The sequence below is a fragment of the Streptomyces sp. NPDC054866 genome, from assembly GCF_053610745.1.
Genome location: NZ_JBSGZA010000001.1, coordinates 1,897,231 through 1,950,180 on the forward strand (window position 1 = coordinate 1,897,231; position 52,950 = coordinate 1,950,180).

Here is a 52,950-nt window from a genome sequence, read left to right on the forward strand (position 1 = left end):
CACACGATCTACCTCCCCCTCGGGGGGTCGTTTTTTTTGAAAAAACCCCCCGGCCGCGGCGTGCGGGGGGCCCGGGCGGGCCCCCCCCCCCCCCCCCCGGCGGGGGGGGGCCCCCCCACGTCGGCCCAGACGTAGAGGGCGGTCATCAGGAGGATGGCGCCGGGGAAGCTCCCGCTTACCGACACGTCCCTTGCCCCGGCAACATGTCGCACGCGTCTCTCTGATCGCTCCGCAGGACAGAGCGCTCGACGAGGAGTTGCTGCGCACGATCACCACACTGCCCACCGTCCGGCAGACGGTGGGCGATCTGCGCCCCGGCGCCCGCGTGCGGCGCACCGTGGGCCTGGCCAACTCCCCGGGCGAGCTGATCCTTGCCACCGACAACCGCAGGGACGTCGGCATGGACCACCGGGCCATCAGGGCAGCCGAACGCCGGGGCCTGTACCGGGGAGCGGGCGCCTGACCCTCGCCGCTGCCGTATCAAGCACGGATCGCCCGGCGCTCCACACGCACCCCCACCGCGTCCTGCTGCTCCACATCGCTGTCCGTCGCCAGATGAACAGGGACGAAGACGACCATCCAGTAGAAGCCGAACAGCCAACGCCCGATGAGCCGGACGAGGCCGGGACGTCGCCCGTCGGACGCGCGGACCACACGCAGTCCCGAGATCACCTTTCCCAGGCTGGCCCTGGCCGCCTGCGTGAGCAGGACGTGGTTGACGAAGGACACTCCGACGGCCACGCCGAGCGCAAGGCCCCACACCGTGGGGGACTGCGGCCGGAGTTCGACCACGCCGTCACTCACCTTCACACCGGCCGCGGCTCCGGCCGCGAGGCCACACACCAGAGCGACGAGCGCGTCGACGACGGCCGCGGACACTCTGCGCACCTGCGAGGGGGCCACGACACGGGTGGTGGGGGTGTACTGCTGATCGACCACGGCTCTGCTTCCCGGCCTCTTCCTTGGCTCAGTCCAAATGGGCCGGTAGCCGCCGGACCCAGGCTGCACGCTACTGTCCGAGATCGCGCGGGCGCCCCCGGGGGTACGTGGAGCACGGAGCGAGCATCAAACGGAACTGCCGCCCCGCATGTCGCCCCGCATCGACTCGCGCAGCGCGATCAAGTCGTCGGCGTACCGGTCACGCCCCGCCAGATAACTCTCGCCGTCCGCCCGCCCGCCGCCCGCAGCCACATCGCGCAAATCCCGAAGCGAGCGAAACGCCCTCTCCGAGGCAAGGACCACCACCGCAGGCGCCACCACGGCAACCTGATAGCGCAGAGCGATGCACGGCTCGAACGCCTCCCGAGCCGCGGCAAGCCGGCCCGCGCCCTCCAGTTTGTCACTGCGCACGATCACCCCGCACGCATGCCGGGCGTGCGACAGGCTTGCCAGGTACGAGCCGTACAGCTCCCGCCGGACATCGGCTCCACGATCAGCCCGCTCCCTGCGCCCTCTCTGGCGCTCCAGCACGGCCGCGGATGCCGTGGCGATCCCGGCGCCAACCACCGTGCTGACCAAGGTCGTCCACTCCACGACGCGGAACCCTAACCCCTTGGGCACTCATCCGGCTCGAAGGGGCACAGCTGAACTTCCCTACGTGCCAGGGAGTTTCGCCCCCCAGCCGGGCCGGGCCCGGCCCGGCGGGGAAGTACGACGCTCTGTGGGTCAGTTGTGCAGGGTCAGCAGGACGACCGCGGCCGAGAGCGCGCCGAGAGCCACGGCGGTGATGCCGTGGGAGAGTCGGTGCGTGCGCGGGACGGGCAGGAGATGGTCGACGGCGAACCTGCCGGGGCCCGCAAGCGCCAGGCTCACGGCAGCTGTGAGCAGGACCAGTTCGTACTCGATGCCGGAGGGGCTGAAGAAGCCGTTGCCCCACTTCATGGCGATGGCGTTGATCATGATCCCGAGGATGCCCGCCCCGGCGAGCGGGGTGAGCAGACCGATGGCGAGACCGAGGCCGCAGAGCGTCTCGGTCAGACCGGCGACCATGGCCATGGTCTTCGGGGCGGAGTAGCCGTCGCTCGCGAAGAACCCCGCGGTGCTGTCGAGACCGGCGCCGTTGAACCAGCCGAAGAGCTTCTGGCTGCCGTGGACGGCCATGGTCAGACCGACCGCGCAGCGCAGCAGAAGGAGGCCGATGTCACCGCCGTACTGCGCGGGGGTGAGCGTCGAGTTGGTGCCGCGGAGAGCGGCCGTGTGTGTGCTGGTGGAAGTGGAAAGGGGCATGCGGATCTCTCCTGTTGATCGGTGAGGGTGGTGCGGTGGTGCCGACCGGTTCTGTCGGCGGGGTGCGGGCGGAGAGATCCCGTCTACGTTCTGATGACCTGGGTTCTGTAGAGGTCGACGGACGTCGCGTCCGGGGGAGAGGCGCCGGGCAGCGCGGGGGCCTCGTCCCGCGGCTCGTACGGCGATGGCATCGCCTCGAAGGCGGGCGAACTGGTCCGCTCGGGAGCGGGCAACGCCCCGCGCGGGGCCCTGTTCTCGCCCTCGTGACAGCCACGGCTGCCGTCGCGGGCCCGGTCACGGCCACTGTCACGGCTGTCGGCCGCGCGCTCGGCGTACGGGCCGAAGGAGGTGACGGCGGCTGCGCCACGCTCTTCGGTGACCGTCACGACGTCGGTGCTCGCCGGACCGTCGGGCCCGAGTGAGGGGACGAGGAAGAGGAAGGCCATGGCGAACAGGACCGTGCGCACCGCACCGCCCTGGAGTCGCGTCTCCCGTGTGGCCATGTCCGACCGATGGTAGGCGAGAGCGGGCGTCGGGCACAGAAGGAGACCGAGGTACATGTCATGACGACGGGTGCGTGAGCGATCGTGGGCGCATGCTGTTGCCGCCCTGTTCCGGGCTGGGGGATCAGGGCCCACAGCTCTACTCCGACGGTTTCGGACGGCCTACCGGCGAGCGCACGTGATGTCGTGGGCGGGAAGGTCGCCCGTGCGCAGGTAGTTGTTGACCGTGCCGTCGGCGCAGGGGACGGGGCTCAGGCCTTCGAGTCCGCGGCCGTACACGCCGTGGGAGCGGATGTCCGCGGTGACCAGGCGGGAGCCGCTCAGCTTGCGGTGCAGGGCCAGGGCCCCGTCGTAGGGGACGTTGTTGTCGTGGCGCGCCTGGAGCATCAGTACGGGTACGTCGTTGGCGATGGCCGTGCCCGGTTCGCGGGGCTCACCGGCCCAGAACGCACACGGGGCGATCATGCCGTTGACGTAGGGGCCGAACACGGGCTGTCCGGCGCGGCTGCGCACACTGTTCTTCCAGTACGTCTCCGGGTCCTTCGGCCAGCCGCCGGCAGGCCAGCCGCCGTCACCGCACATGAAGAGCGCCCCGCCCACCATGCTGTCCGCCAGGTCGGGCGAAGCGAGCAGCTCCAGCATCGCGGCGAGCTCGGGGCCCGGCGAGACCGGCTTCCCCGCCGCGGCGTCGACCAGGTCGCGGACGATCGCGGCCAGCGTCGGATCGTTCTCCGTGTGCTGGATCGGCTGCTTCAACAGCAGCCGCAGGACAGGGGCGTTGAGGCGTTGCCCGTCGACGCTGACCGGCTGACGCTCGGCCTGCGCGAGGAGCCGCTCGACGCTCATCCGTACGTGGGAGGCCGTGCGGCCAAGCCGGTACGTGTCGTGGTGGCGGGCGGTCCAGGCGGCCCATTCGTCCAGTGCTTCCTCGGCCGGTTCGCCGGAGCTCTGGAAGAGTTCGTACTGGGTGGCCGCAGGGTCCGTGGAGGAGTCGATGACCATGCGGTCGGTGCGGCGGGGGAACATCTGGGTGTAGACGGCGCCCAGGTCGGCGCCGTAGGAGATGCCATGGTAGGAGAGCTTCCGTTCGCCGAGGGCGGCCCTGATCACGTCCATGTCCCGGGCCACGTTGCGGGAGGACGCGTGCGGCAGCAGTTCCGCGTTGTCGCCGTGCTCCTGGCAGCGCCGCGCGGTGTCCCGCGCCGCCCGCACCGACGCGTCGAAGTCCGCACGCGGTGATGTCGAAGGGCCGGGCGGGGACGGCGACTTGGGCGGTGCGCAGGTGATCGGGGCACTCTCGCCGAGGAACCGCGGGTCGAACCCGATGAGGTCGTACCGGTCCGCCACCTTCTTCAACGCGGGCCGCAAAGCAAGGGTGTTGGCAAGGCCGCTTCCGCCGGGGCCGCCGGGATTGGACAGCAGGATGCCGCGGCGGTGGGACGAGGACTTGGCCTTGATACGGGAGACGGCGATCTGGAGGGTGCGGCCGCCGGGATCGGAGTAGTCGAGGGGGACCTTCACCTTCGCGCACTCCGCCCCTGCGGCGTTCAGCTCCGTCTGCGCCTTCGAGCAGGGCCCCCAGGCCGGCCGCTGCTGTTCGTAGACCGGGATCGGGCGCGGAGCCCGGGAAGAAGTCGCCGTCGACGGCACGGCTCCGGCGAGCAGCCCGGCCAGGCTCAGGCCTATCGCGAGTGAGGGGATGACGCCGCGCATCGTGCTCCTTGGGATCGCCTGAGTCGGAATCGACGGGATCGACGGAATCGACGGGATCGACATGATCGACGGAGTAGACGCTAGGAGCACGGGTGGTGACAGGGCATCAGGTCACCTGGTCGATGCGTACGGGGGCTAGCCCCCGCCCCGCGCCCGTCCCCGCCCATAGCGTCCGGGCGTCGTGCCCACGTGGCGTGTGAAGTGCCGGTTCAGATGGGCCTGGTCGTGGAATCCCACGGCGGCCGCGACCTCGGCGGGGCGACGACCGTCGAGCAGCAGGTGGCGTGCCTGGTCGATGCGCTTGCCCGTGAGGTAGGCGTGCGGCGGCAGGCCGTAGGTCTTCCGGAAGCAGCGGATCAGGTGGGTGGGGTGCGCGTGCAGGGTGTCGGCGGCCTCTTGCAGCGGGAGACCGGTGGCGGTCCGGGAGTCCAGGAGTTCGCGCAGCGCGGCCGCGAGACGGTTGGCTTCGAGGCCCGGTGCGCGGGGCCGCAGCGCGTCGAGGTGGACGTGGAGCCGCTCGCGTATGAAGGAAAGGCGCGACTCGGCTTCGAACTCGTCTCCCATGTGGCCGAGGGAAGCGTGGAGTTGGTGGATCCGATGGCGCAGCAAGGCGTCTTCGAGGACCGGACCGTCCACCGCGCCGCCGGCCAACCGCTGGGGGAGCACCGAGTCATCGAGGTAGAGCACGCGCTTGCGGAAGCCCGAGGCTGTGACCGTCCGTCCGTCGTGGGGCACGCCCGGAGGCAGCAGGAGAACGTTGGCGGTGCCGGTCGCGTCATGGCGGCGGCGGTCGAGCGCGAAGTCGACCGCCCCGTCGTCGAGGATCATCAGGTCCCAGGTGTCGTGGGTGTGAGCCGGATACGCGTGGTCGGTGAAGTGCGCGTGGAAGACCTCGGCGATCCCCGGAACCGACGGCCGCCAAGCGCTGATGGACGTGCGGGGCCGCTCTTCGTTCATGCCAGGAACGTACAAGACCGGCCGGGTCCGGTCGCGGCAGGCTCATGGCCATGAGGAACGAACACGGCACGTCCACGAAGCCCGCCCCCGTCAACATCGCCGACAGGCTCGCGGGCTTCAGCGAACTGTGGTCGCAGAAGACGGTGGCCACCCTCAATGACTACGAGGTCAAGCTGGCCAAGCTGCACGGAGAGTTCGTCTGGCACAGCCACGAGGACACCGACGAACTGTTCCTGGTGATCAGCGGACAGCTGACCATCCAGCTCAGGGGCGGCGAGGTGACCCTGGCGCCGGGGGAGCTGTTCGTGGTTCCGCGCGGTGTCGAACACTGCCCGGTGGCGGACGAGGAGACCGCCATCCTGCTCTTCGAGCCTGCGGGGACGCTGAACACTGGCGACGCCGGCGGCCCGATGACCAAGGCCGCCGAACTCGTCAGCTGATGTGAGCACGGCCACAGCATGGGCCGCGGCATGGACCGCGACGGTCTCCTCGGCGAGTGACGATCTCCGCGGAGAGTGACGAGCGCCACCTGCCGAGGCACGGGCAGGCCATCGCTTTGTATCCTCGGCGGGCAGTGCCGATACCTCCGTCGCAGGCCCGGGCAGCTCACAGGCCCGGGCGGCGCCGACAACGTAAGGACACACCCATGACCACCGAGCTGAGCCCCGACGCCGTGACCGGGCTCCTTGAGCGGGCCCGCCAGGACTATCAGGACCTCGCAGGACGCGGGCTCTCGCTCGACCTCACGCGCGGCAAGCCGGCGCCGGAGCAGCTCGACCTCTCCGAGGACCTGCTGAGCCTGCCGGGCGGGCGGCACACCTCCGCCGACGGCACGGACGTACGCAATTACGGCGGTCTGCAGGGTCTGGTGGAGCTCCGGGAGATCTTCGCGGACGTGCTCCAGGTGCCCGCGGGGCAGCTCCTCGCGCTCGGCAACTCCAGCCTCGAGCTGATGCACGACTGCCTGGTGCACGCGCTGCTGAGCGTGGTTCCGGGGGCCGAGTCGCGCTGGGTGGACCAGGAGCGGATCGCGTTCCTGTGCCCGGTTCCGGGTTACGACCGGCACTTCGGGCTCTGTGAGCGGTTCGGGATCGACATGATCCCGGTGCCGATGACCGCAGAGGGCCCGGACATGGACGTCGTGGAGCGGCTCGTCGCCGAGAACCCGAAGGTCAAGGGCATCTGGTGCGTCCCGAAGTACAGCAACCCCGACGGCGTCTCCTACAGTGACGAGACCGTCGCCCGCCTCGCCTCGATGCAGACCGCCGCGCCTGACTTCCGGATCTTCTGGGACAACGCGTACGCCGCCCACCACCTCACCGATGAGCCCGTCGAGATCGCCGACCTGCTCACTGCCTGCGCGGACGCGGGCAACGCGGACCGTGTCTTCGTCTTCGGCTCCACCTCGAAGATCACCGCCGCGGGTGCGGGCGTCGCGTTCTTCGGCTCGTCGCCCGCGAACCTGAAGTGGCTGCTCGCCAACAACGCCAAGCGGTCGATCGGCCCGGACAAGATCAACCAGCTGCGGCACGTGATGTTCCTGCGGGACGCCGACGGTGTGCGGGCCCACATGGAGCGCCAGCGCGCCCTGCTCCAGCCGAAGTTCGAGGCGGTGGCCCGGATCCTGGAGGCGGAGCTCGGCGGCACCGGCCTCGCCCGCTGGACCGACCCCAAGGGCGGCTACTTCGTCACGCTCGAACTGACCGATGGTGGCGCCAAGGAGGTCGTACGCCGTGCCGCGGAGGCGGGCATCGTGCTGACCCCGGCCGGCGCCACCCACCCCTACGGCGACGACCCGCGCGACTCCACCATCCGCATCGCGCCCAGCTACCCGAGCCTCGCCGAGCTGGAGCAGGCCATCGCGGGGCTCGCCGTGTGCGTACGGCTCGTGGGGTACGAGCAGCGGGTCGCCTAGGCCCGAGGGACGGCCCACAGACAGAGCCGGAAGCCCGGAAGCGGGAACGCCTGCCATGCGTTCCCGCTTCCGGGCTTCAGCCCTGGTGACACCTGCCCGCTTCCGGCCAGTAAACTGCGCGCGCTCAGAAGCGGCGCAGGAGGCGGGGGAAAACGTGGCACACGGGGGCTATCAGGGCTGGGGACCGGCGAACGGTCAGCCTCAGGGCGGCGGCCCGAATCCGTACGGGCCTCAGGGCGGCGCCCCGAATCCGTACGGCCCGCCGCAACCCGGTCCGTATCCGCCGCCGCACCCCCACCCACACCCGCAGCCGTATCCGCTCCCGCCGCAGCCCGTCCGGCGGAGGCGTTCGGGGTGCGCGCTCTTCTTCGTCTCGCCGCTCATCCCGTTCATCCGTTCCGCCCGCCGCCGCGCCGAGGCGATCTTCAACCAGCCCGGTGCGGGGCGCGTCGCGGATCCGCTCGTGTCGAAGGTGCAGCTGGGCCGTGCGATCGCCGGTGCGGCCGCCAGCTTCCTCCTCGTCTACACCTATGGAGCGGACGACGGCTGGAGCGGGGTCGCCAACGACGGCGTCGTGAAGCTGATCCTCGCCCCGCTGCTGCTCATCTTCACCGGGCCACTGGTCGTCCTCGGCTTCATCCGCTACGCGCCCGCCGCGCAACGGCGCGTGCTCCGCTCCCGGCTGCGTGCGCCGCTCAAGGCCGTGGCCTGGTACGTCGGCATCCTGGTGGGTGTCGCACTCGTACTGGCGGGCAGCGCTCTGGTGCTCAAGCAGAACCACGGCACGCTCGTGAACGGCCTCATCGCGCTCGGGCTGCTCATCGGTCTCGTCTGGCTGCTGCCGTTCCTTCTCTTCGCCTCGGCTTACGCCGCCCGCTATGCCTTCAACACGTCCAACGTGCACGCCGCTCTGCCGGCCGCGCTCACCGTCGTACTCGTCTGGGAGCTGATGCTCTTCAGCGTCGCGCTCGAAGGGGGTCTGCCGCACGGGCCGCCGGCCGTGCAGTGGTGCGCGATCCTCGGCGGCCCGTTGTCGGTGACCGCGGTGGCCCTGTGGGAACTCCACCGGATGCGCACCCGCCATGGCGTCCGCATCCGCGCCTACGGGTGACGCGCGGCGGGCGCGGTCGCGCGTCAACGATGATGGCTCCCGGCGGAGTTGTGCCTGAAGGGCGCTCTGAGCCCCAAGTGCTTCCGAGGTATGGCAGGGTCGTCAGACGGATTCCCGATCACTGTGGAGGGCCGTGATACCGCAGAACCGATCCGAGGGCGAAGCATTACTCGACCTCGGGACCTCAATGATCGACAAGGGTCGCCTGAACGACGCGATCGAACCGCTGTTGCGGGCCGCCGCGATCAGCGGGCCCGCGGCCCAGCGCAGCGCGACGGCGACGGCGCTGCTGCGACTCGGAGTCGGACTCTGCGAACGGCGTGGCTTCGCCGACGCGCTGCGTGTCCACGTCCGGGCGGGCGCGCTCTTCGCCGAACTCGGGGATGTCGAACAGGAATTGCGGTGCCGCATCCTCACGGGCATCTGCGAGTGGCAGCTCAAAGCGTACGAGAGCGCGATTCAGATCTTTGAATCCAACGCGGAAAGAGCGCGCAGTGCGGGCCAGACCGCGTTCCGGGCGCTGGCGGTGCTGAACATCTCCTGCATCCTGGTCGACCATCTGCGCCAGTACCAGCGGGCGGTGCCGTACGCGACCGAAGCCGCGAGGCTCTACCGGTCGACGGGCGACCACGAGCAGGCGGCCCATGCTCTGCGGCACCTCGACGAGGCGCGACGCGAAGGGAATGCCTGATGGACCGGTTCGCCCTCTACTACCCGCACATCCACGTCCGCGACGATGACTGGCTCAAGTACGCCGCCCTGTACTGGCCCAAGATGGCCCGGATCCGGCCGCCGGGTTACCCGCTCCAGGACTCGCCCGCCGCGCAGGAACTCCACGCCGCGCGCTGGCTGTTCGACCTCGAACCGCCTGTATGGGCCGCCGCCGAAGTCGCCGAGCCGTTCCTGGAACTGCTCCACGAACACGGCGCCACCCTCAGGGACCGCTTCGGCCTCGACCGGATCGAGACCTGGGGCCTACCGGTCGCCGACGCCGGATTCGGCAACGCGGGTGTGCGCTCAGCGCGCGGCGAGGAGTCGGATGAGGACGACCCGACCTGGCTCAACCCGCGCTTCGGGTACGTCCACACCAGCCGCATCAGCCGGCACCTCCTCGACTCGGCCGTCGACCAGGGGCTCGCGATCATCCGCCAGGGCCGCGGCGGGATCTGGGCGGCGATGCACCCCCAGTTGGCGACCGTCTACATGCTCGCGCTGGCCGAGCAGATAGCCGCCGAGAACTGCCTGCACCCGATCACCGACCAGACGCTGCCGCACGCTGCCATGTCCGGCTGGACCTTCGAGCGGCTCGCGTCGGTGCTCCTGGACGACCTCTCCGCAGAGGCTTCCGCGGCGCGGCCGACGCTGGAGGAGGCGTTCGCGTTCCTGGCGTTCGAAACGGTGATCCCCGCAGATCTGCGGAACGTCCCGATCGAGAAGATCCTCGACATCCGCGTCGAGTTCGGGGCCGAGCTGGACGGGTTCCGGGAGTTCACGGCCGAACAGGTCGAGCGGCTCGCCGCCATCGAAGACGTGCGGGACGCGGGGCTCTACCAGGAGTACTTGCACACCGAAGTCGACCGCGCGGTCCGGACACGGCTCGACGACCTGGACGACTGCATGCGCAGCGCCGGCCTCGAAACCGCCCGGGCCTTGGCCAATGTCAGGTCGGTGGCCCTCCCGCCGGTGGCCGCGGTGGCGGCGAACGCGGTCGGCGTCACCCCGGCGCTGACCGTCCCCGCCGTGGTCGCAGGCTGCATCGTCGGCGCGCCCCTCCAATGGCGCCGCAAACGCCGCGAGATCGCGCAGGAGTCGCCCGTCGGCTACCTGTTCCAGCTCAAGCGGGCCCTCGGCCCCGACACGCTGATCGACAAGCTGCGAAAGGCATGGCCACTATGACGGGCGGCGGCGCCTCTTTCTCAGAGGCCTTTCACGAGACATTCCCCGGGCCCGACGCCGACATGAGCCCCGGGCCCGACGCCGACTTGAGCCACGTGCTCATCCCCGAGCCCACAGCTGATCCGGCAGTCCTCGCCCTCGCCGACCGGCAGACCCGGCGCCTGGCCGAGTGTCTCATCGGCGAAGCTCCGTCCGACTGCCGGCGGATCACCGCGGTGTTCGCCCTGACGCTGCGATCCGAGGCCTCACACGTCCTCCACTCGACCGACCGGGCCTCCACCAAGGGCGCGCCGGGCCCCGACGCGCTGCGCCTGGCCCGCGAGCTGCGCCGGACCACCGCCCGGCTGCCGCGCGGGCCGTGGTGGCGTATGACGCTCGACCTGTGCGTCGACGGCAGCGTCGACGCAGTGGACTTCGACTATGGCGACGAGCCGTTCCCCGACGAGCACCTGTTCGCCCCCGAGGACTACCGGGCCGACCTCGAAGCCTTCGACTGGTCGGCGGAGAAACTCCCCACTTGGCTGTCCGCATTCGTCAGCCACGGCGGCAGACAGACGCGCAGCCCGCGCAAGGCCGCGATGCCGGGCGACACACACGGTGCACGGTCCGCCCAAAGTGTCTCGCCGAACGAACTGCCCGGCCTCACCGAGACCTGGGCGCGCTGGGCCGTCCTGTCGGCGGCGTTCGTCGCCGCGGGTTCCGTATGGGGGCCGCGGATGGAACCCTCCCACGCACGGTTCGAGGGCTCGAAGCGCGGCGGGTCGTCACTGTGGATGCTCGCGGGCGGCCGGGCCGTCCTCTCCGGCGGCATCTGGGACCCGCCCAGCCTGGCCGATGCCTACCGCGGCGACGCGCCGCACCCCGAGCTGTTCGCGGGGGCGCCGCCATGGGTTGCCGATCCGCTGCTCAACGAACGGAGCCAGGTCGGTCTGCTGTCCTTCTGCTACTGGTGGGAGAGCGGGCGCTGGATGCGGGGCGAATCGCTGAAAGCGGAGGAGATCGCGACGGCGATTCCCGGGGTCTGGACCAGCGCGACCGTCGCCGGGATCGTGTCGAAGCTGCCCCGGCGCGTCACGCCGGACACCGAGACGGCCGCGCTGCGCCTGGTCCAGGCCGCCGAAGGGGGCTTCGCCGAGCGCGGCATGCTGGCCGAAGTCTTCGGGGGCGGCGAGGACGCCGACCTCGACGGCGCGTACCACCAGTTGGTGATGGCGGGGGTCGTGCACCGCACCGACCTGCCGCAGTTGCCACGTCACCAGGCGATCGCGATCGTGAGGCGCTACATGCTCGCCCACGACCTGGACAGCCCCGACTACCGGGCCGCGGACCTCGTGGCCGACCGGGTGGACTGTGGCTGGCAGGTCTACGCGCCGGTCACCGACGGCCAGTTGAGGATCGGACGCGGGCTTTTCTACGTCGCCGACGACGAGGTCCTGGAGACCACGGACACCCAGAGCTCGCGCCCGGACCAGTACGCGGAGGAATTCGCGCGCCGGTACCGCGAGCGCTGGGGGATGTGAGCAGGTCAGGTCCGCGGTTTCGCTAGCTCCCAGTCGAGCGTCCACAGGCGTACGTGCCCGTCGCCCCCTCCGGTGACCGCGTATGCGCCGTCGGCCGTCACAGCGAGCTGGGCCAGTTGCCCGGGCTGCGTCTCCACCGTCCGCAGGCAGGTGCCGGTCGCCAGGTCCCACAGCCGCATCCCCTCACCGTCGTGGGTCGACAGCAGGAAGCGGCCGTCCGGGGTGAAGCGCATCCTGTGCGCGTTGCCGCGCTGTCCTTCGAGCACCGCGGTGCAGGCGCCGGTGGCCGTGTCCCATACGCGGATCGACAGATCGTCGTAGCCGCCCGCGGAGGCCGCCAGGCTCCCGTCGGCGCTCATCGTCACGGCCATGACCCAGTGCGTGTGACCACGCAGCACGGCGTCGCAGCGGCCGGTGCCGAGGTCCCACAGGCGGACCGTCCCGTCACTCGCGCCGGTGGCGGCGATCCGGTCGCCGGGGCCGACCCACGCTGCCCTGGGCATTCCGGTATGGCCTTCGAGCATGCGCAGGAGGGTGCCGGTCTCAAGGTCCCAGAGCCTGAACCGCTGGTCCGTGCCGTCGCCGCCGATGAGCGCGCAGCGCCCGTCAGCGGTGAACCGGGCCGCGTCGGGACTCATCGCCATGGGAGCGACCCACCTGAGCGTCTCGGGTATCGCGTCGGTGCCGATGAGCCGGTCGTCGGACATCGCGTACCGTTCCGCGCCACTGCTGGTCCACCAGGCCCTGGCCGATCCGCTGCGACCCCAGCCCATGACGGTGCCGCCATCGGCACTGAGCTGCACCTTGTCGATGCCGGCGAAGGGGCCGCGGCGCTCGCTTCGTTCGTCCACGGTGATGGTCCGCATGAGCGCGTTACTGCCGAGGTCCCAGAGCCGGATCTCACCGCCGCCACTGGTGGCCATCACCTCCCCGCCCGCACTGATGTCGAGCGAATCGATGGTGGAGCGGTGCGCCGTGAAACTGCGAGCGTGCCAGACCGCACGAATGCCGGTGCGGACCAGTGACCGGCTGAGGGCGCGCCAGGCGGCCATCACGTCGGGAGCCCGCTCGTGCCCGGGCACAGCCCGAGCCTCCCGGAGCGCGTCGAGCGCAGCGGCGCGGTCGCCTGCCGACTCCCGAGCCGCCGCGATCTCCAGCAGCGCCTTCACCTTCTCCTCCAACACGTTCAGTACGCCGTGCCTGCGAGGCCAGCACACCTGGAACGGAACGGCGGGAGACTCGGGCATCCGCCACAGCCGCACGGTGTTGTCGAGCGACGCGGACAGCGCGAACCGATCGCCCGCTCCCCACAGCACGCGGCCCGCCTTGCCCTGGTGGCCCCTGAACGTCCGCATGCACCTGCCGGTCCCCACGTCCCACAGACGGATCGCGCCGTCGCCGGCACCGGCCAGGAGCCTCGCGGCGTCGGCGCTGAACGCGAGCGACCTGACCGGGCCACGCAGTGTGCGAAGCCGCCGCCCCGTGCGCAGGTCCCAGATGCCGGTGGCATCGTGGTTGTCGGCGATCGCCGCGATGCCGTTGCCGGTGTCGAAGCACACGACGGGCTGGTTCACGCCTTTCCCGGCCAGTACCTGCGCGCATTCCCCCGTGCGCAGATTCCAGAGGCGGGCGATGCAGTCCTCGTACCCGGCCGCGAGGACCCAGCGGCCGTCGGGGCTGAGCTCGGCTTTCGGGAACTGCGCCAGCGGGCCGTGCAGCCGCAGGCGGACCTGGCGCCGGCGCAGATCCCACACGACGATGTCGAAGCCGTGCACGCCGTCCTTCCAGACCGGTTCCGTGGCGACGGCGATGCCCTCCCGCGCACTGACCGCCGCCCAGTCGAAGGACCTCGCGGCCCTGATGGTCCGCAGGCAACTGCCGTCGGACAGGTCCCAGATCCGCATGACCGCGTCGTACTCGACCGAGGCGCAGTACCTGCCGTCGGGAGTGATCCGGACCGACCGGATCTTGGCCGTGTGGCCGCGAAGGGTGCGCAGGCACCGGCCCGTGCGCACATCCCACACGCGGACGTGTTCGTCGTCACCACCGGTCACGGCAGTCCGCCCGTCCGCGGCCACGTCGATGTGGAGCATCGGGTCGAGTTCGCCGTCGACGGTCGGGTTCCAGCGGATCTCGTTGGTCCCGATACAGTCCGCGTCCGGCACCGTTCCGGAGCCCAGCGTGTCCAGCGCCTCGCGCACGTCCCGCAGCCCGGGCCGCTCGCGGTCGACGCCTTCGAGAAGCGGCCGGGCCGTGACGAGGTCGCCCCGCTCCAGGTGGACGAGGCCGAGCGCGTGCCGCGCCGGCCAGGCGTCGTCGGTGTCGGTGCGGACGGCGTCGAGATCGGTGACCAACTCCTCGTCGGTTATCTCACCGCCGCGCCAACGCCACAGCCCCGAGTTCAGCGTCGCCTCGGCGTGCTGCGGGTCGGCTCTCAGCGCCGCGGTGAAAGCGGCGGCGACCTCCTCCTCGCGGTCGAGGTCGAGGAGGGACAGCGCCCGGTTGTTGAGCTCGTCGGCGCGCAGGTCGGCGGCCTTCGGCTCCAGGCGCCGGTACCGCTCCCCGGTGACCCGCAGGTAGATCGCCGTCAGTTCCTCGGCGACCGCCGCCATCGACCCCGGCCGCTCCGCGGAGTCCGGGGCGAGGCAGAGCTCCAGCAGATCGGCCAGATCCGGCGGCAGCGGCGGCAGGCCCGGCCCGTACGACTCGATCCCGTGACGCTCTCTGATCGTGTCGTTCGCGAAAGGCCCCCGGCCCCAGCGCGGCCCGCCGGTGAACATCTCAAGAACCGTGACACCGAGGCTGAACACGTCCGTTCGCCGCCCGACCGGCCGGTTCGCAAGCTGCTCCGGCGAGGCGTACGCCGGTGTCCGCCCGCCCGCCGACACCGGGACGCTGACGCCGCGCTGAAGGTCACCGTCGTCCTCGGCGGCGATCGGCCGGATGCGAGCCAGGCCGAAGTCGGTGACCTTGGCGACGATGTCACCGCCGCCCTGTAGGTCGAGCAGTACGTTGGCGGGCTTGACGTCCCGGTGCACCAGGCCCGCAGCGTGCGCATGGCCCACGCCCCAGGCCATCTGGATCGCCAGGTCCAGCATGCGCGCCACGGCCGCCTCCGGGCCGCCCTCGTACAGGCGGCGGTCGGCGATCCAGTCGTGCAGACTGCCGCCGCGTACGTATTCGGAGAAGACGTAAGGAACACCATCGACCACGCGCACGTAATGGCATCCGCAGATGTTCGGGTGCAGCCCGAGCGCGACCCACGCCTCGGCCTCGCTGACGAACCGCTCGCGCTGCTCATCCGTCGCGAACAGCTCCGGCTTCGGTGTCTTGACCGCCAGGTCGATTCCCCACTGCCGGTGCAGGACGCGTAGCACCCGCCCCATCCCGCCCTCACCCGCGACCTCCTTCACCTCGTAGCGATCGTCGAGACCCTCCTCGATTGCCCTGCCGCCCATGTACAGCACGCCTCTCGCCCCGAATCGACAGCGCCTTCCCGCTCATTAGAGATCGGGCCATCCGGGTCTGTACGGTCAACGGTGGATCTGACCACCGCCGGCGGCATCGTCGATCACGCGTCGAGGACCATCTCGCGTTCCCTCTTCGAGGGGTCGCCCTGCATCGGGACGGTCTCCCCGGAGCGCACGAATCCGTACCGCCGGTAGAAGCTCTCGGCCCGCGCGTTGTCCTCATGGACGTACAGGCGCACCCGCGCCACATCCGGCACCGACCACGCCCACGCGACGGCCGCCTCGAAGAGTGCGTCGATCACTCCGCTGCCGCGGTACTCGGGGCGCACGTACACACCGGCGAGATGCGCCTGGCGCTGCTGAACGGGCCCGCCGAACACTTCGTCGCTGCCCGCGTCCTCGATGAGTACGGTCACCGAGCCGCTCCAGGTCCCGTCGGGGCCCTCGCCCACGAACTGGCGCACCCGCGCGCCGTCGGCCGCCCTCTCGGCCCGCTCCTGCCAGAAGGAGTCCGGTTCCGCGGCGGCCTTCTCGTACGTCTCGAGAAAGGCGATCGGAGCCACCGGATCCTGTAGGGCCAGGAGCCGCAGCTCCTTCACCTCCGGCCACTCATCGGCACGGACTGGACGGATGGCATGGCGGGAACCCTGGTTCATGCCGCCGCACCCTACGTGTGGCTCACGGCGCTCACTCCTCCGGCTCTGCCATCACCACCCCGAGGAGCCCTGGAAACCGCTGCTCCACATCCGCCCGGCGCAGGGTGGCCATCCGGCTGTTGCCGCGGGCGACCTGCTGGATCAGCCCGGCCTCGCGCAGCGCGCGGAAGTGGTGCGTGACGGTCGCCTTGGAGACCGGCAGCGCGAAGGAACTGCACGTGCGCGCGGTGCCGTCGGGCGCGGCGGCCAGCTCGCGCACCACGCGGCGACGCAGCGGGTCCGCGAGTGCGGCGAGCACCGGGCCGAGCCGCATCTCGTCGTTCGTCGAGCCGACGCGGCAGGAGCCCGGCTGCCTGGAGTACCACTTCCACGAGGACCGGGACGAGCCCGGCGTCTTCGTCTTCTACGAGGCCTGGCGCACCCAGGCCGACCTCGACGCCCACCTCGCCCTCCCGCACATGCGGGCCTTCTGGGAGCGGCGGATGGAGTACCTGGAGTCCGACCTCGACATCCGTTTCCTGACCATGCACAGTCCGTACTGGTCCGCTGCCGAGGCCTGAAAGCTGACTTCATGGATCCAGCCAAGTTCGGGACCTTATCCGGCAATTCGGGGCCTGATCCGGCAACTTGCCGCCCATCGATGCCCCTCGCCCCTATGGTGTACGGACACGATTAGGTGCCTGGGGGTGAGACCGATGGCTTTCACCGAGATCGCCGTAGCTGTGATTACGGCCGGCCCTGCCTATATCGCGGTCTGGTTGGCCGCACGCAAGGCCCAGGGCGAGCCGGCGCAACCGCAGGCTTGTGCGCAGCACGCCGTCTGCGAGCAGTGCACGGGTCGAACCCCGGCGGATAGTGTGCCGGACGGCGTCATGGTTTGGGCTCTCGCGACCTGACCCCTCCTCTTCGCGACACCGCGGCGGGGGGCCCCCCCCCCCCCGGGGGGGGGGGGCCCCCCCCGGGGGGGGGGGGGGGGGGGGGGGGGGGGGGGGCCCCCCCCCCCCCCCCCCCGCCCCCCCCCCCCCCCGCACCCCCCCCCGAGGGGGCGGGCCGGGGGGGGGTGCCGCGCGCGGCGGTCCGGGGGGCGGCCCCGGCCCCGCGCCCCCCCGCCCCCCCCCCCCCCCCGCGCCCCCCCCCCCCCCCGGGGGGGGCCCCCCCCGCCGCGCAGTTGGGGCCGCGCGGGGCTCAGCCTCGGGTGCGCACGCCCACTGCTCCCGAGTCGCTCCACCGCCGCCTTCGCCGCAACGTAGCGCAGGAACGGGGGTGCCACGGTGGGGTCCGCGGCCGAGGAGACGTGCACGACCGCTCCCGAACGCCGTGAGCACCTCGGCGCCCGCGTCCAGGAGTTGGCGCACGACGGCCGGAGGGAGGGGAGGAAAGCTCGACGCTGTCGGAAAGGTCAGGTGGCCTTCCAGGCCGCGTCGATCATCAGGAAGACCTCGTCCACGGCGGCCTCCGGATCCGTCGCCTCGCGGGCCAGCGAGAACGCGTCGATCGCGAACCTCGCGATCGCCCGGCAGGCCGTTGGGGTCTGCGTCAGCTCGGGATCGGCGGCGATGGCCGCTGCCACGGACTCCGCGTGGCGCAGCCTCATCGACTCCTCGTACACGCGAAGGGCGGGTGACGAGTCGATCAGGCGCCAGATCGGGGCGGCGCCGTCCGCCGTGCAATGTCGTACCAGGGCCAGGATCTCGCGGTGCAGCGCAGGGATGAGGGGCTCGTGCGGCGCCCGGCCCGTGACCGCCTGTGTGAGGCGCTGCTCGAAATCCGCGTCCTGCTCGAACACCAGGGCCTCTTTCGAGGCGAAGTGGGAGAAGAGCGTGGTGACGGCGACGTCGGCCTCGGCGGCCACGTCACGGATGCCCACCGCCTCGTACCCGCGTTCCAGGAAGAGCCGCAGGGCGGTCTCAGCGATGTTCTGGCGGGTCGCGGCCTTCTTGCGCTCGCGACGTCCGGTCGGCGCGGTCATGCCGTGATGCTACCAGTTGCAAAGCTGCAACCGTTCAAAAACCCTAACGGTTAGTGTTATGGTCGGCCGCATGACGACGATCAAGAGCATGAAGAGAGTGACCTTCGCCGAGTTCGGCGGTCCGGACGTCCTGCAGCTCCTGGACGCCGAGCAGCCTCACGCCGGCCCCGGCCAGATACGCATCGCGGTGCGGGCGGCGGGCGTGAACCCCGTCGACTGGAGGCTTCGCGAAGGCCAGATTCTGGGGGCCCACCCGATCGAGTTGCCTGCCGGAGTCGGCCTTGACGCCGCCGGGGTGGTGGACGAGGTCGGTGAGGGCGTCGAAGGGGTCGAGGTCGGCGACCACGTCTTCGGTGAAGGCGCAAGCACCTATGCCGAGTTCGCCGTGCTGGGGGCCTGGGCCCGTATGCCCGACGGCCTGACGTTCGAAGAGGCGGCCGGGTACCCCTCCGTGGTGGAGACCGCGCTACGCGTCATGCGCGAGGTCGGTGTGCAGTCCGGGCAGACGCTGCTGGTCAGCGGTGCGTCAGGGGGAGTCGGATCGGCGGTGCTGCAGATCGCACGCGATCGCGGCATCACGGTGATCGGCACGGCCGGGGCCGCGAACCAGGACTATCTGCGCAGCTTGGGTGCCATCGCCACGACGTACGGCGAGGGCTGGGTCGAGCGGGTGCGGGAGCTCGGCCCTGTCGACGCGGCTCTCGATCTGGCGGGCTCGGGCGTGATCCGGGAGCTCATCGAGCTGACCGGCGATCCGCAGAAGGTGATCTCCATCGCCGATCTCGACGCGCCGAAGCTCGGTGTCCGGTTCTCCGGCGTGGCCGGGAGCGTGCCGGAGGCGCTGGCCGAGGCCGCCGGTCTCATCGCGCGGGGGAAGCTCCACATCCCGGTCGAGAAGTCGTACACGCTGGCCGAGGCCGCGGCGGCGCACATCGACAGCCAGGCCGGTCACGCGCGCGGGCGCCGGGTCATGGTCGTCTGAGCCGTTTCCGTTCGCGCGGTACGGCCACCATGTCCTCGCCGTCTGCCGGGCGGGCCGGACCGTCGTTCTCCGCCCGGGTCAAGTAGCCGCACCATCAGGGCAGTTGGCCGGAGGTGAGGGCGGCCACGTGGGGCGGTGTGCGGGCGGTAGGGTCAGCAGGGCCTGGCCCACCGTGAGGTAGCGGGGGAAGAATTCCGTGCTGCCGGTCAGCGCCAGCAGCTGGACGAGGTGACGGCCGGCTCCTGCCAGCAGGAGCTGGCCCTCGCGGCGCCGCAGCAACCACCGCACTCCCAGCAGGCAGTTGAGCCCACGGGAGTCGCAGAACACCAGCGCCGTCACATCGAGAACGAGATGTCGATGACCCGCCATGACGGAGGCGCCGAGGGTGCGCAGAAAGAACTTCTCACCGCTCTGGTCGAGTTCACCGCTCACACGCAGCACGGCGCACTCTTCGCACCGTGCGAGCTCGTGGATGATGAGGCGATGGGTCTGCGTCGACATCGCGCCTCCCTGTGGTCGTTCGTACGGAAGCCCGTGTGCATGCCGCTGCACAATCTGCCCCGCCCCCGAGTCCCCCGTCCACCCCGCCCTACGCCTCGCTCCTCCCATCGCTGTGGGGGGCATGGCGCTACAGCGCGTTCCCACTGCCATGGGGTTGTCGACGCGACCGGGCGCCGGCGCGGGCCCCTTGCCGTGGCCGAGAGCTGTGCGTCCTGGATGCCGCCCTTGACGTCCGCGGCGTCCGCGAGTTCATCGAGCCCGGCGACGACCTGCCCCGGTACCTCGGCCACGATCCAGACGACGACCCGCCAGCCCGCGTCCACACAAGCGCGTGCGTAGGCCCCGGCCAACTGCGTCTTCCCCACGCCTCGGCCGCCGGTGAGCGCGCAGACGACCGTGACCCCATTCCGCTGCATGCCCGTTTCGATGGCCTCGAACAGCTCGGCGCGTTCCTGGAAGGCGAGGGGTTCGTGCGGCAGGGGTCCGATGAGCAGAGGCCCGTCCGCCGGGGGAGGGGGCGCGGTGCCCGCGGCCCGATGGACCGGTGCCGGATCGCGGGCCGCGAACCAACCGCCCGCACTGAGCACCGCGGCACTGGTCGTCGACGCGAGAGCGAGGGCAGCTTCCGGTCCCGCGTCCGTCAGTGTCAGCAGGGTCCACGGCACGGCGAATGCCCCCAGGGTGGACAGCACGACGACCGTCCAGCGAACCCCATGACCCACGGCAGACCTCCGGCATGTCCGGCGCGCACTTCGCCGTTCGATGCCATCAGAGTGCCCAACTGGCGTACTGGGCAATACCGTTGGTGATGCTTCCGCAGGTGATTCGCCGTCAGGCCGTGGGCCCGATGATCAGGCAGGTGGTGGTCGCGTGAGCGATCAGCTTGCCCTCCTCGTCCAGGACCTTGCCTTCGGCTGTCGCGGTGCGGCGGCCCGTGTGGATGACCGTGCCCTCGGCGGTGAGCGTGCGTTCGTCGGTGCGTGCGGCGCGGATGTAGTTCACCTTGAGTTCCAGCGTGGTGTAGCTGACGCCCGCGGGAAGCGTGGTGTGGACCGCGCAGCCCATCGCCGAGTCGAGCAGGGTCGCGGCGATGCCGCCGTGGACCGTGCCCAGCGGATTGGCGAAGTCGGGGCGGGTGTCCAGGGAGATGACGATGCGGCCGTGTTCCACCTCGTCGAAGCGCATGCCGAGGAGGCGGCCGATGGACGGTATGTCGGCGGTGCGCTGCGTCTGTACCCAGCGCATCAGGTCCAGTCCGGACATGGCGGCGGTGACTTCTGCGGTCGACATGGTGTCTCCTTGTGCGTGTTGCTGTGCCGGTGGGTTCGGTGCGGTCGGTGCTGCCGGTGTCAGCCGAGGATGTTGTCCTTGTCCCGCAGGGCGGCCAGGGCGGATGCGTACATGCGGGTCTTGATGGTGCCGAGAGTGGGGCCTGCCTTGCCCACCTGGGAGCGGGCGATCTCGAGCGCCGTGTCGCGTACGGCGTCCTCGTCCACCGCCCGGTCGACCACGGCGGCGGCCAGGGCGTCGTGGCCGCCGTAGCGCCGGGCGGTCGTCATGGCCTCGTGTGCGGTCTGCGGGGTCAGCCGGGCCTGGATGAGCGCGGACATGCCCGGGGTGAAGGGGATGTTGATGTCGGCCTCGGGCAGACACCAGTAGCCACGGTCGGCGCGCATCACCCGGAAGTCGTGCGCCAGGGAGAGCATCGCCCCTGCCGCGAAGGTGTGCCCCTGCAGCGCGGCCACGGTGACGACCGGCAGGGAAAGCATCCGCGCCAAGAGGCCCTGCACGCTGGTCACATAGTCCTGGTGCTGGTCGGCGTGGGCGAAGAGCCAGTCCAGATCGAGGCCGTTGGAGAAGAACTTGCCCGTCGCGGCGGTCACCAGGGCGCGGGGCCCTTCCGCCTTCTCCACCTCGTCGAGCGCCGCGTCGACGGCGGCGAGCCAGTCGGGGTGGAAGCGGTTCTCGCCGTCCCCGAGGTCAAGGATGAAGACGTCGTCCCGGCGGTCGAGCGTGGGCATGGTGGCTCCCTCAGGGGTCGGGCCAGTGGGGTAGAGCTCGGGCGATGGCGGGGGATGATGGGTCACTGGTGCTCCTGACCGGGCTCAGGGCGGTCAGCCAGCGCGTGTACGAGGATGTCGTGGATCTCGGCGGCGGCCGCGTCCAGCGGGGCGGTGCTCCGCTCGGCCCGGCACATGATCACCGCGCCTTCCACGGCGGCGATGATGAAGGCGGCCAGTCTCCCTGCCCGTTCCTCGGGCAGGCCGTGCCGGACGAGCAGGCCGGCGAGTGCCTCCCTCCAGGCGGCGAAGACCCGCGCCGCGGAGCGGGCGAGGTGCGGGGCGTCGTCGTTGGTCTCCACGGCCACCGCCACGATGGGGCAGCCTGCGCGGAAGTCGCTGTCGACGAGCCGCTCGCGCCACAGCCTGAAGAAGGCGTCGATCGCTTCCAGGGGATCGTCGGCCCGCGTGCCGACCTCGATCAGACCGCCGATGAAGTCACCGGCGAGTGCCACCGCCTCGTCGATCAACTGGGCCCGCCCGCCGGGGAAGTGGTGGTAGACGGAGCCACGGGGAGCGCCACTGTGGGCGAGCACCCGGTCGATGCTGGTGGCGCCGGCCCCGTACTCACGCAGCAGTGCCGCGGCACTCAGCACCATCCGCTCACGGCTGTCGCTCTTACGGGGGCTCACGCGCCCACCGCCGCGGTGATCGGGCTCGGGCGAGCCGATGGGCCGCCGGTGGCGGTGAAGAGGCCGTCGAACATGCGGGAGCCTTCCTGGCGTCGCCGAGCTGCGCCCGACCCTGGACTACTGCTCGGTAACTTATGGGGTATGGCATAGAACATGCAAGGGGTCCGGCCGCTGCCCGGATGGTAAGATCTACGGCGTTCGTGTGATCCGTATCGAGGATGTTGGGAGTTGGGGCTGATGACCGCGCTCAAGGCCACTGCCATGCGCACCGCCCGGACCACCCTCACGTCCCGGGCCGTGGCCTGACCTCAGCCGGATTCGCCCTCGCTGGGAGCGTGAGCTCGCGGGGCGCCACCCACACGAACCACCATGAAACGGATCTCCATCCACCATGAGCGACACCACCATGGGCAACGCCATGAGCAACACCTGGATCACGCGCGCCGAGACCAGCGCTGACATCCCCGCCGTTCGCGCCGTCGTCGTCGCCGCGTTCGACACCCCGGCGGAGGCCGACCTCGTCGACGCGCTGCGCGCCGACCCCGCGTGGATCGACGGCCTTTCCGTCGTCACCACCGACCAGGACGGCAAGATCGTCGGCCACGCTCTGCTGACCCGCTGCCACATCGGGGACACCCCGGCCCTGTGCCTGGCCCCCGTCGCCGTACTCCCCGAGTACCAGAAGACCGGTGCGGGTTCCGCGGCGATCCGTGCCGCGCTCGACGTGGCCAAGGACAGGGGCGAGCGCTTCGTCACCGTCCTCGGACACCCGGCGTACTACCCGCGATTCGGCTTCACCCGTGCCTCCACGTACGGCATCGGCATCAGCATCGACGTCCCGGACGAGGCCATGATGGCCCTCGCCCTCGACGCCGGTCACCCGCTGCCCAGCGGCATGGTGCGCTACGCCGCGCCGTTCGGCATCTAGCCGGACCCCGCCGTGCCGGGGCCCCGCGACCCCGGCACGGCCCCGAAAAGTCCGTTGCGGACCCACTCCCCGGCACCGGAGAGTGGGTCCATGACCACGCCCGCCACCCTCCCGCCCGGCCTGACGATGCGCCCCGCGACGTTCGACGACGCGGCGGCGGTGTGCGTGCTGCTCAACGAGATCGACCTGCTGGAGATCGGCCGTGCCGACACCGAACTCACCGAGATCCAGGCCGACTTGAAGCACCCGGAAGTCGACCTGGAGCACGACTCCTGGCTGCTGTTCGACGACGGCAGGCTGATCGCGTACGGGATGCTGTGGGACGAGTCCGGCGGCGAACGGATCGACACGGAGTGCTACACGCTGCCCGACCGGCCCCAGGCCGCCCAGTATCTGTTCGACCTGGTGGAGACGCGTGCCGCCGAGCGCGCCGCCGCCAACGGAGCGGACCGGGCGGTGGTGCACCTGCACCTCAACATCGCCCCCACCATGGACCTGCGCGCGCTGCGCGGACGCGGCTGGACGACGGTCCGGCGCTACAACTCGATGGTCCGCCCCCTGTCCACGGACGCGGATCGAGTGGCCGGGCCGCCGCCCGGTGTGACCCTGCGCCCCTGCCTGGCCGAGCCAAACCGAAGGCGCGCCCACGGGCTGCTGCAGGAGACCTTCGCCGAACACTTCGACTTCCACCCGCGTACGTACGAGCAGTGGCTGGACGACATCGACGCCGAGCGCACCGACTGGTCCCTGATGTGGATCGCGCACGTCGACGGCCTGGGTGACGCGGCGGTGCTGCACACCCACAACCACCGCACATCGATGGCATGGATCAGCAGCCTCGGGGTGCTGCGCCAGGCCCGGGGCCAGGGCCTGGGGAGCTACCTACTGCGCCATGCCTTCGGCCACTACGCGGCGCTGGGCCGCGACCGAATAGGTCTCGGCGTGGACACCGACAACAGCAGCGGCGCCCTCGCCCTGTACGAGCGCCACGGCATGACCCTCGACTTCGCCCTCCAGGCCTGGGAGTTGATCCGCCCCGTCGCGCGCTGACGGGGCTCCTTCGGAGGCGCCCGGCTGTACGCCGGCTATACGACCGCCGGGAACGCGAACCGTACGTCGGTCAATTGCTCCGACAGCTCCCACAGGCGCCGCCCGGTCTCCGCGTCCGCCGCCACGGGAGCCAGCCGCACCCGGGTCGGTGCGCCGCGCAGTTCGGCCATGCCTCCCGGACCGATGAACTGGCCGCTCTCCACCTCCGGTTCGGTCGCCGCGTACAGCTGGGGGAGTGCGCCGTCGGCCGGGCGCTGGGCGAACAGCGGGTTGCCGATGCGGCCGAGCACCACGCGCCACAGGCCGGTCGGTGTGCCCATCTGGAGGTTGGTGGCGGTGTAGCCGGGGTGGGCGAGCACGCTGCGTACCGGACTGCGGGACTCGGTGAGCCGGAGGTGGAGTTCCCGGCCGAAGACGGCGTTGGCGAGCTTCGACTGGTTGTAGTAGCCCATGGGCTTGTAGGCGCGCTCGCCGTTCAGGTCGTCGAAGCGGATGCGCCCCTGCCGGTGGTTGATCGAACTCACCGTCACCACTCGGGGATCGTTTCCGGCGGTCAGCAGGTCGAGCAGCAGGCCGGTGAGCGCGAAGTGGCCGAGGTGGTTGCAGGCGAACTGCAGCTCGTGGCCCTGCTTGCTGAGCGTGCGGGGCGGGGCCATCACGCCCGCGTTGTTGATGAGTACGTCGATGTGTGGGTGGTCGGCGCGCAGACGATCGGCGAAGCCGCGGACCGAGTCGAGGTCGGCCAGGTCGAGGCGGCGTACCTCCAGGCTCGCGTCCGGCTGTGCGGCGGTGATCTCCGCGACCGCCTGATGGCCCTTGTCCTCGTCGCGTACCGCGAGGATCACGTGCCCGCCCCGCCGGGCGAGCGCCCGGGTGGTCGCCAGGCCGAGGCCGCTGTTGGCCCCGGTGACGACGAACACCCGCTTGGTCTGGTCGGGGATCTGCTCGGCTGTCCAGCGCTGCTGCTGCGTCATGCGGCACATGTTGTCGCTCGTGGCACTCAGTGTCAAGAGGAGCCTGAGTGTCATGAAAGGCATGGCGTGTACGATGGCCCGGTGAGCTCCCGCCCCGAAGTGACCATGGCCGAGCGCAAACGGCAGCTCGTCTCGAACGAGTTGACCGAAGCGGCGCTGCAACTCCTCGCCAGGAAGGGGTTCGACGCGGTCACCATCGACGAGATCGTGACCACCGCGGGCGTCTCCCGGCGGACGTTCTTCCGGTACTTCGCGTCCAAGGAGGACGTGGTCGTCCAGTTCCTGGCCGACATGGGGGTCGGCATTCACGCCGAGCTGGCGGCCCGCCCCGCCGACGAGCGGCCCTCCGTGGCGCTGCGGCACGCGATGTGGGTTCCCCTCGCCGCCTGTGGCGACCACTCCGAGCGCGTGCTGCCCGTGGTGCGGCTGATTCTGCGCACCCCGGCCCTGCGGGCACGCTTCCTTGAGCACCAGGCGCAGTGGGGCGACGACCTGACGGGGGAGGTGGCGCGGCGTCTGGGGCGTGACGCGGGCGTGGACCTGTACCCGCGGCTGGCCGCCGGGATGGCGCTGTGCGCCTTCGACGCCGTGCTGCAACGGTGGAGCGACAGCGACGGCGTCGAGGACCCGGCCGAGCTGACCGACCAGGCCTTCGCGGTCATCGCCCCCGCGCTGGACGCCGCCGGAGCTTAGGCCGCGCCTGATGGGCCGGTGGCGGACCGGCAGGTGGCTCACTCAGGGGTGGTGCGGGACAGTGGGCCGGAGGAGTGTCCCGGTCTGGCTGGAATGGTGTTGTTTCCGGACCGCCCGCCCGCCAGAGGGGCGGTGGCCTGCGGGGCCCTCGGGGGCTGGCATCATCGAGGGATGTCTGACTTGATCATCGCCGCCTGTGACGGAGCCGCGAAGAAGAACCCCGGGCCCGCGGCCTGGGCCTGGGTGGTCGCCGACGCCGACGAGCGCCCGCAGCGGTGGGAGGCGGGACCCCTCGGTGACGCGACCAACAATGTCGCCGAACTGACCGCGCTTGCCGAGCTGTTGGAGTCCACGGACCCGGCCGTCCCGCTGGAGGTCCGCATGGACAGCCAGTACGCGATGAACGCGGTCACCAAGTGGATCGCGTCCTGGAAGCGCAACGGCTGGCTGACCGCGGCGAAGAAGCCGGTGGCCAACAAGGACCTCGTCGTCCGCATCGACGCACTCCTCCAGGGCCGCGCGGTGACCTTCCGGTACGTCGCGGCCCACCAGGCGGACGGCGACCACCTCAACGCCATCGCTGATGTCGCGGCCAGCGACGCCGCGACGACGCAGCAGGCCGCTGGCACCGCCCACGGCGCGCTCACGATCCCGGAGCCGCGGCCCGAGCGCGTGACGGCTTCCCCCGCCGCCCGGCCGCGCAAGAGCTCCACCGCGGGCAAGAGCTCCACCGCACGGGCGGGCAAGGGGAGTTCGGGCGGCGTCATCAAGGCCAAGTTCCCCGGCCGCTGCCACTGCCAGAAGCCCTACGCCGCCGGAGAGAAGATCGCGAAGAACGCCCACGGCTGGGGCCACGTGGAGTGCCGGGACTCCTGAGGCCCGCGACGAGCCCGTCAGGAAGGGCCGTCAGGAGGGCCCGTCAGGAGGGGTCGTCCGGCACGGCTCCGAGGAGGCTGCGGACGACGGGCCCGGCCGACGCGCCACCTGTGACGCCCTTCTCGACGACGCAGGCCACGGCCACGTTGCCGCGGTAGGCGACGAACCAGCCGTTGTTGGGGGCGTCCTCGGAGACCTCGGCCGTACCCGTCTTCGCCCCCACATCGCCGGGCAGGTCGGCAAGGACCGAGGCCGTGCCGTCGGTGACCGTCGCACGCATCAACTCGCGCAGCTGCGTGACGACTTCGCGCGGCAGCGGGGTGGTGGCGGTCGTGTCCTTGGCGCCACCGGTCAGGGTGGGCTGGTGGAAGGCGCCGGAGACCGCCGTCGCGGTGACGGACGCCATGATCAGCGGATTGGCCTGCACCCTCCCCTGCCCGATCATCGACGCGGCCTTCTCGGTCTGGTCACGGGGCGTCGGAACCGACCCGTCGTACGAGGGAATGCCGACGCTCCACTTCTGCCCGACCCCGAAGTACTTGTCGGCGACATCGCCCAGTTCCTGGTCGGCGACCTTGTCGCGCAGGCTGATGAAGGCGGTGTTGCACGAGGTGGTGAAGTCCTTGCGGAACGTGGCGCCCCGGTGTTCGGAGGTCTCGACGTTCTGGAACCGCTTGCCGACGGTGAGGTATTTCGGGCAGTCCACGACATCGCCGGGCGCGACCGCGTCCTTCAGGAGCAGCGCGCTGGTGGTGACGAGCTTCCAGGTGGAGCCCGGCGCGTAGGTCCCCGAGACGGCGCGATTGAACCCGGACGAGGGGGAGTTGGCGACGGCGAGGATCTCCCCGTCGTCGATCCGCAGGGCGACGAGCGCGGCGTCCTTGCCGTCGGCCTCGGCTGCGAGGGCCTTCTCCGCCGCGGACTGCCACGTGGTGTCGAGGGTGGTGGCCACGGGACGGTCGGCGGGGCGGTCGGACTGCTTGCCGAAGGAGACCTCCGTCGCCTTGACCTCACCGGTGACCCGGTCGACGAGCCGCACCGCGCCGCGAGGACCCGCACCGCTGCCCCCGGCGATCTGGGGGAGCAGCGGGGCGAGGGAGGGGTGCGTACTGCTCGACAAGGCGTTCCCGTCCCGGTCGTTGATCTTGGGCCCGGCGGCGTCCTCCCGCTCCAGACGGAACTTCTCCGTGCCGCTCAGCTTCGGGTGCACGAGGGACAGCGCCCACTCCACCTTCCACGCGCCGTCGTCCTGCTTGCGCAGGGGCACGGCGGAGGCGTAGGTCCAGGTGCCCAGCTCCGTGACGGGCATCTTGGCGGTGAAGGCCATGGTCACGGTGCCGTCCTCACCGGCCGTGACCGCACCCGGGGTCAGGGTCGGCTCGCTGATGTCGAGCCCGGCGGTGAAGCTCTTCAGGACGCGCTCCGCCTGCTCGGGACGCGAGGTCAGCGCCGCCGCGCGCGACATGCGCCCCGCCTCCCAGTCGGCCAGGAACGCGCGCGCCTGCCTCGTCGCCTCCGGGTCGGCTATCGGGGGCCCAGGGTCGAAGGGGCCCAGCTCCGCGGCGTACGCGATGCCCGCGGCGAGCGCGAGCGTCAGCCCGGCCGCGACCACCACGCGGGGGGCCTTCCTGGCCGGTCTGCTGCCCGGGCCGGTGAGCGGTGCGGCATCCGTCATCGAGGGCTCCTCGTCGTGGTCAGCGAGTCGACGGCCACGGACGTCGCTTCCGCGATCAGCTTGTCGGAGGGCTCGGCGTCCTTCTTGCCGCGGTTCGACAAGATCGCCATGACGATGGGGGCACCGTCGGAGGGCCACACCACGGCGATGTCGTTGCGGGCGCCGTAGTAGCTGCCCGTTCCGGTCTTGTCGCCCATCACCCAGTTCTTGGGCACACCGGCCCGGATGGTCTTGTCCCCGGTGGTGTTGGTCTTCAGCCACTTGGTGAGCTGCGCGCGTTCACCCTTGCGCAGAGCGTCCCCGAGTACGAACGCGCGCAGGTCCTCGGCCAGCGCCCGCGGTGTGCTCGTGTCCCGCGTCTCACCCGGCACCCACGTGCTCAACTCGGGCTCACGGCGCTCCATTCGCGTGACGTCGTCCCCCATCTTCTCGAGCGTCGCGTCCAGGCCCTTGGGGCCGCCGAGCTGGTCGAAGAGCAGGTTGGCCGCGGCGTTGTCGCTGTAGCGGACGGCGGCGTCGCACAGTTCGCCCAGGGTCATTCCGGTGTCGACGTGCTTCTCGGTCACGGGCGAGTTGGCGACCAGATCGTCCTTGGAGTACGTGATCTTCCGGTCGAGGCCACTCAGGGAGTACTTGCCCAGTACGGCGCCGGCGGCCAGCGCCTTGAACGTGGAGTTGTAGGCGAAGCGCTCACCGGCGTTGTAGGCCACCTCGCGCCCGGTGCCGGTGTCGATGGCGTAGACGCCGAGCCGCGCGTCGAACTTGCGCTCAAGTGCCTTGAGATCGCCGGTGAACGGCTTCGCCGCCCCTGCGGGCTTCGTGGTTCCCGCGGGCTTGGTGGTCGCCGTGGAAGGCGACGACGAAGCCGAGGAGTCGCCATCCGCGCAGGCCACGAGCGGGACGAGGCAGAACGTGGCAAGCGCGCCGAGAACGGCGCGACGGGTACGGGTGTGCTGTGGACGGGCGGCGCGGGTGTGCTGCAGACGGGCGCGGGTGTCCTGCATGGGCCAAACCTCCGGGCGCCCCGAGGACAGGGCGCATAGGGGACGAGGCGGCACGGCTCCGTCCCGGTACGTGGTCGTGAGTGCCGGAGCCACCCTCGCCCTCGCGTGCGTATGCGGTCCAATACGCTCATGCGTGGTTCCATGCTGATCTGGCATAGGATCTCGGGCGTGGATCTGGTGGGAGCATGTCGCGCGTTCGTCAGCGTCAGCGAGTACGGCAGCTTCACCGACGGAGCGGCCGCGGCGCGGATGTCCCAGTCGGTGGCAAGCCGTCGCGTCGCCGCGCTGGAAGAACGCTTCGGCGAGCCGCTGTTCGAGCGCACGTCGCGGCGCGCCGTCCTCACCCCCTTCGGGCGGGACATGCTGCCCACGGCCCGGCAGCTCGTGCAGGCGGCGGACGTGCTCCTCGACGAGGCGGAAGCCGTCAAGCGCAAGCCCTGGCGGCTCGCGGTGCCCGGCATCTGCTCCACGTCCGGTCTCGCCCGTCTCGTCGCAGAGGCACGCGGCCACGGCGTCAACCTCGACCTGCGGGTGGCGGCGCCGACCCAGCGCAGGGAGCTCCTCCACGCACAGCAGGTGCGCGCCGCGCTGCTCGCGGTGCCCGCGGACGAGGCGACGTGGTCCGTGCCGCTGGGTCTCGCCGGCCCCCGGGATCCCGGCGTCCGGCGCGTCTACCTGGAGACGCTGCGGGTCGGCCGTGCCTCTCCCGGCCCGGCCCGCCGCGTCTGGATCCAGCCCGAGGACGACGTGCCGCACATCCGCGACCCCCTGACGCGCCTGCGCGACGCGCTGGGGCTGCGGCCCGCGCAGCTCGTCGCCGCGGCCGACCTGACGAGTGCCGCGGCCGAAGTCCTGTGCTCGGGCGACCTGTTGCTGTGTTCCCTCGCGCAGGCCGAGGAACTCGCCCTGACCTGGCGGCCCATCGGTGAGGTCACGCTCGGCCGGGGGTTCGCCCTGGCCGCCGCAGCGGAGGGCAATCCGCAGCACATCGAGGCGCGCCTGGGCGACGCCATCGCCCGCTGCCTGGGGGTGGGCGCCCTGGCCGGGGCCATGGCAGGAGCGGCGCGATGAACCTGGGTACGGAGGTCGCGATGAACCTGGGCACGGAGGTGGGATGGGCATGAACGGTTACCTGCGCGGTGGCGTGAGCACCGAGGCCCTGCTGCGCGATCTGCGCCTGCAGTTGCGCGACGGCGGCCTGCACGGATGTCTGCTCGTGCGGGACCTGCACACGGGGGAGGAGCTGGGCATCGAGGCGGACACCCACCTGCCGTCCGCCTCACTGGTCAAGGTCCCGCTCGCACTCGCGACGCTCGAGCGGATCCGGCGGGGAGAGCTCGACGGGGCGACGGTGCTCGAGGTGCAGCCGGGGCGGGTCACCACGCCCGGACCCACCGGGCTGAGCCGATTCCGTCACCCCGCCCGGATCGCGATCGACGACCTGCTCTACCTGAGCACCTGTCTGAGCGACGGCATGGCCGCCGACGCGCTGTTCGAGCTCACCCCGCCCGCCCAAGTCACCGGTATGCTCCACGAGTTCGGCATCCGGGGCATCGCCGTCCGGCACAGCGTCGGCGAGCTGTCCGACACCCCCGTGGAACGCTTCGACGCCGACCAGGCCCATCTCGCCCACGCCCTCGCCATCGACGCCGGCACCAGTGGCCGTGGCCACCGGGTGCCGCAGCTCGACACCACCCGGGCCAACACGGGCAGCGCCCGCACCTACGTCGACCTGCTGCAAGCCCTGTGGACGCCGTCGAAGATCCACCCGGACGTGGCCCAGCGGCTGCGCGACCTCCTGGCCCACAACGTACTGCGGCACCGGCTCGCCCCGGACTTCAGCTCCGACGCGAGCACCTGGTCCTCCAAGACCGGCAGTCTCCTCAACCTCCGTCACGAGATCGGCGTCGTCGAGCACTCCGACGGCCAGGCCTTCGCGATCGCCGTCCTGACCGAGTCCCTCGTACCCGCGAGCACGCAGCCAGGCGCCGATGCCCTCATGGCGCAGGTCGCCCGCAGCCTGCGCGACCACCTCCGGCAGCGCTGACCGCTGCCGGAGGCAACTCCCTCACCAGCCTTAACGGTTGACAGGGTGACCTGGACGCTCGGAAGATCCATGGATGACCGCAGAAGACGCCAACATCCTGATCGACACCAGCAAACCGCACCCGGCCCGGGTCTATGACTGGCTGCTGGGCGGCAAGGACAACTACCTGGTCGATCAGGAGATGGGCGAGAAGCTGCCGCCCGAGGCACGCGCGAACGCGGCGCGGAACAGGGCGTTCATGCACCGTGCTTCCGCCTGGCTCGCTGACAACGGTGTCAGGCAGTTCCTCGACATCGGCACCGGAATCCCCACCGCCCCGAACCTCCACCAGATCGTCCAGGCGATCGCTCCCAGCTCCCGGGTCGTGTACGCCGACAACGACCCCATCGTGCTCAGGCACGCCGAAGCCTTGCTGGTCAGCAGCCCGGAAGGCGCCACGGACTATGTCCAGGCGGATGTGCGCCGACCGGAAGCGATCCTCGACCACGCGCGCGAACTCCTGGACTTCACGCAGCCCATCGCGCTCTCCCTCATCGCCCTGATGCACTTCATCACCGACGAGGAGGACCCCTACGCCCTGACGCGCACCCTGGTGAACGCGCTGCCGTCCGGGAGCTATCTGGTGCTGTCCCACGGCACCACCGACGAACACCCCGAGCTCGCGGATTCCGTCACCGACACCTACAAGAAGGGCCAGGTGCCCCTGAGGATGCGCCGCCGCGCGGAGGTCGAGCGGTTCTTCGAGGGACTGGAACTGGTCGAGCCGGGCCTGGTGACGGCGACGCACTGGTACAAGCAATCGCCGGCACCGAAGGCCGAGTTGAGCGGTTTCTACGTCGCGGTCGCCCGCGTCCCCTGAGATGCCTGGGGTACCTGGGGTGTCCGAGATGCCCGAGGTGCCCGAGGCGTGACGCGCAGGCTCAGGAGAACAGAACCGACCGCAGCTTCAACCGCTCGCTCGCGCCACCGGTGTGGGGGCGCAACGTGAAGGTGTCACCGGAGCAGTCGGCGTTCGTGAAGACCATCGCGAAGGAATCCGTGCGGTTCTTCGGGGAGTGGGCGGGTGGCTGGTGGTACTCCTGGGCAGCTTCGGGGAGCGTGACGCACTCGCCGCTGTTCGGGTCGTGCAGCGTGGCCTGCTCTTCCTCACCGTCGCTGTTGATGTACGTGTACCTGAAATCGCCCTCGGCCGCGTAGGCGGAGCCGGGCACGGTCAGGATCAGCACGGCGGCACCGGCCGCGGCGGCCAGTGAGTGACGAAGACGCATGGATCTCTTCCTTTGCTGGGAACGGCGCATGGATGCCGGGAACGGCACGTGAACGCATCCCGCATTCCCGCCCTGACCAGCAGTGATACCTGAATCCACGAGGACCCGGCGCCGAAACGATCCGCCCTCACCCGTTTGGCCCCGGCCCCGCTCCGCCGGGGCGATCCGGAGCGGATTCAGCAAGCACGCAAACAGAACGCAAGAATTGCACTATTCTTGCGTGCATGACGCGACGACTTGCTCAGGTGGCGCGGAAGGTCGGGGTCAGTGAGGCCACGGTCAGCCGGGTGCTCAACAACAAGCCGGGGGTCTCCGACGCGACCCGGCAGTCCGTGCTCTCGGCCCTGGACGTCCTGGGGTACGAGCGGCCCACCCAGCTGCGTGGCGAGCGGGCCCGGCTCGTGGGACTCGTGCTGCCCGAACTGCAGAACCCGATCTTCCCCGCGTTCGCGGAAGTGATCGGTGGAGCGCTCGCCCAGCAGGGTCTTACTCCCGTGCTCTGCACCCAGACCAAGGGTGGTGTGTCCGAGGCGGACTATGTTGAGTTGCTGCTGCAACAGCAGGTTTCCGGCGTCGTGTTCGCCGGTGGGCTGTACGCACAGGCGGACGCCCCGCACGAGCACTACAAGCGGCTCGCGGCGCGCAAGATCCCGGTGGTCCTCGTCAACGCGGCCATCGAGCGGCTCGGTTTTCCCGCGGTGTCCTGTGACGACGCCGTCGCGGTCGAGCAGGCCTGGCGGCATCTGTCCACCCTCGGCCACCGCCGCATCGGCCTGGTGCTCGGCCCTGCCGACCACATGCCATCGCAGCGCAAGCTAGCCGCCGCCCGCGCGATCGCCGAGCAAGGCGGCGGCGAGCTGCCCGAGCGGCATGTCTCGCGGGGGATGTTCTCGATCGAGGGAGGCCAGGCCGCCGCCGCACGACTCCTCGACGCGGGAGTCACCGGCATCGTCTGCGCGAGCGACCCCCTCGCGCTCGGCGCGGTGCGCGCCGCGCGCCGGCGGAGCCTCGGCGTCCCACAGGACGTCTCGGTGGTCGGCTACGACGACTCGGCGTTCATGACCTGCACCGAACCCCCGCTGACCACGGTGCGTCAGCCGATCGAGGCCATGGGCCGAGCCGTGGTCGAGCTGCTCGCTCTTCAGATCGCGGGGAGCGCGGTGCCCACCGAGGAGCTGCTCTTCGAACCGGAGCTCGTGGTGCGCGGCTCGACGGGTCAGGCGCCGCAGGAGTAGGCGCTCGACGGACGACCCCCGCTTCGTACAGTCAACTTCTTTCAATCATCGCGCTAGATATTGCGCAGAACTGTCGACGGTGCTTGAGTGAGCGCCGCCACACAGTCCGCGCAGCTGTGGGCTTCCCTGCTCCTGCCATGCCGTCCCTGCCCGCACGGGCGGTGGCGCTGTCCAAAGGGGTCCACCGATGAGCAGCTTCCGGATGCCACTTCCACGTATCCGCCGCCGCACCACCTTCCGCACCGCCGTCGCCTCCGCGCTCGCCCTCACCGCCCTGGCCGCCTGCGGCACCAGCAGCAGTGGCGAGGGCGACTCCGACGGGGACAACGGCGCCGACGCGGCGAACGCCGCCGCCCCGCTGGACCCGAAGACCAAGGTGACGCTCACCATCGACTGCATGCCGCCCGGCGCCGAGAAAGCCGAGCTCAAGCAGTGGAAGGAGGACGTCAAGGCGTTCAACAAGAAGTACCCGAACGTCACGATCAAGGGGAAGCAGACCGACCCCTGCCTGGAGCCTCCCCGCTTCACGGCGATGCTGAAGGCGAAGTCCCAACCGGACGTCTTCTACACCTACTTCACTGATCTCCAGCAGGTCCTGGACAACAACGGCGCCCAGGACATCAGCGCCTACGTCAACGACAGGTCCGTACCGGCCCTCAAGGACATGGACCCGAACGTCCTGGGCGTCCTGAAGAAGGACGGCAAGCTCTACGGCCTGCCCTTCAGCAACTACACGATGGGCCTGCTCATCAACCGCAAGCTCTTCGAGAAGGCCGGACTCGACCCCAACTCGCCGCCGGACACCTGGGCCGAGGTCCGCACGGCCGCCAAGAAGATCGCCGCCCTGGGCGACGGAGTCTCCGGCTTCGGCGAGTACAGCGCGGGCAACAACGGCGGCTGGCACTTCACCGCCACCACCTACGGCCTCGGCGGCGACATCGTGAGCAAGGACGGCACCAAGGCCGCCTTCGACAACGACACCGGCAAGCAAATCGTCGACAACCTCAAGGCCATGCGCTGGGACGACGACAGCATGGGCAAGACCCAGCTCCTGAAGTGGGGCGACCTGCAGAAGCAGATGGCCGCCGACAAGCTCGGCATGTTCCTCGCCGCGCCCGACGACATCACGTACATGGTGCAGAACCTCGGCGCGAAGTACGACGACTTCGGGATGGGTCCGATACCCGGCCAGAAGGCCACCCTCTTCGGCGGCAACGACTACATGATCAAGAAGGGCAGCTCGCCCGACCAGATCAAGGCCGCGATCGCCTGGATCAACTTCAAGTTCCTCAGTGTCGGCAAGGGCCAGTTCGACTGGGCCCGCACCAAGGCGGACGGCCTGCCCGTCGGCCTGCCGCAGCCGAACTTCTGGACCGGTGACAGCAGGGCCAAGGACGACAAGGCCCGCGAGGAAAGTTCGACGATGCCCGTCGAGAACTTCCAGGCCTTCACCGAAAAGCCGGTCACGGGCAAGGCCGAGCCGCCCAAGGCGCAAGAGGTCTACAAGGTCCTGGACACCCTGATGTCGGCCGTCCTCACGAACAAGAACGCCGACGCGGACGAACTCCTCAAGACTGCCGAGCAACAGGTCAACCAGGTTCTGGCCAACCAGTGATGTCCGCGCCCACCCTCCACAAGAACGAGGCCCGCAGGCCCTCCCCGCCGCCGGGCGGCCGGGCCTCCGGCCCCGAACACGGCTCGTTCCGCCGGGCGTTGAAGCGCAACCTCACCGCCCACGCCTTCCTGATCGGCGCGGTCCTGTGCTTCTCGATCTTCTCCTGGTATCCGATGGTCAGGGAGTTCATCCTGGCCTTCCAGAAGACCGAGAACGGTGAGACGGTCTGGGCGGGCTGGTCCAACCTCACCTACATCTTCAACGACCCGGCGTTCTGGCAGGCCTGGCGCAACACCCTCCTGTTCACCGGCCTCGCGCTGCTCCTCGGCTTCGCCGTGCCCTTCGCCATCGCCCTGATCCTCAACGAATTCCGGCACGGACGCGGCTACTTGAGGCTGCTCGTCTATCTCCCGGTGATGCTGCCGCCAGTGGCATCCGTACTGCTCTTCAAGTACTTCTACGACCCCGGATACGGCCTCTTCAACCGCATCCTGGAAGCCGTCGGTCTGCCTGGACAGGCCTGGCTCCAGGACACCGACACCGCGATGCTCTCCGTGGTCGTCGCGGCCACCTGGATGAACATGGGCGGCGCGACACTGATCTACCTGGCCGCGCTCCAGTCCATCCCCGGAGAGCTGTACGAGGCGGCCGAGCTGGACGGCGCCGGCATCCTCCGCCGCATCTGGCACGTCACCATCCCGCAGACCCGGCTGATCCTCTCGCTGATGCTGCTCCTGCAGATCATCGCCACCATGCAGGTGTTCGTGGAGCCGTTCCTGCTCACCGGCGGCGCGGGACCCGAGGGCGCGACCCTGACCGTCGTCCACCTCATCTACCAGTACGCGTTCACCTTCAACAACTACGGCAGCGCGGCCGCGCTCGGCCTGGTCCTGCTCGTACTGCTCGCCGGATTCTCGGCGGCGTACGCACGACTGAGCCGCGCCGGCAGCGAAGACTAGCCGGGGGAGACGACGGACATGAGCACACGCACCCTGATCTCCCCGGCCCAACTGGCCCGCCCCCGTGGCAAGTTCCTGTACTGGACGGCCTTCACCGTGGTGACGGTCCTCTTCACCCTGGTCTTCATCGGCCCGCTGTACTGGATGGTCACCAGCGGCCTCAAGTCCCCGCAGGAATTCGCCCGGACACCGCCCACCTTGGTCCCCGACGCCGTCCACCCGCAGAACTACGCGGACGCCTGGGGCGTGATGGACCTGGCAAGGCTCCTGTTCAACACCCTGTACTACGCGTTCGGCGCGCTCGCCTTCCAGCTCATCTTCGACGTGGCCGCCGCATACTCGCTCTCCAAGCTGCGGCCCGTGTTCGGCAAGGCGATCCTCGGCGCGATGCTGCTCACCCTGATGATCCCGGCCGCCGTCCTGGTCGTACCGCAGTACCTGACCGTCCTTGACGTGCCGGTCGTGGAGCGCAACCTCATCAACTCGCCCTGGGTGATCTGGCTCCCGTCGGTCACCAACGCCTTCAACATCTTCCTGCTCAAGCGGTTCTTCGACTCCATCCCGCGCGAGCTCCTCGACGCCGCCGCCATCGACGGCGCCTCGTCCATGCGCACCCTGCGCTCCGTGGTCCTTCCGCTGTCCCGGCCGATCCTCGGCGTCGTGTCGATCTTCGCGGTGGTCGCGGTCTGGAAGGACTTCCTCTGGCCGATGCTCACCCTGCCCGACCCCGGCAAGCAGACCGTCAACGTCGGCATCTACTCCCTTGCCGCCAGCGTCTCCGAGAACTGGCTCCTCGCCGCCCTCGCCATCGCCTCGCTGCCGACCCTGATCACCTTCCTGATCTTCCAGCGCAACATCATGAGCGGCCTGACCGCCGGCAGCCTCAAGGGCTGACCCTCTGCCCCGAAAGGAACCTCACGTGGCAGTCACCTCCCCGACCGATGCCTCCTGGTGGCGTTCGGCCGTCATCTATCAGGTGTACGTACGCAGCTTCGCGGACGGTGATGGCGACGGCACCGGCGACCTCGCGGGCGTCCGGGCCAAGCTGCCCTACCTCGCCGAACTCGGCGTCGACGCCCTGTGGTTCAGCCCCTGGTACCTCTCGCCCATGGTCGACGGCGGTTACGACGTCGCCGACTACCGAGTCATCGACCCGGCCTTCGGCACCGTCGCAGAGGCCGAGAAGCTGATCGCCGAGGCCCGCGCGCTGGGCATCCGCACCATCGTTGACATCGTCCCCAACCACGTCTCCGACCAGCACGTCTGGTTCAAGGCGGCCCTGGCCGCAGGCCCCGGCGCCCCCGAACGCGAGCTCTTCCACTTCCGCCCCGGCCGCGGCGCGCACGGCGAACTTCCGCCCAACGACTGGCCGTCGCAGTTCTCCCCGACCGCGTCGACCTGGACACGCGTCGAGGACGGCGAGTGGTACCTCCACCTCTTCGCCCCCGAGCAGCCCGACCTCAACTGGGCCCACCCCGCGGTCCGCCAGGAGCACGAGGACGTCCTGCGGTTCTGGTTCGAGAGGGGAGTCGCAGGCGTACGGATCGACTCCGCCGCCCTGCCCGCCAAGGACCCCGCCCTGCCCGACTTCACCGAGGGAGTCGACCCGCACCCCTTCATCGACCGCGACGAACTGCACGACATCTACCGCTCCTGGCGGTCCGTCGCCGACGAGTACGAAGGCATCTTCGTCGGAGAGGTCTGGCTCCCCGACGCCGAACGCTTCGCCCGCTATCTGCGCCCCGACGAGATGCACACCGCCTTCAACTTCTCCTTCCTGTCCTGCCCTTGGGAGCCTCAGAAGCTGCGTACGTCCATCGAGGCGACCCTCGCCGAACACGCCCCGGTCGGCGCCCCCGCGACCTGGGTGCTGTGCAACCACGACGTGACCCGCACCGTGACTCGCTACGGCCGCGACCACACCGGCTTCGACTTCGCCACCAAGGTGTTCGGCACCCCCACCGACCTGGCACTCGGCACCCGCCGCGCACGCGCCGCCGCCCTCCTCGCCTTCGCCCTGCCCGGCGCCGTCTACATCTACCAGGGCGACGAACTGGGCCTGCCCGAGGCCGACATCCCCCGCGACCGCATCCAGGACCCCATGCACTTCCGCTCCGGCGGCACCGACCCCGGCCGCGACGGCTGCCGGGTGCCCCTGCCCTGGACGGCCGACGAACCGCACGCGGGCTTCGGGTCGATGACGGGACCCTGGCTTCCCCAGCCCGAAGGCTGGCCCTCGTACGCCGCCGACCTCCAGGTGACGGACCCCCGCTCCATGCTCACGCTCTACCGCGCCGCCCTGCGCCTGCGCCGCATCGAACCCGGCTTCGGCGACGGCCCGTTGACCTGGCTGCCGACCGCCGACGGCGTGCTGGCCTTCGTACGAGAGCCGGGCCTGGCCTGCGTCGTCAACCTCGCCACAGCGCCCTGCGAACTCCCCGCCCACACACGCCTCCTGCTGGCCAGCGGCCCCCTGGACGATGCGGGCCGCCTGCCGCAGGACACAGCGGTCTGGCTCCGCATCTGACAGCGGGCCCCCGCCCGAGACCGAGCACTGACCTCCCCACTCACAAGGAAGGTGCACCACTCCATGAGCAGACATGACAGGAGCACTACAAGAACCATCCGCAAGTGGTACGCCGTCGTGGCCACCGCAGGCCTCGTCGGCACCCTCGTCACCGGCCTCACGGCCACCAACGCGCAGGCGGCCGAGGCGGTCGCGGGCGCCACCCTGCCCTTCACCTCCATCGAGGCGGAGAGCGCGACCACGAACGGCACCAAGATCGGCCCCGACTACACCCAGGGCACGGTCGCCTCCGAGGCGTCGGGCCGGCAGGCGGTGCGGCTCGCGGCCGGCCAGAGCGTGGAGTTCACGCTCACCAAGGCGGCGAACGCACTCAACGTCGCCTACAACGTCCCCGACGGCCAGTCGGGCTCCATGGCCGTGTACGTCAACGGGCAGAAGATCTCCAAGACGCTGGCCGTCACGTCGAAGTACAGCTACGTCGACACCTCCTGGATCGCGGGCTCCAAGACCCACCACCTCTTCGACAACGCACGGCTGCAACTCGGCCAGAACCTGCAGTCCGGCGACAAGGTGAAACTGGAGGCCACCTCCACCCAAGTCACCGTCGACGTCGCCGACTTCGAGCAGGTCGCGGCGGCTGCCACGAAGCCATCCGGCGCGCTCTCGGTCACCGACAAGGGCGCCGACCCCACCGGTCAGGGCGACTCCACCCAGGCCTTCCGCGAGACCATCGCGTCGGCCAAGGGCAGCACGGTCTGGATCCCGCCGGGCGAGTACAAGCTCACCCAGTCGCTCAACAACGTCGACAACGTCACCATCCGCGGCGCGGGCAACTGGCACTCGATCGTGCGCAGTTCACGCTTCATCGACCAGTCGAGCGCACCCACCGGCAAGGTGGGTCTGCACGACTTCGCGGTGATCGGCGAGGTCACCGAGCGGGTCGACAGCAGCCCGGACAACTTCGTCAACGGATCACTCGGCCCGAACTCCACGGTCTCCGGCATGTGGCTTCAGCACCTCAAGGTCGGCCTCTGGCTGATGGGCAACAACGACAACCTGGTCGTGGAGAAGAACCGCTTCCTCGACATGACCGCCGACGGCCTCAACCTCAACGGCACGGCCAGGGGCGTGAACGTACGCGACAACTTCCTGCGCAACACCGGCGACGACGCCCTGGCCATGTGGTCCCTCAACACCACCAACAGCGACTCGACCTTCGCGGGCAACACCATCTCGCAGCCCAACCTCGCCAACGGCATCGCCATCTACGGCGGCCGTGACATCACTGTCAAGGACAACCTGATCCTCGACACCAACGCCCTGGGCAGCGGCATCGCCATCTCCAACCAGAAGTTCATGGACCCGTTCTTCCCGCTGGCCGGCACCATCACCGTCTCCGGCAACGCCCTCGTCCGCACCGGGGCCATGAACCCCAACTGGCAGCATCCGATGGGTGCGTTGCGCGTGGACGCGTACGACAGCGCCATCGAGGCCACGGTGAACATCACCGACACGACGATCACCGACAGTCCCTGGAGCGCGTACGAGTTCGTGTCGGGCGGCGGCACCGGCAAGGCCGTGAAGAACGTCAGCATCGACCGTACGACCATCGACAAGGTGGGCACGGTCGTCGTCCAGGCCGAGACGCCAGGCGCGGTGAAGATGTCGAACGTCAAGGCCACCGGGGTGGGCGCGGCCGGTATCTACAACTGCCCCTACCCGGCGGGGTCCGGCACCTTCACGCTCACCGACGGCGGCGGCAACTCCGGCTGGGACAGCACCTGGGACGACTGCTCGACCTGGCCGAAGCCCGGCGGCGGCAACCCCGACCCCGACCCGGACCGTAACCTCGCCAAGGGCCGTCCGGCCACCGCGACCGGTTCCGCCGACGTCTACGCGCCCGCCAAGGCCGTCGATGGCGACGCGGCGACGTACTGGGAGTCCACCAACCACGCCTTCCCCCAGTCGATCACCGTCGACCTCGGCAAGTCCGAAGCGGTGCGCAGGCTCGTCCTGAAGCTGCCGCCGCCCGCCGTCTGGGCGGCCAGGACCCAGACCCTGTCCGTCCAGGGCAGCACCGACGGCACCGCCTTCAGCACGCTGGCCGAGTCGAAGGACTACCGCTTCGACCCGGCGAGCGGCAACAAGGCGACCCTCACGCTGCCCGCCTCCGCTCCCGACGTCCGCCACCTGCGGCTGCGCGTCACCGCCAACACGGGCTGGCCCGCAGCCCAGTTCAGCGAGGTGGAGGCGTACCTGTCCTGAAACGCGTTCGCCCCGCTCGCTCCTGGCCGTGGCCGGGGCGAGCGGGGCGGTACCTGTGGCGGGGCTCGCGTCTAGTTCTTCACATACGGCGACTCGGCCGCGGGCTCCGTCGCGGCGGCGGGTGTGGGCGCGGGTCCCCCTTCGCTGAGGCCGAACCGTGCGTGGAACCTGCGCAGGAAGCCGGGCGCGTACCAGGCCGAGCGGCCGAGCAGACGCATCGCCGCCGGCAGGAGTACGCCGCGTACGGCGAGGGCGTCGATGAGGATGGCGAGGCCGCTGCCCAGGCCGAACAGCTGCAGGAAGCTGATCTTGGCGACGCCGAACGCGAAGAAGCTCACCGCGAGCAGGAAGGCCGCCGCGCTGACGATGCGTCCGGTGTGCCCGAGGCCGTTGGCCACGGCTGATTCGTTGTCCTCGCCCAGCTCGTGGAGTTCCTTGATCCTGCTGGTGACGAACACCTCGTAGTCCATGGAGAGGCCGAAGGCGACGCAGAACATCAGCACGGTCATTGACGTCTCCATCGGCTGCGCGGTGAAGCCGAGCAGCGAGGAGAGATGGCCGTCCTGGAAGATCCAGGTCATGACCCCGAGGGTCGCGCCCAGGCTGATCATGTTGAGGACCAGCGCACGCAGCGGATGCACGATGCTGCCGGTGAACAGGAAGAGCAGCAGGAAGGTCGTGACGGCGATCAGACCTATGGCGAGCGGGAGTTTGCTGCCGATGGAGTCGTTCGAGTCGAGCATCTCGGCGTCGGCGCCACCCACCAGCGGTTGTGTCCCGGAGGGCGGTGCGGCCGTCCTGACCTCCTCGACCAGGCTCTGGGCCTCGTCCGACTTCGGTGTCAGGGTGCTCACCACGTTGAGCTGCTGCGCGGCGGGGCGGCCGAGCGCCGCGTTGCCGGGGCTGGTCGCCTTGGACCGCCCGTCGGCGTAGACCCCCGTGCTTGCCTCGACGCGGGCAACACCTTCGAGCTTGGACAGCTCGGCCGCGTACGTCGCCAACGGGCCCTTCTCCACGGCCTTTTCGATGACCACGTGCAGGGCCGCGTCGTCGTTGCCGTTGAAGTTCTCCCGCAGTGCGGTGGAGACCTGGCGGCTCTCGGCGCCCTCGGGCAGTACGCGCTCGTCGGGTGTGCCGAAGGTGATGCCGAGCAGCGGGCTGGCCGCGAGGAGCAGGATCGCGAGCACGGGCAGCGCGGTGAGGGCGGGCCGCCGCATGACGGTGCGGGCGAGGCGGCCCCACGCGGGTGCCCCTGTTCGGGGGCGTCCGGGCTTCGCCCACGGCATCCGCCCGCTGTTGACCCGGTGTCCGAGGACGGTCAGCAGGGCGGGCATCACGAACAGGGTGGCGAGGGCCGCGATGACGACGACACCGACTCCCGAGTACCCGAACGAGCGCAGGAAGTACTGCGGGAACACCATGAGCGCCGCGAGCGCCGCCGCCACGGTCGCCGCGGAGAACGCGACCGTGCGGCCCGCGGTGCTCATCGTCGTCCGGACGGCGTCCTCCACGCTCGCCCCCGACGCGAGCTGCTCCCGGAACCGGCTGATCATCAACAGGCCGTAGTCGACGCCGAGTCCGAGCCCGAGAGCCGTGGTGAGGTTGATCGCGAAGATGGAGACGTCGGTGACACCGCCGAGCAGGAAGAGCTGTGCGAACACGCCCACGATGGCGATGAGCGCGATGGCCAGCGGAAGGAGCGCGGAGACCACGGTGCCGAAGACCACCAGGAGCAGCAGGAGGATCAGCGGCACGGCGATGGACTCGGCCAGGACGAGGTCCTTGCCGATCTGTGGCCCCATGTCATGGCTCACGCCGGTGGTGCCTCCGGCCTTGACCGTGAGCGCGTCCCTGTAGGTTCCGGCGTACTCGTCGATGACGCCGTTGGCGTTGTCCTGCCGCTCCGTCTCGGCACCCTTCACACGGGCGAGCACGATGGCCTCGCGGCCGTCCTTGGAGCGGAGGTCGGGGCTGTTCGTGTCCCAGTACGAGACCACGTTCTCCAGGTCCGGCTCGTCCTTGAGGTCGGACACCAGGGCCTGGCCGGTCTTCTTGGCGGCCGGGGCGTCGACGCGGCCCTCGGGGGCACGGACGAGGAGCACCAGGTTCGTCTCTCCGCCGAGTTTCTCGTCGATGACCTCCCTGGCCCGGGAGGACTCGGAGGCCGGGTCGTTGAAACCGCCGTCCTGCAACTTGCCGAAGGCGCCGACGCCCAGGACACCCATGAGGGCCACAGCGAGGGCGGCGACGATGAGTATCAGCCGGGACCGACGTATCGCCAGTTCGGCTATGCGTTCAAACACGCGCTGTCTCCTTTGGTGTCCATACGGGGCCGGCTCGGAACGCGTGCGGTTTCGCACTCTTCGTCGCCGCGATCGACGTTAGTGAGACGGCAAGAAATTTGGCAGTGTTAGATTTTCTTCACACCACGCAACTCCGGGTGCCCACAAGGGTGTTCGTCGTCCGGTCACCGCACACCCGCAGAGAGGAACACGCCATGGCCACGCCCTCCCTGCGCGAACGGCGCCGTGCCGCCGCCACGCAGGAGATCCTGGACGCCGCCGAGCTCCACATCACCGAACACGGGCCGGCGGCCCTGTCCCTGCGGGCGGTCGCCCGAAGCCTAGGGATGACCGTGCAGGCGCTCTACCACTACTTTCCGAGCCGGGACGCGCTCGTCACCGCGCTCGTCACCAAGGCGTACGACGCCCTGGCCGACGCCGTCCAGGCCGCCATCGACACCGGGGCCGACGATGCCGAGGATGAGTCCCTGCCGGGCTTGGTGATCGCGGCCGAGGGCTACCGTCGCTGGGCCATAGCCCATCCCGAGCACTTCCAGCTCCTCTACGGAACGCCACTGCGGGACTACGCGGCGCCCGTCGAGGGACCGACCACCCATGCGACGCGCAGGATGAGCGCCATCTTCGAGCGCGAGCTGTTCGCCGGGTACAGCGCTGAGCAGCTTGCCGCGACTGATGCCCCCGCGCTCTCGCCCGAGCTGAGGGGGCACCTGGAACAGCTTCCGCACTTCGGCGGGGGGCACCTGCCGCCCGCCGCCACCGCCCTCTTCCTGAGCGCGTGGGGGCACCTGCATGGGCTCGTGGTTCTGGAGGTGTTCGGGCACACCTCCTTCCTCGGCGAACACCGGGCCGAGATCTTCCGCATGGCGATGCGGAACCTGCTGGAGGACATTCGTCGCCGAATCCCCGGCACGGCGGCCTGACGGCTCATCAAACGACGCTGGAGTGACGTCGGATGTGTGAGGCGAGCGCCGCCCTCTCGGCCAAGTGGCCAGAACCCAGTGGGTTGTTCAGATAAACCCCGTATTGAGCAAGATCACTGCATCGAGTGCTGCCGTCGGCCTTATCGGGCGAGGCGGGCGCAACAGCCGTTAAATGGTCTCTGGATCCGGACGAAATCCCCGAGATCACCCCTCTACTTCCACTTTCACCGGTTGGCACGCCTATGCCGGTTACCACCCCCGCGAAGGAGAGCCCGCCCGATGACCGTTGAGACCAGCCCGGAAGCGCAGCTGGAGCCACCCCGGCAGTCCAGCCTGGGCACGGCGGCTGCCCGCAACCTCGCCACCACGACCAAGTCCGCCCCGCAGATGCAGGAGATCACCTCTCGCTGGCTGCTGCGGATGCTCCCCTGGGTGGAGACCAAGGGCGGCACCTATCGCGTGAACCGCCGCCTGAGCTACACCGTCGGAGACGGGCGCATCGAGTTCGTCCAGGACGGCTCCGACGTCCGGGTGATCCCCCGGGAACTGGGCGAACTGGCCCTGCTGCGCGGCTTCGACGACGTGGAGGTGCTGACCGAGATCGCCGGCCGATGTGTCCAGCGTGACTTCCGCGCCGGAGAGGTGCTGGTCGAGCGCGGAGCCCCCGCCGGGGAGCTCCACTTGATCGCCCACGGCAGGATCAACCGGAAGTCGGTCGGCAAGTACGGGGACGAGGTCGGCGTCGGTGTGCTGGCCGACGGTGACCAGTTCGGGGAGAGCGCCCTTCTCGACGCCGACGCCCGATGGGAAAGCACCGCCACCGCCGAGACCGCAGGCACCTTGCTCACCCTGTCCCGCGCCGACTTCACGTCCGTGCTCTCATCGGCGCCCGGCCTACGGGCCCACATCGACGAGTTCAGCAGGATCCCTCGCCAGCGCCAGAACAAGTACGGCGAGGCCGAGATCGCGATGTCGGCCGGTCATGCCGGCGAGGTCGCGCTGCCCGGCGCCTTCGTCGACTACGAACTCAAGCCCCGCCAGTACGAACTCTCCGTCGCCCAGACCATTCTGCGGATCCACACAAGGGTCACCGACCTCTACAACGGGCCGATGAATCAGATGGAGGAGCAACTCAGGCTCACCATCGAGGCGCTGCGCGAGCGCCAGGAACACGAGATGATCAACAACCGCGAGTTCGGCCTGCTCCACAACGCCGACTTCAAGCAGCGGATCCAGCCCCACTCGGGACCACCGACCCCGGACGACCTCGACGAGCTGCTCTGCCGCCGCCGTGGCACCAAGCTCTTCCTCGCCCACCCGAGGACGATCGCGGCGATCGGGCGCGAGCTCAACTCCCGCGGGATCTACCCCGATCACGTCGACCTCGGCGGGCAGCAGGCACCGGCCTGGCGCGGAGTCCCGATCCTGCCCTGCAACAAAATCCCCATCACCCCGGAACAGACCAGCTCGATCCTCGCGATGCGTATCGGCGAGGACAACCAAGGCGTCGTCGGTCTGCATCAGACAGGACTGCCGGACGAGTACGAGCCGGGCCTGTCGGTGCGTTTCATGGGCATCAGCGAGCAGGCGATCACCTCGTACCTGGTCAGCACGTACTACTCCGCCGCCATCCTGGTGCCCAACGCCCTCGGTGTGCTGGAGAACGTGCAGATCGCCCGCAGGCCCGCCTGACCGCCTCCAGGCCCGCCTGATCGCTCGCAGGCCTGCCCAGAGATCCGGCGGACGGCCGCGACAGCCCGGAAACTCCCCGGGCCGGGCGCCCATGCCCCGATCCGGGAGAGCCCACCCATCTCACCAAGGAGCCACGGATGCCCGAACCCGGGTCTTGCCCTCTGCCGTCGAGCCCGGCCCTGGAACGCATCCTGCGAGGCCCGAGCGGTCTGGGCACGGCGGCCCTGCACCTGGGCCGACGCGTGGAACCGCCGGAGCCTCCGGAGCCCCCAAAGCGCCCGGAGGCCCCAGAGCGCCCGGAGGCCGAGGCGCCGGCGGAGGCCCTTCACATCCCGGGCCTCTACTACCACCCCGTACCGGACCCCGACCCCGCGCGGGTGGAGGAGGTCAGCCGCAGGATCAAGGCCTGGGCGGTGGACGAGGTCGAGCTGTACCCCGAGGAGTGGGAGGGACAGTTCGACGGCTTCTCCGTCGGCCGCTACATGGTCGCCTGCCATCCCGACGCCCCCAGCATCGACCACCTGATGGTCGCCACCCGGCTCATGGTCGCCGAGAACGCGGTCGACGACTGCTACTGCGAGGACCACGGCGGCTCGCCCGTCGGCCTCGGCGGGCGCCTTCTCCTGGCACACACCGCACTCGACCCCCTGCACGCCACGAAGGAGTACCAGCCGCAGTGGGCCCAGTCGCTCCACGCGGACGCCCCGCGGCGCGCCTACCGCTCCGCGATGGAGTACTTCGTCCAACAAGCCACCCCCTCCCAGGCCGACCGCTTCCGGCACGACATGGCGCGACTGCACCTGGGGTATCTCGCGGAGGGCGCCTGGGCGCAGACGGACCACACCCCCGAGGTGTGGGAGTACCTGGCGATGCGGCAGTTCAACAACTTCCGCCCGTGCCCCGCCATCACCGACAGCGTCGGCGGCTACGAACTGCCCGCGGACCTGCACGCCCGCCCCGACATGCAGCGGGTCCTCGCGCTCGCCGGGAACGCCAGCACCATCGTCAACGACCTGTACTCGTACACCAAGGAACTCGCAAGCCCGGGAAGGCACTTGAACCTGCCCGTGGTGATCGCCGACCGAGAGAGCGTCTCCGACCGGGAGGGCTATCTCAAGGCGGTCGAGGTCCACAACGACCTCATGCACGACTTCGAGGCCGAATCCGCCGCCCTGGCCGCCACGTGCCCCCACCCGAACGTGCTGCGCTTCCTGCGGGGCGTGGCCGTGTGGGTCGACGGCAACCACTACTGGCACCAGACCAACACCTACCGCTACAGCCTGCCCGATTTCTGGTAAGGACGGAATCATCTGTGACCAGCACTGAAATCACCACCGTCAGCGGTGCCTCCGCGTTCGTCCCCGCCCCGGCGACGCCCTACCAAGGCGACATCGCGCGCTACTGGAACAACGAGGCGCGGCCCGTGAATCTGCGCCTCGGCGATGTCGACGGGCTCTACCACCACCACTACGGCATCGGCGACGTCGACCACGCCGCCCTGGGGGACCCCGACGACAGCGAGCACGAGAAGAAGCTGATCACCGAGCTCCACCGCCTGGAGTCCGCGCAGGCCGAAGTCCTCCTGGACAACCTCGGCTCTCCCGGGCGTGACGACACGCTCGTGGACGCGGGGTGCGGCCGGGGCGGTTCGATGGTGATGGCCCACCAGCGCTTCGGATGCAAGGTCGAGGGCGTCACGCTGTCTGCCAAGCAGGCCGACTTCGCCAACCAGCGCGCCCAGGAACTCCGCATCCAGGACCACGTGGGCGCCCGCGTGTGCAACATGCTCGACATGCCCTTCGAGACCGGGCAGGCCGCGGGCTCGTGGAACAACGAGTCGAGCATGTACGTCGACCTGCACGACCTCTTCGCCGAGCACTCGCGGATCCTCCAGGTCGGCGGCCGCTATGTGACCATCACCGGCTGCTGGAACCCGCGGTACGGCCAGCCCTCGAAGTGGGTCTCCCAGATCAACGCGCACTTCGAGTGCAACATCCACTCCCGCCGGGAGTACCTGCGGGCCATGGCCGACAACCGTCTCGTACCGCAGGCCGTCATCGACCTGACGCCCGAGACCTTGCCCTACTGGGAGTTGCGGGCCACGTCCTCGCTCGTCACCGGCATCGAGGAGGCGTTCATCAACTCGTACAAGGACGGCTCCTTCCAATACGTCCTGATCGCTGCCGACCGCGTCTGACCGTACGGCGACGCGAGGTGCCGGGCCGCCACACGACGGCGGCCCGGCCCTTTCGGTGCTCCAAGTGCGGTGGCAGGGCGCCCTGTTGCGTGCCGATCCGGCTCACCTACAGTGCGTGAGGCCCGCCCTCGCCCGTGACGACGTACAGCCGCCGACCAGGAGCAGCCCCTTGGCCACCCGCCGCGTCCCCGAGCTCGATCCCGCCGTCGTCGAACAGTGGCAGGCCGGGGGAGGGCAGCTCATCGATCTCCTCACCCAGGCGCGCGAACAGCTCGGCGGTGTCGCCGGCTTCCGGCTCGGCCCGCGCCCGACCGTGCTGATCACCGACCCCGACGCCGTGCAGCATGTGCTCGCGCTCCATCCCGGCAGGTACGTGAAGCGTTCGCACCGCGCCCGGCTGCTGATCGGTGACGGAGTCCTGGCCGCCACGGGCGAGGCATGGCAGCGTCAACGGCGGCTGCTGCAGTCCCAGTTCACCGGCCGGGGCATGCGCCGCTACGAGCAGCGGATCGCCGAAGCCGCCCGGACCTCGGCGGCGCGCTGGGCCGCGTACGCACGCACCGGGCAGGTCTTCGACGTCGGCGACGAGATGCGCCGCTTCGCCCTGGACACCATCTGGCGCTCCCTGACCGGACGTCCCCTCGACCCGGCGACGGAGCGTGAACTGGCCGCCGTGCCCGCCGTGGTGGCCGCCCTGCCAAGCCTGCCCGCCGACAGCGCGGCGGCCCAAGGGGCGGTCGCCGCCGAGCTGGCCCGCATCGACGCCGTGGCGAGCCACGCCATCGCCGCGGCGCGCGACAAGGCGGCCGGACCCGACGGTCCTGGCCTGCTGCACGTCCTGCTCGAAGCGGCCGAAACGCGCCCCGAGTACACCGACGGGCTGATCCGCGACGAGCTCGTCACCCTGCTTGTCGCCGGGCACGAGACCACCGCCACCACCCTGACCTGGCTCTACCTCCTGCTGGACCGCAACCCTCAGGCGCGTGAACAGGCACTCGCCGCGGGTGCCGAAGGCTCGCCCGAGCGGCGGCAGGCCGTCCAGGCGCTCGTCCACGAAGCGCTGCGGTTCTACCCGTCCGCCTGGATACTGCCGCGCAGCGCGGCACAGGACGACATCCTCGCCGGGTACGAGGTCGAAGAGGGCACCGACGTACTGGTCTGTCCCTACCTCACCCACCGGGATCCCGAACTCTGGCACGCCCCGGCCCGATTCGACCCGGCACGCTTCACGGCCCCCGGCCGACGCCCCACCCACCCGGGAAGCTACTTCCCGTTCGGCATCGGCCCCCGGGCCTGCCTGGGCCTGCAGTTCGCCCTGCGGGAGTCGACAGTCCTCCTGGAACACCTGCTGCCCACCCACACCCCGAGCTTCCGCTCCACCCCGGAAGGGGCCGTCTACAGCATCACGGTCCGCCCCGACGGCCCGACACCCGCGGTGCTGGCCGGTTAGGTGGCCGTCGCGGCCCGCCGGTAGTAGTCGAACTGGGTCACCCCGTGGTAGCCGTAGCTCTCGGGATGCAGTTCGTGCAGCGCGACTCCGGACCGGGCGAGCGGTCCGAGGACGTCCGTCAGGAGTTGACCGGCCTCGGCGATGAAGGCCGCCTTCTCCGCCGCGCTGTTGGTGCCCAGGGTGATGCTGACCTCCACGTGCGCGTCGAGCGCGCCGGTCAGTGGCTTGCCGTCGACGAAGTACCGGTCGGCCGGAACCACGTCGATGTGGACGATCGTCCGGGCGCGGGACTTGCCAAGGGCCGAGACCGCGAGGCCGGTGAGACCCTCGGCCAGGGTGCGCTGCGTGGTGATGGGAAGGGCGGCGTCGGTGACGGTGACGCGGATGAACGGCATGATTCTCCTCGGTACGCGAGTACGAGCTCGGCGGCGGGTGCCGGCCGGAGCCGGCGGCACGGAGCAAGCCTCGCCGACCTGCGACGATGGATCCAACGCACCGAAGTCATAGCTCTATGAGGCCGCCGCATGACCGTGAACCTTCCCCAGCTGAGGGCCTTCCTCGCCGTAGTCGAAGCGGGCGGCTTCAGCGCGGCAGCCGACGAGCTGGGCATGAGCCAGTCCGCGGTGTCGCACGCCGTCGCCTCCCTCGAACGTGAACTGACGGCTCCGCTGCTGGTCCGCGCCACGCCGGTACGACCCACGGCGCTGGGGGAGCGGATCCTGCCGCATGCCCGTACCGCCCTGGCGGCGGCCCGGTCAGTGGAGCAGATAGCGGCCGAAGCCGCGGAGACGATGACCGGCACCGTGCGGCTGGCCTGCACGCCGACGGTCTGCCAGGGGTTGATCCCGGGCCTGCTGCGGCACTGGGCCGATGAGCAACCGCGGGTGACAGTACGGGCCTTCGAGGGCGACAGCACAGAAGTGTCCGCCTGGCTGGCGGACGGCGTGGCCGACGCGGCCATCGTGATCGATCCGCCGCCCGGGCCCGGCATCCACCTGGCCGATGACCACTACCGCGCCGTGCTGCCCCGGGACCACCCCCTGGCGGACGAACCGCGCGTGGACATCGGGGACTTGGCGGACGATCGGTTCCTGATCTCGCCCGACAACTGTGAGGACCGCATCCGTACGATCCACACGCGGGCCGGGCTGCCCTTCGACCCCGCCCACCGAGTGCGCGATCTGACGACGCTGATCAGCATGGTGCAGGCGGGCATCGGCGTGACCGTCCTGTCCGAGGTCTCCCGCTCCCTGCTCCCGTCCGACCTGGTCCTGCTGCCGCTGAAGCCCGAGATGTCCCGCCGCCTCGTACTGACAGGGCCGCACGCCCGCCCCTGGAACCCGGCGGTCCGCACACTGGCGGAGTCAGCCGCCTCCCACTTGGCGCGGACTCAGTCCTGAGGGGCAGAAAAAAGCCCCGGTCCCTCGCGAGAGGGACCGGGGCTTGTCGCGAGCGCTGGGCAGGCCTTGCACCTGCATTTCCCCGCAGGAAGCGGGGCGTCTTTCCTTGGACGACCAACGCCGGGCCCGCTGCCGGGAGTTCCTGGCCGCAGGCGCAAGATCAACTGTAGCGCATGGGGCGGGTTGGCCGCACCCCGCTCCCGTACGTCTGCGGGCGGTCGGTCACTGCACTCCGTGCGGCCGGAACTGGATGCTGATGCGTCCACCGGCGGCCCGGGTCGACTTGGGGATGGCGTGTTCCCAGGTGCGCTGGCAGGAGCCGCCCATCACGATCAGATCGCCGTGCCCGAGCGGGCGTCGGACGACCTCGCCGCCGTGGCGCGGGCGCAGCAGCAGGTCACGGGGTGCTCCCACGGAGAGGATGGCGACCATCGTGTCCTCGCGGGCGCCCCGGCCGATGCGGTCGCCGTGCCAGGCCACGCTGTCGCGCCCGTCGCGGTAGTGGCACAGGCCCGCCGTCGTGAAGGGTTCGCCGAGCTCGGAGGCGTAGTACGCGGAGAGGGCTTCGCGGGCCTCGTCGAGCACGGCGTGGGGGAGTGGTTCGCCGGAGCGGTAGAAGGCGAGCAGGCGTGGGACGTCCACGAGCCGTTCGTACATCTGGCGGCGCTCGGCCTTCCATGGGACGTCCGTGGCGAGCCGCTCGAACAGGACGTCGGCGCCACTGAGCCAGCCCGGCAGGAGGTCGATCCACGCACCGTCACCGAGGACCGTCCTGCGGATTCCGTCCAGAGGGCGCAGGCGCACGTCATCGCTCTGATCGAAGAGCGAGCCCTGGAGCTGGTGCGTTGCCATGCGGCCAGTGTACCGAATGATTCGAACATGCGAGCTAATCCGAATGACGGTGGCTGCGTGTCGCCGCGAGGCCGCCGGGTCTGGCGCGAGGCCACCGGGTCTAGCGGGTCCGCTCTCCCGTGATCAAGCGATAGAGGATCAGGACGATCACGGAACCGACGACGGCGGCGATCCAGGTCGACAGATGGAAGAACCCGTTGATCGAGTGGACGCCCAGGACCACCTTGCCCAGCCAGCCGCCGAGCAGCCCGCCCACGATGCCGATCAGCATCGTCACCAGGCAGCCTCCGGGGTCCTTGCCGGGAGTGAGGGCCTTGGCGATGGCTCCCGCGATGAGACCGATCAGGATCCAGGCGATGATGCCCACGAGTGTGTTCCCTTCCCTTGTGCGCGTGCCGGCGTGTGATCTGCCGCCGGGCACTGGGACCCCTGTCCGCCCGCGGACCCCGCACACGGGACCTTGGTCATCAACCACGGGACCAAGGTCATCCCGCTCGGTGGATGTGAAGAGAGCGTTGCAGTCTCTCCATAAGTTCGGGGCCGTGAGCAGGACGGTCACGGGCAGGCGAGGAGAGAAGCCGCGAGGAGGACGCTGCCGATGCTAGTTGTCGCTCTTTTACTCCTGCCGGCCATGGGACTCCTGATCATCGCCATGGACCGCATAGAGGACCGGATGAACGGGGAAGCGCGGCCGAGAACCGATCGGCGCGTACGCCACCTTCGCCTCGTCCACGGCGGAGGGCACGCGGGACGTCATCGAGCGTCCGCCGCCGAGCATCGCAGCGACGCGGCCTGAGGCACGGCACGACGAGAGGGCGTCGGGGGGGGGGGGCGCCCCCCCCCCCCCCCCCCCCCCCCGCAAGGGCCGCCCCCGCCGGGGGGACCGGCGGGGGGGAAAGCGGCGGGAGA

The 52,950-nt window shown here is 70.2% G+C and carries 51 protein-coding genes; 28 read left to right on the forward strand and 23 right to left on the reverse strand.

The annotated features are described in order from the left end of the window. The first annotated feature begins 190 nt into the window (after positions 1–190). The gene (locus tag ACWGI2_RS08230; protein WP_453694540.1) at positions 191–463 is read left to right on the forward strand and encodes a hypothetical protein; all 273 of its coding nucleotides are present in this window, start codon (positions 191–193) and stop codon (positions 461–463) included. 17 nt (positions 464–480) lie between these two features. On the opposite strand, the gene ACWGI2_RS08235 is transcribed toward ACWGI2_RS08230, so the two are convergent. From ACWGI2_RS08235 to ACWGI2_RS08260, 6 genes are all read right to left on the reverse strand, one after another. Continuing rightward, a complete protein-coding gene (locus tag ACWGI2_RS08235; protein WP_453694541.1) occupies positions 481–939 on the reverse strand; it encodes an RDD family protein in 459 nt (152 codons plus the stop codon). A 126-nt stretch (positions 940–1,065) separates the two neighbouring features. Next, positions 1,066–1,533 carry a hypothetical protein gene (locus ACWGI2_RS08240; RefSeq protein ID WP_453694542.1) on the reverse strand — a complete coding sequence of 156 codons (468 nt, stop codon included), beginning with the start codon at positions 1,531–1,533 and terminating at the stop codon, positions 1,066–1,068. A gap of 132 nt (positions 1,534–1,665) precedes the next feature. Next, a complete protein-coding gene (locus tag ACWGI2_RS08245; protein WP_453694543.1) occupies positions 1,666–2,226 on the reverse strand; it encodes a DoxX family protein in 561 nt (186 codons plus the stop codon). An 83-nt stretch (positions 2,227–2,309) separates the two neighbouring features. Further along, entirely contained in the window at positions 2,310–2,729 is a 420-nt protein-coding gene (locus ACWGI2_RS08250) for a hypothetical protein (RefSeq protein ID WP_453398901.1), read from the reverse strand. 162 nt (positions 2,730–2,891) lie between these two features. After that, positions 2,892–4,442, reverse strand: a complete 1,551-nt coding sequence (locus ACWGI2_RS08255) for an alpha/beta hydrolase (protein WP_453694544.1) — start codon at positions 4,440–4,442, stop codon at positions 2,892–2,894. A gap of 135 nt (positions 4,443–4,577) precedes the next feature. Next, positions 4,578–5,399 carry an AraC family transcriptional regulator gene (locus ACWGI2_RS08260; protein ID WP_453694545.1) on the reverse strand — a complete coding sequence of 274 codons (822 nt, stop codon included), beginning with the start codon at positions 5,397–5,399 and terminating at the stop codon, positions 4,578–4,580. Positions 5,400–5,449: 50 nt separating this feature from the next. Between ACWGI2_RS08260 and ACWGI2_RS08265 the strand changes: the two genes are divergently transcribed. From ACWGI2_RS08265 to ACWGI2_RS08290, 6 genes are all read left to right on the forward strand, one after another. Then, positions 5,450–5,839: a cupin domain-containing protein gene (locus tag ACWGI2_RS08265; RefSeq protein ID WP_453694546.1), complete on the forward strand. Its 390-nt coding sequence runs from the start codon at positions 5,450–5,452 to the stop codon at positions 5,837–5,839. A gap of 206 nt (positions 5,840–6,045) precedes the next feature. After that, positions 6,046–7,314 (forward strand): aminotransferase, encoded by a 1,269-nt coding sequence (locus ACWGI2_RS08270; protein ID WP_453694547.1) that lies wholly within the window; start codon positions 6,046–6,048, stop codon positions 7,312–7,314. Positions 7,315–7,468: 154 nt separating this feature from the next. Further along, positions 7,469–8,425: a hypothetical protein gene (locus ACWGI2_RS08275; RefSeq protein ID WP_453694548.1), complete on the forward strand. Its 957-nt coding sequence runs from the start codon at positions 7,469–7,471 to the stop codon at positions 8,423–8,425. 187 nt (positions 8,426–8,612) lie between these two features. Then, positions 8,613–9,116, forward strand: a complete 504-nt coding sequence (locus tag ACWGI2_RS08280; RefSeq protein WP_453694549.1) for a hypothetical protein — start codon at positions 8,613–8,615, stop codon at positions 9,114–9,116. After that, positions 9,116–10,321: a DUF6236 family protein gene (locus ACWGI2_RS08285; RefSeq protein ID WP_453694550.1), complete on the forward strand. Its 1,206-nt coding sequence runs from the start codon at positions 9,116–9,118 to the stop codon at positions 10,319–10,321. The genes ACWGI2_RS08280 and ACWGI2_RS08285 overlap by 1 nt, the downstream gene beginning before the upstream one ends. A gap of 62 nt (positions 10,322–10,383) precedes the next feature. After that, complete coding sequence (locus ACWGI2_RS08290) at positions 10,384–11,841, forward strand: hypothetical protein (RefSeq protein ID WP_453694551.1); 1,458 nt, start codon at positions 10,384–10,386, stop codon at positions 11,839–11,841. Positions 11,842–11,846: 5 nt separating this feature from the next. Here the strand turns inward: ACWGI2_RS08290 and ACWGI2_RS08295 are convergent, their stop codons facing one another. The 3 genes from ACWGI2_RS08295 to ACWGI2_RS08305 all read right to left on the reverse strand — a co-directional run bounded on the left by ACWGI2_RS08295 (position 11,847) and on the right by ACWGI2_RS08305 (position 16,280). Next, positions 11,847–15,299 (reverse strand): WD40 repeat domain-containing serine/threonine protein kinase, encoded by a 3,453-nt coding sequence (locus ACWGI2_RS08295; RefSeq protein WP_453694552.1) that lies wholly within the window; start codon positions 15,297–15,299, stop codon positions 11,847–11,849. A 113-nt stretch (positions 15,300–15,412) separates the two neighbouring features. Next, on the reverse strand, positions 15,413–15,967 hold the full coding sequence (locus ACWGI2_RS08300; RefSeq protein WP_453694553.1) for a GNAT family N-acetyltransferase: 555 nt from the start codon (positions 15,965–15,967) through the stop codon (positions 15,413–15,415). A 31-nt stretch (positions 15,968–15,998) separates the two neighbouring features. After that, the gene (locus ACWGI2_RS08305) at positions 15,999–16,280 is read right to left on the reverse strand and encodes an ArsR/SmtB family transcription factor (RefSeq protein ID WP_453694554.1); all 282 of its coding nucleotides are present in this window, start codon (positions 16,278–16,280) and stop codon (positions 15,999–16,001) included. On the opposite strand from ACWGI2_RS08305, the gene ACWGI2_RS08310 reads away from it, so the two are divergent. Next, a complete protein-coding gene (locus ACWGI2_RS08310; protein ID WP_453694555.1) occupies positions 16,186–16,527 on the forward strand; it encodes a putative quinol monooxygenase in 342 nt (113 codons plus the stop codon). The two genes, ACWGI2_RS08305 and ACWGI2_RS08310, sit on opposite strands and share 95 nt — an antisense overlap. An 839-nt stretch (positions 16,528–17,366) precedes the next feature. Here ACWGI2_RS08310 and ACWGI2_RS08315 read toward each other — a convergent pair. Next, on the reverse strand, positions 17,367–17,936 hold the full coding sequence (locus tag ACWGI2_RS08315; RefSeq protein WP_453694556.1) for a TetR/AcrR family transcriptional regulator: 570 nt from the start codon (positions 17,934–17,936) through the stop codon (positions 17,367–17,369). An 88-nt stretch (positions 17,937–18,024) separates the two neighbouring features. Here ACWGI2_RS08315 and ACWGI2_RS08320 point away from each other — a divergent pair, with 88 nt between their 5' ends. After that, a complete protein-coding gene (locus tag ACWGI2_RS08320; protein WP_453694691.1) occupies positions 18,025–18,918 on the forward strand; it encodes an NADP-dependent oxidoreductase in 894 nt (297 codons plus the stop codon). A 78-nt stretch (positions 18,919–18,996) separates the two neighbouring features. Here ACWGI2_RS08320 and ACWGI2_RS08325 read toward each other — a convergent pair whose 3' ends face one another. From ACWGI2_RS08325 to ACWGI2_RS08345, 5 genes are all read right to left on the reverse strand, one after another. Continuing rightward, the gene (locus tag ACWGI2_RS08325) at positions 18,997–19,359 is read right to left on the reverse strand and encodes an STAS domain-containing protein (protein WP_453694557.1); all 363 of its coding nucleotides are present in this window, start codon (positions 19,357–19,359) and stop codon (positions 18,997–18,999) included. Further along, positions 19,347–20,141 carry a hypothetical protein gene (locus ACWGI2_RS08330; protein WP_453694558.1) on the reverse strand — a complete coding sequence of 265 codons (795 nt, stop codon included), beginning with the start codon at positions 20,139–20,141 and terminating at the stop codon, positions 19,347–19,349. The genes ACWGI2_RS08325 and ACWGI2_RS08330 overlap by 13 nt, the downstream gene beginning before the upstream one ends. A gap of 109 nt (positions 20,142–20,250) precedes the next feature. Beyond that, positions 20,251–20,709, reverse strand: a complete 459-nt coding sequence (locus ACWGI2_RS08335) for a PaaI family thioesterase (RefSeq protein ID WP_453398885.1) — start codon at positions 20,707–20,709, stop codon at positions 20,251–20,253. 59 nt (positions 20,710–20,768) lie between these two features. Next, the gene (locus ACWGI2_RS08340; RefSeq protein WP_453694559.1) at positions 20,769–21,440 is read right to left on the reverse strand and encodes an enoyl-CoA hydratase-related protein; all 672 of its coding nucleotides are present in this window, start codon (positions 21,438–21,440) and stop codon (positions 20,769–20,771) included. 62 nt (positions 21,441–21,502) lie between these two features. After that, positions 21,503–22,111, reverse strand: coding sequence for a TetR/AcrR family transcriptional regulator (locus ACWGI2_RS08345; protein ID WP_453694560.1), 609 nt, complete (start codon positions 22,109–22,111; stop codon positions 21,503–21,505). 418 nt (positions 22,112–22,529) lie between these two features. Here ACWGI2_RS08345 and ACWGI2_RS08350 point away from each other — a divergent pair, with 418 nt between their 5' ends. Together ACWGI2_RS08350 and ACWGI2_RS08355 are read left to right on the forward strand one after the other, a co-directional pair. After that, positions 22,530–23,039 (forward strand): GNAT family N-acetyltransferase, encoded by a 510-nt coding sequence (locus tag ACWGI2_RS08350; protein WP_453694692.1) that lies wholly within the window; start codon positions 22,530–22,532, stop codon positions 23,037–23,039. A gap of 90 nt (positions 23,040–23,129) precedes the next feature. After that, positions 23,130–24,089: a GNAT family N-acetyltransferase gene (locus ACWGI2_RS08355; RefSeq protein ID WP_453694561.1), complete on the forward strand. Its 960-nt coding sequence runs from the start codon at positions 23,130–23,132 to the stop codon at positions 24,087–24,089. A gap of 35 nt (positions 24,090–24,124) precedes the next feature. On the opposite strand, the gene ACWGI2_RS08360 is transcribed toward ACWGI2_RS08355, so the two are convergent. Continuing rightward, positions 24,125–25,063: an oxidoreductase gene (locus tag ACWGI2_RS08360; protein WP_453694562.1), complete on the reverse strand. Its 939-nt coding sequence runs from the start codon at positions 25,061–25,063 to the stop codon at positions 24,125–24,127. Positions 25,064–25,168: 105 nt separating this feature from the next. On the opposite strand from ACWGI2_RS08360, the gene ACWGI2_RS08365 reads away from it, so the two are divergent. Both ACWGI2_RS08365 and ACWGI2_RS08370 read left to right on the forward strand, forming a co-directional pair. After that, positions 25,169–25,756 (forward strand): acyl-CoA-like ligand-binding transcription factor, encoded by a 588-nt coding sequence (locus tag ACWGI2_RS08365; RefSeq protein ID WP_453694693.1) that lies wholly within the window; start codon positions 25,169–25,171, stop codon positions 25,754–25,756. A 171-nt stretch (positions 25,757–25,927) separates the two neighbouring features. Further along, positions 25,928–26,632: an RNase H family protein gene (locus ACWGI2_RS08370; protein WP_453694563.1), complete on the forward strand. Its 705-nt coding sequence runs from the start codon at positions 25,928–25,930 to the stop codon at positions 26,630–26,632. A 43-nt stretch (positions 26,633–26,675) separates the two neighbouring features. Here ACWGI2_RS08370 and ACWGI2_RS08375 read toward each other — a convergent pair whose 3' ends face one another. Continuing rightward, the gene (locus ACWGI2_RS08375; protein ID WP_453694564.1) at positions 26,676–28,307 is read right to left on the reverse strand and encodes a penicillin-binding transpeptidase domain-containing protein; all 1,632 of its coding nucleotides are present in this window, start codon (positions 28,305–28,307) and stop codon (positions 26,676–26,678) included. Continuing rightward, positions 28,304–29,311, reverse strand: a complete 1,008-nt coding sequence (gene bla, locus ACWGI2_RS08380; RefSeq protein ID WP_453694565.1) for a class A beta-lactamase — start codon at positions 29,309–29,311, stop codon at positions 28,304–28,306. The genes ACWGI2_RS08375 and bla overlap by 4 nt, the downstream gene beginning before the upstream one ends. A 141-nt stretch (positions 29,312–29,452) precedes the next feature. On the opposite strand from bla, the gene ACWGI2_RS08385 reads away from it, so the two are divergent. From ACWGI2_RS08385 to ACWGI2_RS08395, 3 genes are all read left to right on the forward strand, one after another. Then, positions 29,453–30,382: a LysR family transcriptional regulator gene (locus ACWGI2_RS08385; RefSeq protein ID WP_453694566.1), complete on the forward strand. Its 930-nt coding sequence runs from the start codon at positions 29,453–29,455 to the stop codon at positions 30,380–30,382. Between the two features lie 73 nt (positions 30,383–30,455). Then, positions 30,456–31,358: a serine hydrolase gene (locus ACWGI2_RS08390; protein ID WP_453694694.1), complete on the forward strand. Its 903-nt coding sequence runs from the start codon at positions 30,456–30,458 to the stop codon at positions 31,356–31,358. Positions 31,359–31,431: 73 nt separating this feature from the next. Continuing rightward, entirely contained in the window at positions 31,432–32,217 is a 786-nt protein-coding gene (locus ACWGI2_RS08395) for an SAM-dependent methyltransferase (RefSeq protein WP_453694567.1), read from the forward strand. Positions 32,218–32,278: 61 nt separating this feature from the next. Here the strand turns inward: ACWGI2_RS08395 and ACWGI2_RS08400 are convergent, their stop codons facing one another. Next, a complete protein-coding gene (locus tag ACWGI2_RS08400) occupies positions 32,279–32,626 on the reverse strand; it encodes a hypothetical protein (protein WP_453398875.1) in 348 nt (115 codons plus the stop codon). A gap of 224 nt (positions 32,627–32,850) precedes the next feature. Here ACWGI2_RS08400 and ACWGI2_RS08405 point away from each other — a divergent pair, with 224 nt between their 5' ends. From ACWGI2_RS08405 to ACWGI2_RS08430, 6 genes are all read left to right on the forward strand, one after another. After that, positions 32,851–33,861, forward strand: coding sequence for a LacI family DNA-binding transcriptional regulator (locus tag ACWGI2_RS08405; RefSeq protein WP_453694568.1), 1,011 nt, complete (start codon positions 32,851–32,853; stop codon positions 33,859–33,861). Between the two features lie 187 nt (positions 33,862–34,048). After that, positions 34,049–35,476: an extracellular solute-binding protein gene (locus ACWGI2_RS08410; RefSeq protein ID WP_453694569.1), complete on the forward strand. Its 1,428-nt coding sequence runs from the start codon at positions 34,049–34,051 to the stop codon at positions 35,474–35,476. Further along, positions 35,476–36,435, forward strand: coding sequence for a carbohydrate ABC transporter permease (locus ACWGI2_RS08415; RefSeq protein ID WP_453694570.1), 960 nt, complete (start codon positions 35,476–35,478; stop codon positions 36,433–36,435). Before ACWGI2_RS08410 ends, ACWGI2_RS08415 begins: the two co-directional genes overlap by 1 nt. A gap of 18 nt (positions 36,436–36,453) precedes the next feature. Then, the gene (locus ACWGI2_RS08420; RefSeq protein WP_453694571.1) at positions 36,454–37,329 is read left to right on the forward strand and encodes a carbohydrate ABC transporter permease; all 876 of its coding nucleotides are present in this window, start codon (positions 36,454–36,456) and stop codon (positions 37,327–37,329) included. 25 nt (positions 37,330–37,354) lie between these two features. Continuing rightward, a complete protein-coding gene (locus ACWGI2_RS08425; RefSeq protein WP_453694572.1) occupies positions 37,355–38,962 on the forward strand; it encodes a glycoside hydrolase family 13 protein in 1,608 nt (535 codons plus the stop codon). Between the two features lie 63 nt (positions 38,963–39,025). After that, a complete protein-coding gene (locus ACWGI2_RS08430) occupies positions 39,026–41,227 on the forward strand; it encodes a discoidin domain-containing protein (protein WP_453694573.1) in 2,202 nt (733 codons plus the stop codon). A 71-nt stretch (positions 41,228–41,298) separates the two neighbouring features. On the opposite strand, the gene ACWGI2_RS08435 is transcribed toward ACWGI2_RS08430, so the two are convergent. Next, on the reverse strand, positions 41,299–43,530 hold the full coding sequence (locus ACWGI2_RS08435; RefSeq protein WP_453694574.1) for an MMPL family transporter: 2,232 nt from the start codon (positions 43,528–43,530) through the stop codon (positions 41,299–41,301). Between the two features lie 194 nt (positions 43,531–43,724). Here ACWGI2_RS08435 and ACWGI2_RS08440 point away from each other — a divergent pair, with 194 nt between their 5' ends. The 5 genes from ACWGI2_RS08440 (at position 43,725) to ACWGI2_RS08460 (ending at position 49,789) form a co-directional block, all read left to right on the forward strand. Continuing rightward, on the forward strand, positions 43,725–44,450 hold the full coding sequence (locus ACWGI2_RS08440; protein ID WP_453694575.1) for a TetR/AcrR family transcriptional regulator: 726 nt from the start codon (positions 43,725–43,727) through the stop codon (positions 44,448–44,450). 279 nt (positions 44,451–44,729) lie between these two features. Further along, positions 44,730–46,142, forward strand: coding sequence for a family 2B encapsulin nanocompartment shell protein (locus ACWGI2_RS08445; protein WP_453694576.1), 1,413 nt, complete (start codon positions 44,730–44,732; stop codon positions 46,140–46,142). A 137-nt stretch (positions 46,143–46,279) separates the two neighbouring features. After that, positions 46,280–47,440: a family 2 encapsulin nanocompartment cargo protein terpene cyclase gene (locus ACWGI2_RS08450; RefSeq protein WP_453694577.1), complete on the forward strand. Its 1,161-nt coding sequence runs from the start codon at positions 46,280–46,282 to the stop codon at positions 47,438–47,440. A 14-nt stretch (positions 47,441–47,454) separates the two neighbouring features. After that, positions 47,455–48,339: a geranyl diphosphate 2-C-methyltransferase gene (locus tag ACWGI2_RS08455; protein WP_453694578.1), complete on the forward strand. Its 885-nt coding sequence runs from the start codon at positions 47,455–47,457 to the stop codon at positions 48,337–48,339. 169 nt (positions 48,340–48,508) lie between these two features. After that, entirely contained in the window at positions 48,509–49,789 is a 1,281-nt protein-coding gene (locus ACWGI2_RS08460; protein ID WP_453694579.1) for a cytochrome P450, read from the forward strand. Here ACWGI2_RS08460 and ACWGI2_RS08465 read toward each other — a convergent pair. Beyond that, positions 49,786–50,184 (reverse strand): tautomerase family protein, encoded by a 399-nt coding sequence (locus ACWGI2_RS08465; RefSeq protein ID WP_453694580.1) that lies wholly within the window; start codon positions 50,182–50,184, stop codon positions 49,786–49,788. The genes ACWGI2_RS08460 and ACWGI2_RS08465 overlap by 4 nt on opposite strands. 129 nt (positions 50,185–50,313) lie before the next feature. Between ACWGI2_RS08465 and ACWGI2_RS08470 the strand changes: the two genes are divergently transcribed. Beyond that, complete coding sequence (locus ACWGI2_RS08470) at positions 50,314–51,189, forward strand: LysR family transcriptional regulator (protein ID WP_453694581.1); 876 nt, start codon at positions 50,314–50,316, stop codon at positions 51,187–51,189. 222 nt (positions 51,190–51,411) lie between these two features. Here ACWGI2_RS08470 and ACWGI2_RS08475 read toward each other — a convergent pair whose 3' ends face one another. Both ACWGI2_RS08475 and ACWGI2_RS08480 read right to left on the reverse strand, forming a co-directional pair. Further along, positions 51,412–52,041 carry an alpha-ketoglutarate-dependent dioxygenase AlkB gene (locus ACWGI2_RS08475; protein WP_453694582.1) on the reverse strand — a complete coding sequence of 210 codons (630 nt, stop codon included), beginning with the start codon at positions 52,039–52,041 and terminating at the stop codon, positions 51,412–51,414. A 100-nt stretch (positions 52,042–52,141) separates the two neighbouring features. Then, positions 52,142–52,408 (reverse strand): GlsB/YeaQ/YmgE family stress response membrane protein, encoded by a 267-nt coding sequence (locus ACWGI2_RS08480; RefSeq protein ID WP_453398860.1) that lies wholly within the window; start codon positions 52,406–52,408, stop codon positions 52,142–52,144. Between the last annotated feature and the right edge of the window lie 542 nt (positions 52,409–52,950).

What these genes read in the sequence shown, in the direction of transcription:
- ACWGI2_RS08245 (WP_453694543.1), bottom strand. Translation starts at nt 2,226, where the DNA reads ATGCCCCTTTCCACTTCCACCAGCACACACACGGCCGCTCTCCGCGGC.
- ACWGI2_RS08250 (WP_453398901.1), bottom strand. Translation starts at nt 2,729, where the DNA reads ATGGCCACACGGGAGACGCGACTCCAGGGCGGTGCGGTGCGCACGGTC.
- ACWGI2_RS08255 (WP_453694544.1), bottom strand. Translation starts at nt 4,442, where the DNA reads ATGCGCGGCGTCATCCCCTCACTCGCGATAGGCCTGAGCCTGGCCGGG.
- ACWGI2_RS08260 (WP_453694545.1), bottom strand. Translation starts at nt 5,399, where the DNA reads ATGAACGAAGAGCGGCCCCGCACGTCCATCAGCGCTTGGCGGCCGTCG.
- ACWGI2_RS08265 (WP_453694546.1), top strand. Translation starts at nt 5,450, where the DNA reads ATGAGGAACGAACACGGCACGTCCACGAAGCCCGCCCCCGTCAACATC.
- ACWGI2_RS08270 (WP_453694547.1), top strand. Translation starts at nt 6,046, where the DNA reads ATGACCACCGAGCTGAGCCCCGACGCCGTGACCGGGCTCCTTGAGCGG.
- ACWGI2_RS08280 (WP_453694549.1), top strand. Translation starts at nt 8,613, where the DNA reads ATGATCGACAAGGGTCGCCTGAACGACGCGATCGAACCGCTGTTGCGG.
- ACWGI2_RS08285 (WP_453694550.1), top strand. Translation starts at nt 9,116, where the DNA reads ATGGACCGGTTCGCCCTCTACTACCCGCACATCCACGTCCGCGACGAT.
- ACWGI2_RS08290 (WP_453694551.1), top strand. Translation starts at nt 10,384, where the DNA reads ATGAGCCCCGGGCCCGACGCCGACTTGAGCCACGTGCTCATCCCCGAG.
- ACWGI2_RS08295 (WP_453694552.1), bottom strand. Translation starts at nt 15,299, where the DNA reads ATGGGCGGCAGGGCAATCGAGGAGGGTCTCGACGATCGCTACGAGGTG.
- ACWGI2_RS08300 (WP_453694553.1), bottom strand. Translation starts at nt 15,967, where the DNA reads ATGAACCAGGGTTCCCGCCATGCCATCCGTCCAGTCCGTGCCGATGAG.
- ACWGI2_RS08305 (WP_453694554.1), bottom strand. Translation starts at nt 16,280, where the DNA reads ATGCGGCTCGGCCCGGTGCTCGCCGCACTCGCGGACCCGCTGCGTCGC.
- ACWGI2_RS08315 (WP_453694556.1), bottom strand. Translation starts at nt 17,936, where the DNA reads ATGACCGCGCCGACCGGACGTCGCGAGCGCAAGAAGGCCGCGACCCGC.
- ACWGI2_RS08320 (WP_453694691.1), top strand. Translation starts at nt 18,025, where the DNA reads ATGAAGAGAGTGACCTTCGCCGAGTTCGGCGGTCCGGACGTCCTGCAG.
- ACWGI2_RS08335 (WP_453398885.1), bottom strand. Translation starts at nt 20,709, where the DNA reads ATGTCGACCGCAGAAGTCACCGCCGCCATGTCCGGACTGGACCTGATG.
- ACWGI2_RS08340 (WP_453694559.1), bottom strand. Translation starts at nt 21,440, where the DNA reads ATGCCCACGCTCGACCGCCGGGACGACGTCTTCATCCTTGACCTCGGG.
- ACWGI2_RS08350 (WP_453694692.1), top strand. Translation starts at nt 22,530, where the DNA reads ATGAGCAACACCTGGATCACGCGCGCCGAGACCAGCGCTGACATCCCC.
- ACWGI2_RS08355 (WP_453694561.1), top strand. Translation starts at nt 23,130, where the DNA reads ATGACCACGCCCGCCACCCTCCCGCCCGGCCTGACGATGCGCCCCGCG.
- ACWGI2_RS08360 (WP_453694562.1), bottom strand. Translation starts at nt 25,063, where the DNA reads ATGACGCAGCAGCAGCGCTGGACAGCCGAGCAGATCCCCGACCAGACC.
- ACWGI2_RS08365 (WP_453694693.1), top strand. Translation starts at nt 25,169, where the DNA reads ATGGCCGAGCGCAAACGGCAGCTCGTCTCGAACGAGTTGACCGAAGCG.
- ACWGI2_RS08370 (WP_453694563.1), top strand. Translation starts at nt 25,928, where the DNA reads ATGTCTGACTTGATCATCGCCGCCTGTGACGGAGCCGCGAAGAAGAAC.
- ACWGI2_RS08375 (WP_453694564.1), bottom strand. Translation starts at nt 28,307, where the DNA reads ATGACGGATGCCGCACCGCTCACCGGCCCGGGCAGCAGACCGGCCAGG.
- bla (WP_453694565.1), bottom strand. Translation starts at nt 29,311, where the DNA reads ATGCAGGACACCCGCGCCCGTCTGCAGCACACCCGCGCCGCCCGTCCA.
- ACWGI2_RS08385 (WP_453694566.1), top strand. Translation starts at nt 29,453, where the DNA reads ATGCTGATCTGGCATAGGATCTCGGGCGTGGATCTGGTGGGAGCATGT.
- ACWGI2_RS08395 (WP_453694567.1), top strand. Translation starts at nt 31,432, where the DNA reads ATGACCGCAGAAGACGCCAACATCCTGATCGACACCAGCAAACCGCAC.
- ACWGI2_RS08400 (WP_453398875.1), bottom strand. Translation starts at nt 32,626, where the DNA reads ATGCGTCTTCGTCACTCACTGGCCGCCGCGGCCGGTGCCGCCGTGCTG.
- ACWGI2_RS08405 (WP_453694568.1), top strand. Translation starts at nt 32,851, where the DNA reads ATGACGCGACGACTTGCTCAGGTGGCGCGGAAGGTCGGGGTCAGTGAG.
- ACWGI2_RS08410 (WP_453694569.1), top strand. Translation starts at nt 34,049, where the DNA reads ATGAGCAGCTTCCGGATGCCACTTCCACGTATCCGCCGCCGCACCACC.
- ACWGI2_RS08415 (WP_453694570.1), top strand. Translation starts at nt 35,476, where the DNA reads ATGTCCGCGCCCACCCTCCACAAGAACGAGGCCCGCAGGCCCTCCCCG.
- ACWGI2_RS08420 (WP_453694571.1), top strand. Translation starts at nt 36,454, where the DNA reads ATGAGCACACGCACCCTGATCTCCCCGGCCCAACTGGCCCGCCCCCGT.
- ACWGI2_RS08430 (WP_453694573.1), top strand. Translation starts at nt 39,026, where the DNA reads ATGAGCAGACATGACAGGAGCACTACAAGAACCATCCGCAAGTGGTAC.
- ACWGI2_RS08440 (WP_453694575.1), top strand. Translation starts at nt 43,725, where the DNA reads ATGGCCACGCCCTCCCTGCGCGAACGGCGCCGTGCCGCCGCCACGCAG.
- ACWGI2_RS08445 (WP_453694576.1), top strand. Translation starts at nt 44,730, where the DNA reads ATGACCGTTGAGACCAGCCCGGAAGCGCAGCTGGAGCCACCCCGGCAG.
- ACWGI2_RS08450 (WP_453694577.1), top strand. Translation starts at nt 46,280, where the DNA reads ATGCCCGAACCCGGGTCTTGCCCTCTGCCGTCGAGCCCGGCCCTGGAA.
- ACWGI2_RS08465 (WP_453694580.1), bottom strand. Translation starts at nt 50,184, where the DNA reads ATGCCGTTCATCCGCGTCACCGTCACCGACGCCGCCCTTCCCATCACC.
- ACWGI2_RS08470 (WP_453694581.1), top strand. Translation starts at nt 50,314, where the DNA reads ATGACCGTGAACCTTCCCCAGCTGAGGGCCTTCCTCGCCGTAGTCGAA.
- ACWGI2_RS08475 (WP_453694582.1), bottom strand. Translation starts at nt 52,041, where the DNA reads ATGGCAACGCACCAGCTCCAGGGCTCGCTCTTCGATCAGAGCGATGAC.